Here is a 57671-nt window from a genome sequence, read left to right as displayed (position 1 = left end):
TTACGATAGTAACAATAAAAAAATAAAGATTAAATAAATTATGGAAACAACTAATTTTTTCAATCAGCTTGCCCAAATGAATATAACAGGAGATGTACAAATCACCATCAGACAGGGCATAGAAAACGAGTGGATTGTATCGGTATTACTCCAAAACGACCACTGCGGTGACAATGCTAAAAATCTAATTCCTCCTTTACTCCTTCGGGGAACTTCGGAAGAACTTGACAACGGATTTTTTAAAAACATCACCACCCCTTTACAGACTGCATCGGGCTTAATGCTCAATATGGAAGCCTTTATAAAGCAGTTAGAAGAAACCAAAAAACATTCGGCTATGGAAAAAGAAAAAGCCGATAAGGAGAAAAAGGAAAAAGAAGCGAGAGACAAAAAATACAATGATACCCTACTGAAAGCGGAAGCCTTTGAAAATGAAAGCAAATTCAAAGAAGCATGGACAGCACTGCCCAAAGCTTCGGAATATCCTGAATATGCCGAACAAATCCGTAAAAAACAATCCGTTTACGAGCATCATTTTGCCCCTAGCCTTTTCAGTGAGTAAGTTTCTATTTAACCAAAAAAATCAAAGAGTATGTTATTAGCCACCCAATTAGAAAGAGTATTTATATTCAAAGAAAAAAGTGAGGAGATCAGACTCACCGACCCCAATCCGAAATGGAACGTAGACGCCGTATTGAATTTTTATACCAATACCTACTCCATACTAACCACCGCCAAAATATCAGCCCCGAAAATCAAGGATGATACCGTAGAATATCATTTTGAGAGTGTGATGGGAACCAAAGGTTAAACTAAAAAATAAAACAATGAATTATGCAGCAATATATCCTCTCGGGAATAATTCAACTCCCCGAAGAAAAACAGCAAAAACAACTGCACCGACAGTTAACAGCGTTCAACCATTGGATGAAAAAGCCAAAAGATGCAGGAGAAGTCCAAAAAGACAAACGAAAGTCTGTTCCCCTGAGCAGGCTCCCCATGGTTTTCTGAGAACCACCTTTCTGCCAAGGCTGAAAGTAGAGCAATCCGTACAGGCTGGTGAGGAAGCGAAAAATCTGGAAAGGAATTTTCACATATCTCTTTCCAGACTTTCCGAACATTATGGGATTGTACCGATGTCGATACAGGATTTTGAATATCCCTATAATATTGCCCTTTCCCTGTCTGACATTCAGCAGAAGCTCAAAGACAATGTTGCCCATTGGGATTCCATTCGATTCATACAGCAAGGTACAAAAGCTTTTCTAATCAGTGAGGAAAGATACAGCACAGGTTCCACCCTGTATTATATTCCTGTGGCTCCCCTGTTTCTGATGCTAAAGGACAAGAGCAAAAAGAAATCTGCCCACCTCCTGCTATCAGTCTGTACCTATCTATATCACATTGCTGATATTCCCTACTACAGGCAGGAAGACAGCTATCTCTATTGGCAGTATGAAATGCTTACCGATTGGTTGGAGCTTGATGATGAAACGGAAGAAACCCATATCAATACAAATGAAATCAAACAAGCGGAATGGGTTGGTGAGAGAATGGAACAGAAATTATTCAACCGTAAAAATCTGGAGGTATTTAAAGACCACCTACACCAATTTAAAAGCACAGACGATTTTGACAAAGAATGTCTACAGATTGCTACAAAAGCCCTTGAACTCTACGAATGCTATCCAGAGGAAAAGTTTTTCCGAAATGCCAATGCCCAAAATTGGGAGGACGAAGACCATGACAATGACAATATTCTTACCATAGAAAAGTATATTTCCTTTTATCATGACCATAAGGGATGGCTTTCTGATTGTCTATTTGATACGGTAAACAATGAGTTTGCTGAGTATGGAGAAATAGAAGAACCTACAATTTCTAAATGTTTTGACGGCAAGCCATTAATCAATAACAACCTTGATTTTGAAAACCGTTTATTTTCGGTATTGGATGACCTTATTTATTTACTGAGCAACTACAAATTTAAACACCATGAATAATCAAATCGACCTAACAGACAATTTTGGGCCATTATATTACCCGAAAGCTGCCCTTGTGTTTTATGAAACAAAAGGTATGAATGCAGACGGATATACAGAGTATTTTGATATGGATAAAAACGGCAATCTCATCAATGCCCATCCACTCAGCGTAAGGGAAGCCAATCAATTGGTAAAATCCTTAAAAATAACAGAGGATAAACAAGCATTTCTGAAGTCATCTGGAATTATGAACCCTAAGATTCTACAAATTGATCCTATCCATAATGGGATGGTGATCTGGCATACCAAAGCGATGAACAGGGAAATGTTTTTTGTAGAAAAAGTGGAAATACCTAACGGAAAAGCCAATGTCCCCCCTATGCTATGGGTAGCCAACCGTAACAAACTTTCAGTTTACGCCCTTTCAACAAACAGAAGACCAACAGAAAAAACGACTCTTTATCATGCGCCCTTCTTTAATGTATATATTAATGGTACGGTGTGTATGGGTACCGTTGATGTGAGGATTAAGAAAATGGCATCACTCGAAGAATTTACCACCGCATGGGAAAACTATTTCTTTAATTCCTATTTCAGTCACTTAATACAAGACCACAGCCCTATCAAAGGAAATTGTGTCAGCCTTTGGAAAAGACTCATCAACACCAATTTACCTTTTCCAAAAGAAGTATTAACGAAATCAAGCAGAACCCTAAAAGACCTATTGCGATGAACACAACTGAAAAAATAAAAGTCCACTTCACGGATAATTACCTTATAAACCCAACCAATCCCATTGAAGCTAATATTATTGGGGCTGGCAGTACAGGCTCAAAGTTTTTAACTGCACTTATGGAAATGAACCACAGCTTAATTGAATTAGGACACGCAGGATTTTCCGTCCGCCTATGGGATGATGACAGGGTAAGTGAAGCCAATTTGGGAAGACAGCGTTTCGCAGAGTGTGAAACAGGGTTCTACAAATCAGTTGCCCTAATCAACCGAGCCAACCGATGGTCAGGAACAAACTGGAAAGCCGAAACTGTGAAATTTGAGAGAACTCCTCTGGGAAGGCTCCCCGAACATGCCTCTGCAACTCTATTTATCTCATGTGTTGATAATGTAAAAGCTCGTTTTGAAATCGCTGAGATACTCAAAGAACTCACTAATGGCAGGCTCTACCATAATCAACCCAAATATTGGATGGATCTTGGTAACAGCCAACATACGGGACAGGTGATTCTATCCACTATTGGTGAGATCCGACAGCCCAATTCCGAGAAATATGAAACAACAGCTCACTTGCCTTTTGTTACAGAAGAATTTGGCGAACTGCTCAGGACATCCGAAACAGACGACAATACTCCGAGCTGTTCACTCGCAGAAGCACTCGAAAAACAGGACTTATATATCAATTCTACACTTGCACAAATGGGATGTTCCCTACTTTGGAACCTATTCCGTAATGGTATGACAGAAAACAGAGGCTTTTTCCTCAACTTAAAAGATTTCCGTTCGCAGCCTTTAAAAGTTTAAAAAGTAAAGCCCGAAATATCGGGCGGCACAAAGACAACCACTCCCAATGCTCGTGGACGTCTTTGTGCGGTAAAATCGGAGCAACACCATTCGACAATATTTCCCTATCCCATCATTACATTCTTCCTTTCCGGAAAATTACCGAATTCCGTTGCGGGTTTTAGTGTGGGATATTCCAAATATCCCTGATTACATTTGGATAGACTTCTTTTCTTTCCCGATAGAGCGGCTCAAGAAAAAGAAGCAAAAGAAAGCCGCCTGAATAATGGTTTCAAAATAGGAGGACACCCTAATAAGCTGTTGGTTTCTCCGCCAGTAGGTCTTTTCATGACAATTCTGATCAACTCTTCTACCGGTAGCTAACGGTAAAAGTGAGCATACCGGAAATAATACTTTCACCAGTTCCATCTGCTTTTACGGCTATGGTATTTTCTGCGTAAATCCATTTTGCATAACCGGGAACTTCCGGTAGCGGAAGAGAAATAAGCTTGATCTCCAGACGATGGGTAAAGCAGAAAGAACATTGCTCTCCATAATTCACTGAGACTTTTTCATTAATTCCTTCAAGAAAACTAACCTGGTGATCAGTAAGGATAAAACGGTCTTTTATCCACCTTTTAAAATCTTTTTTAACAAATTCTGCCTGAATAAATAAATCGGTATCCGACAGAGCATACAGTTGGGTGAGTATATTCTCAACACCCAACGGTGAAAATGGGAATAACTGCATAGTACGAATATTTAAGATTATTAACTGAATACGAGGATGTTAACCCAAAGTTAATGAAAAATAGTTTTGCTATATTCGTTTCATTAACTTATTTCACATTAACGTGTAATATAAAAAACTATTTTCCATGGAAACCATAGCTTACAACAATAAAAAGCTACGCATTACCTGTGCATTTGTAGCGTCATTTTATATCTTATTTCATGGCCGCCCCATTAATTTGGTAAAGGCTTTCAGTTCACGAGGATTTTATCTGGCATTAGCTGTCAGCTTTGGCATATCTCTGATATTGGTACACACCATCCATACTCTAACACGATGGCTTGATAAAAGATCGCCCTGGAGAACCGAACCGATCAAGCGTTCCTTGTTACAGTTCTTACTGGGTGTTATTCTGCCAGCCTGCATCGATTTAATACTTATTTCAATCTATTTTAATACACGAGAACAGGATATAATAGACAATGGTTTCTTATTGGTGGACTTCCCTGTTATCTTTTTCTTTATCGTTCTCATGAACATTTATTATGTTATACATTATCTCCTGTTAACAGAGTCAAAACCAACAATAGCGTACATTAACCCAATCGTTCCTGATAATGAAAATTCGGAAATGACAGCACTAACGATTGATCATAACGGACAACATCTCCTGTTTGACGTTTCACAAGACATTTTATGTTTTTACCGTTTAGGAAAGTCGGTAAAAGCCTTTACCACGCATGGCAATGAATATGTGATCAATATTTCCTTAGCCAGTCTGGAGGAACGTTTCGGCACTATCCATTTTTGTATGATCAACAGATCCATGCTCATCAACACTAAGACAATACGAGGTTACGAGAGTACGGATAAAAGGGATAGCTTTAAAATTATTTTCAAACCGCAGTTTACGGATATCGTCAAATCTTCTAAAGACAAAAGTTTTTACATCACTAAAGAATATTTGGCTGCATTTCGGGGAAGATTCAATAACGATTAGTCCCTAAAAAACATCTTTTTATAAATTTTTGATACCCAAATTGTGTAGGGTTCATACCTAATTTTTGTATAGTTCATGTCCATTTTTTGTAGGTTTCATGTCTTTTCGAGTCTACCCTATTGATTTATACTACTGAATACCAATACATTTACCATCTGGCTGTCCAATATTTTTTTGAGTACTCATGATAGGTTCAGCGGGTCACAGAACCAGGATAACAACGGAAGATCTTCGATCAAGCCGAAGCAGCGAATCCTTAGGGATTAATTACAGTACATTTAATCCGTCTCAGATTGAAGAAGTAAACCATAGACCATCACCCACTGTCTGTGCCTTTTCCATCTATTCACCGACAGTAATTTCGATGCTAACAATCATCATTTTATTGCCCATTATTAAATCACTAAAAATAATTATCATGAACAGAGTAAAAACAGCCATTGCAGCACTACTCATTGCTGGTGGCACCCTTGCAGCATTTGCATTCACTCCTAAAACAGAAACTAAAACAGCTGATACCCTATATTATTGGTTCGAAGCAGGAACCAATAATTATCTTGGTCAGGATACAAAATCCGACATACAGGAAAATCACTGTGGAGCCCCAGGTATGAATGTTTGTGCCCGAGCGTATTCAGCTATTTCAGGCACGCCAGGCAATGAGGTACCTAGCGGATCTCAGGTTGATCAAACGACAAAACAATAAACAACGGAGGGCTGGTCAATAACCAGCCCTTTATCTTATTTATTTTCAAGGATAATAACCTTTCTCGGTCTTTTCTCAATAACCATTTCGAGTCCGAATTTCTCCAATTCTTTAGACATCGCTTTCACATCATCCGGTGTCCAGGTAAATTCAAAGGATATTGGCTGATTAATATCCAGATCAACAATAACCGGCATGTAGTTATTCCGGTTAAGTTCTTCTTTTAAAAAACCCTGCCAGGCTTTGTTTGCCTTGTTTTTTTTACCAATAATCATTTTACAATTCAAAAATTTCTTTTCATACCCATCTAATGGCTGACGGTAGATTTGAGATGAGCCTTTTTCTCTAATAACCAGACATTTAATTTTTTTTGTTTCCTCATGGCTTTTAACTCCGAAATAATCATCAAGATCCCTGACCATATGTTTCCCAAAGTTGAATGTCGTAGTATCTTTGTACATCAGATCATAGCAGAAAATGTTGGTAAAGGTTTTATAATCTTCCTTAGTGTTTACCGGGTTTGTATCTTTTCTGATCATTCTACTCGGTCGGTGCAGGTCAGCAGATCCTAAACTTGAGGTATAGGCATTATCATAAAGCCCTAGAAAATCTACATTCGTAAAACAGGCACGGGCGACTTGATGTAAAGTATCAACTTCCAAACTTGCACCACCCCGAAATTCCGACCTCCTTTTACTGAAATAAGAATATTTGAGTATTTTATCTTTGGTAGTGGAATATCGATAGGTCATCAAAGGATCTGTTCCCTGATTCAGTTTGGAATCCATCTCATCGACCTTAACAGGAAGATCGATCTTCCCTGCATTAATTAGCTTTTGGATATTCTCAACTGAAGTGCTGCTGCCATCGGTAATAGCGGTGATCACATTATTTTTGTTGATCCAGATCTGGTGCGGAAATCCCTTTGCAGGAAAGTATTGACGCAGTACACTGTCATTGACCACATTGACAAACTTCAGGTTTTTGGCATTGAGGTCCGTGGCAAAAAACTCCTCCACCTTTTTTTTATCTTCCCAGGTGACAAGTAACAGCTGAAGATCGTTTTTAAAAGTTTTTTGAAGGCTATCCAGGTGAGGCATGGCTTCTCTGCAGGAGCCGCACCTGATAAACCAGAAGTCAAGCACTATAGCTTTACCCGCAAAATCTGAAAGTTTTGCAGCACTTTTCGAATAATTAAGGACCGATTTTAAAACAACATCAGGCATCCTATCTCCCACAGTCAGAGGCTTAATTTCCTGTGAATATACTACCGTCGTTGTGAGTATCAAAACCATCAGAAATGATACTGTTATTGGGTTAATTCTATTTTTCATATTAGTATCCGGGATTTTGAGTTAAATTTTGATTGACCAGTATTTCGGCGGAAGGAATTGGAAATAATCCCGCACTAGGTTTCCAGGTGCTTTTCAAAGGACTCAGAACATCATCAAGATGTCCTGTTCTCTTAAGATCGAACCATCGGTGTCCCCATTCCGCAAAGTATTCTATCCGTCTTTCTTTTTGTACGGCGGTCTCCACCACAGTCGCATCTGAGCTGCTGAGTGGAGGCCATGAGGGATTAGCCCGATACCGTACCCTATTCAGATCACTTAAAGCACCTGGCACATTGTTTAAATGGATGCGGGCTTCTGCTCTGTTCAAATAAATTTCCGGCAGTCTGAAAACAATACAATGCTCCGACTTTACAGCCGCCCCCCTTACTTTATATTTATATGGATAATAATACGTGGTACCTCCCACCATCTTTGACCCGATCCAGCTTGCCTTTCTCAGATCCCCGGCTTCAAAGGAATTGTACAGACCACTGGTTAAGGTAAAACTCGGTACTACGCTTGCTGACGCACCGGGAATAAAACGACTCGCCTCAATGGTGTTAAAAGTACTCGCATCGGGAAAGGCTAACTCCCAAAAAGCTTCATTACTCGCTATCAGAAAGGTTTTGCTAAGATCAGTTTCCAATGCATACATTTTTGAATTCAGAATTTCCCCTGCGGTTTGCTCAACTAACGGCCAGTTTTGCTGCTCCACGTACATCCGATTGAGAAATGCTGTTGCCGTATAAGAGTTTACACGTAGCCTACCAGCAGTCGGATATGCTACAGATAACATCTTCCTTGCCTGCTGCAGGTCATCAATGATGGAGCCAATAACCTCTGTCCTTCCTGTTCTACTTACTTTTGCATTAAGTTCAAAATCCGTGGTCTTTACCAGCGGAACGTCACCAAACAGATTCACCAGATAGTAATAACAAAAGGCACGGATAAAGTAAGCTTCTCCCAAAAGCTGTGTCTTTAAACTTGGTGTAACGGCTGTAGATTTTAGTAACCCTTCCATACAGGCATTGGCCTGATAGATGGTTTCATACGGGTAACGCCAGAAATCACGGTAGATAATAGAATTTCCGCTGTTTAAGCTATTGGTGTAAAAACCGGACATATCCTCTGTAGTTCCCGTGTAATTGAGTTCATCAGAAGCGGTACCCAGATAAATCGTGGTGGCGCCATTTGAAAAAGCAGGACTGCTGACCACCAGGCGGGCATACATCCCCAGAATGGCTGAAGTGGCCGTTGCATCATCCTGAAATACCGTAGAGGCACCAATCTTATTGATGGGCGCATCAATCGCTACAAATTTTTTGCAGCCGCAAAAAAATGTAAACAGGGCTAAAAAATATAATGTTTTCATTTCAGTTATAGATTAAGCTGTAAACCAATGGTATAAACTTTTAAAGGGGGCAATGAATAGAGGCTTTGTGTTTCGGGATCAAAACCTTGCATCTTACTCCATGTAAAGAGGTTCTGACCCTGCATATAGATCTTTGCTGATCCCAGGGAAAGTCTCGATATCAGAGCTTTTGGTAATGAGTAGCTCAAAGACACATTCCGCAATCGTATAAAGGACATATCACTGTACACACGGTCGGAATATGCAACATTCGGGACTGTTGATCCCGCCACCACAGTGTATTTTTCATATTGTGAAATACTATTGGCATTCTGCCAACGGTCTGTAACAACCGAAGGTTGATTGAGCATCATACCGGGTACCATGGAAAGATTGTAGACCGAATACAGAAAATTCTTTCCGGTCTGTTTCTTATAATCGAAAAATACACTCAATTCAAAGCCCTTGTACCCGAAGGTGTTATTGAGCCCTCCATATATCTTCGGGTCAAGTGTTCCGTTAATCACCAGATCTCCTGCCGTATAACTCCCGTTCCCATCCACATCCGTAAAACGATACAGTCCTGTTGCGGGATCTATGTCTGTGTAGTGATAATTGTAAAGGCTGTTAAGTGAACTCCCCACCTTATACAGCGAGGCATAGGATGAGTTTTCTATCCCCGGAAATGCCAATAATGAATTTCGGGGCAGCGTCGCATTGAGCGAAACTGACCATTTGAATGGTCTATCTCTAAAGATATCTGCGCTGAGAGAAAATTCCCATCCCTGATTTTGAACCACCGCAGGGAAATTCCTGATGATCGATGCAAACCCCGTCAGATAAGGAAGTCGGTACGCAACCAATTGATTAGAGCTTCTGTTGCGGTAGTAATTGGCAGAAAAAAGAAACCTGTCCCTAAAAAAGCCAAGATCAATGGCCCCCTCCAGTTTTTTATTCTCCTCCCAGGTATAGTTTGGATTGGCCAGCGCAGAAGGACGAAGCGTTCCCGTTCCCTGATACGTCTGAGAACCGGCCTGCCAGCTGTCAAGAAACTGATAATCGCCGATCTGATCATTACCCGTAATGCCATAGCTTCCCCGAAGCTTCCCAAAGCTTAGAAATGATAATTGATCTTTAAGCCATTTCTCTTCAGTAAATACCCATGCAGCTCCAACCGCTCCAAAATTCGCAAATTGCCTGCCTGTACCGAAACGGCTTGATCCGTCCCGTCTGGCAGTCAGGTTAACGATGTATTTATTGTTAACATTATAGTTGATCCGGGCAAATACTGCCTGATATTTATACTGAGTTTCGGAATTGGATGCAGCGTTGATCGTGCTTGCAGCACCTATGGATTCCATTAAAGCATCGGTTGTAAATCCGCTAACAAGAATGTAATTGCCGGAGGTGTTCTTTTGGTGGAAAGTAGCACCCGCTAAAACATCAAGCTTTCCCGGTCCCAATGGACGTACATACTGGATCTGAGGCTCTATATTCCAGCTGCTATACGCATTGACAGAGAATTGTGAAGAGCTGATTGGGATCTGGTCCGGAGACAGCGAGCTTTTAGGGGTGAGCTTTATCTCTTTTCCATTAAGCCTGTTATAGCCCATTGCCAGTTTTAGGGTCAAACCGTCAAAGATCTTATAAGACGTATTTAAACTGCTGACCAGATTATGGGTTGTTGCATTATACGTTTCAAAAAGATAACGGTAAGGATTTTCATACTGCGATCCGTTTTCCATCCATTTTAATTTACCCTCAGGGGTGAAAAAATCGGGGGTATTGGGACTTAAAAAGGTATAGTAGGTCAGATCGGTACCTGCCGTTTTATTCTCTCCCGCCGTAAAACTCCCTGAAAAGGTCATGTTAAAACGACGGTCTTTTGAGATGTGGTTAAGATTCATATTCACACTTCCCCTGATATTAGGCAGGGCATTAGGGAATACCGAAGTCTCCCGATAGAATGATCCTCCAATCAGGTATTGTATTTCTGAGGAACCTCCCGATATTGAAAGCTGCGCATTCGTGAGTTTTCCGGTACCTCCAATAAGTTCTTTCTTATAATTCGTATATCGGTTTTGATCCCATGCCGTCAAATCGGGTGCATTGAATACCGTTGGGGTAGTATTCGAGTTCATGAAAGCTTCTTTTCTCATCTCAAGATACTGCTGCGTGTTCATCAGGTCCATTGTTTTACCAACTTCTGTAAACCCCTGGTTGATATTCACACTTACCTGTGTTTTACCTGCTGTCCCTTTTCGGGTAGTAATCAGTACCACCCCATTGGCTCCCCGAGAGCCATAAATAGCAGTGGCATCAGCATCTTTTAAGATTTCAATACTTTCAATATCACTCGGATTAATACTATTGAAAGGGCTTAAAGAAGTCCCTGTCACCCCATTGGTCAATGCGGAAGGTAACGATGAAATCCCCTCATTGCCCGCGGCAAAAGGAATTCCGTCGATCAGAATCAAAGGCTGAGAGCCTTGTGCAATGGAATTCCTACCCCTGATCTGAATATTAAACGAAGAGCCAGGAACCCCGGAAGATTGGGTAACCACCAGGCCGGGTATTCTTCCTGAAAGTGCTGCCAAAGGATTACTGACAGGCTGCTTCGCAATATCGGCACCGGAAATGCCTCCCACAGATCCTGTATTCAGTCTTTTGGTTGTCGTGCCATAGGCAATGATCTGCACTTCATCCAACTTTGATTCTGATTTACTAAGGATAATCCTTTCTGCATTTTTTGCTCGGATCTCCTGTGTTGAATATCCCATATAAGAAACAATCAAAACAGCGTCGTCAGCAATATCAGTCAGCCCATATTTTCCTTCTTTATTGGTGGTGGTTGTTTTCTCGCTTCCTTTAACCCTGATGGTTGCCCCTGCCAACGGTTCATCATGGTCATCAGTTACCATACCACTGATGGTTTGTTTATTTTGTTGATTAAGATAGTCACCGATCTTCCTTATTGTGGATCTTTCTATAGCCTTAACGACAATGGTTTTGTTTACCATTTCGTACGTGAGCGCTTGGTTCTCAAAGATCCTGTCCAATGCCGGTCTAAGTTCCACATTGCTTAGATTAAGGGTGACCCTGGCGGCATTTTGTACATCTTTGCTCTTGTACCAAAACTGATAACCGGTCTGTTTCTCGATGATGGTAAATACAGTAGCCAAAGGCTGCTGTTTTACGGTTAGGCTTATGCGCTGTGCATACAGGGCGGCTGAAACTTTCAGGCATGTCATTGCGATAATCAATGACACGAGTTTCATCCCCCTGATTGTTCTGGGAATGGCTTTCCGGTAATGCCGTAACGCATTAGGAAAGCAGGTATAAAAATTCATACTTTTGTTTGGGTTAGTTGATCAATAAATGTCTTAGCGGATATTAGCAGTCACTGCCCAATTTGCCGGCAAGGTTCTTCACAACCTGCCGGCTTTATATTTGGGGATTATTAACTGCCATCAATTAATCTGATCTCTACTTCATGGGCTATTGGGTTAAGGGTTTACAATAAGTTTTCTGTGGTGATCGTCTTCTATTACTTTAAATCGTATACCGCTGAGCCGCAATACCTCTAAGAGTCCTTCCAAACTCTCTGTTCTGCTGATCCCTCCGGTAAACAGCTCCGCAGTAGGTCCTCCGTGATACTCAACCTCAATATCATACCATCGGGATGCTTCCCTTAATACACTTTTCAGATCTCTATCCTTAAATTTCATTAGCCCATTACGCCAGGCCAGCGCTGTGGATAGGTCTGCTTCATGGACACTGAGTTTTCCACCGGCAGAAAAGGACTGCTGGCACGGCTTTAAAAGAACCTCCTGCTCAGGATCTGAGGTTTTTTGATGAAGCGAAGATACTTTTACTGATCCCTCTTCAAGGGTAGTCACCGTACGCCCCTGGTCTGCATAACTGTTGATGTTAAAGTGCGTGCCTAGTACTTCGACCTCCTGGGTCCTTGTTGACACCACAAAGGGATGTTTTTTGTCTTTGGCAACTTCAAAGTAGGCTTCGCCGTCTACCAGCATTACTTTCCGCTTTCCCCGCACCATCAGGTCGGCAGAATACTGTAAAGTGGTAGCGGCGTTTAGCCAGACTTTGGAACCATCAGATAAAACGACACCATATTCACCTCCTCTAGGCGTACTGATGGAGATCAATCCACTATTTTTTGTATTGAAAATACGTGTCCCATCGCTATACGAAATACTGGTATCGCTGATAATAATTCCCGAATGAGTATCACTTAAACTCAGTGTTTTCCCATCGGCTAATGTCAGTGTTGCCTTGTGACCCCCGGGCAGAATATCCTGAGCATACAGGGGGTGATTGCTATGAGTCTTATTCTTGTTGATGTAGTAGAAAGTAGAAATTCCTATAGTACTCGTAATAATAATGGTGGCAGCAGCGAGTACCTTCTTCCACAATAGCCTGCCTGCTTTGGATCTGGCATCGGACTGCTCTATTTCGTGCTGGATCGTAAGATAGGCACGGTCTAAAACGCTGTCGAAATTCCTGTTGTCAAGTTCTTCAGGTGAAGGCATTTCCTCCAAATGAGCCAATACAAGCTCCATTAACTGATCCTGCTCCTCGCTCTCTTTGTGAAAATACTTTAGTAAGTGTTTCACCTCCTCCGGCGAACACCGATGATCCTTGTATTTCTCCAGTAATTGCTGCAAATGATCTTGATTTTCCAAAACGTCCTTTTCTTGTATTACGCTTGGCAGGAAAGATCCTACTACCCGAAATAAAAAAATATTTTATGGAGTCCGAAAATGTTGTTTAAAAGAGCATAAATCTACTATTGCAGGATATTTATTTTTAGCTTTTTCATGATCTGATAGAACATTAAAAGAAAAGCCATGCCGCAACAATAGCAATACAATGCCGCGAGAAATAAAAATATTCTTTTACACTGCGCGTCGCTTTTACCAGTTGATTACCCACCGTGGAAACCGTAATCCCCATCATCATTGCCACTTCATCGTAACTTTTACCTTCCATTTTACAGAGAGTGAAAATTGCTTTACGTTGTGTTGGTAATGCTTCGATAGCTACCTTAAGTATAGCATTACTTTCTTTATGGTATAATTCGCTCTCAATGTGATCGTAGAGTTCCGTACCCCTTGCAATAAGCATCTCCTGAAGTTTTCGGTCCAAGGCAGCCTTGCGGAAAAAATCACGGACAAGATTTTTAGCAATAGAAAAAAGATAAGACTGAAAAGATTTATCAGGATCTATATTCTTACGGTTGTTCCATATCCTGATGAACACATCCTGTAAAATTTCCTGAGCCTCATCCTCATCTTTTACCATTTTCACAGTATTAATAAAGATACGCTTGCTATACATTCGGTAAAGCTCTCCAAAAGCCTGCTGATCCCCATCCCGCAGCCTAAGCAGCAGATCCTTTTCTGTGGTGGTTGGTGAGGACTTCATGGAGCGGAATTCGATGTGAAATTAAAGGTAAAAAAATGTTAGCACATTTGGTAATATTTGAGGTAATCCTCTTTAGATAGAATCACTTAAGTACTGGAATCTCTCAAATCTAACAATTTATAGAGTATAAAGCTCATGACGAAACTGAAGATTTATGGTGAAACAAATCTTTAGTTTAAAATATAGTATACAGCCTCAAAATTATTTATTTCAGCTTCTTAATAATCTGCCTGTTACATACCTGTCCGGCTCTATCCCCACATTGCCCCCCACATGGTTCCTGTCTAACGATAACCCAGCCGTCAGGGATTTGTGATCCGGGACAGGCACTTTCTTCTACTCCAACCTTAGCACCCGAAATATCTTTAATAATAATCATATTACATATTTGCCCCGCTCTGTCTCCACATTGTCCCCCACATGGTGTTTGCCCAACTATAATCCACCCATCAGGAATTTTTGATCCGGGGCAAATATATTGTGCTTGGGAAAAACAAGTCAATGAAATCAGTAAAAACAATAATGTCAATGTAGCTTTCATGATATTAAAATTTAATAATTATAGCAATTAGTTATTTATTTTTTATCAAACAAAAGACATAGTAAATTTAAGAAATATTTCAATAAAAAATAAGAAAACACAAACTATTCAATTGATATAAAACAGATTACAAATAATAAAACTACAATTTAATTCCAAAAGAATATTGGTTCACTTTTCTTACAGCCTAATTTTTTGACATTATTTTGGTACGAGTACCATTATAAGAAATTGATCCCACTTCACCTTTTATTAAAGAAATAGAAATAACACTAAACGCTACTATCCTGTGAAACGGAGTTTGCATTGAAAAAATAGATAAATTTGTAACATCTAAAACTAACCATTGAAATTTTTCTCACGACATATTAATCAGGAAGAACAGAGGTATAAACATATCTATGAAAGCTATTATTATAAAGTTTTCATGTCTATTGCCAGAAAGGTTAAAGGACGCGAAAATGTTACCGACATTACACAGAATGTTTTTTCGCACCTATGGGAGTATCGTAGATCATTGCTGGGAGTAAATACAGAGAATATTATTTTCAATACCTGCAAACAGGAAATCGCAAAATTTATAAAAGCGGAACAAAAAAGACTTTCAGACACTGTCCCCCTGCTTTTGGAAGAACCCGACGATTCTTATCAGCAGTTACTATCTAAGCTCACCAAGGAAAACCAGCTGGAAGCCATCACAAAAAATATTGAATCCCTGCCTCCTTTACGTAAAAAGATTTTCACCCTGAACAAATTACAAGGGATTACACAGGAAGAAATTGCACACCAACTTCAGATTCCTCATCATAAAGTAAAACATCATATCTCACAAGTGATGATTTTTCTTAAAAAACAAGCTTAATTATCCTAAAAACAGTTAAAATAAGTTAAAGTCTCTTAACAAAACTGTCCGTTTTTTCATTTCTGTCCTAATATATAATATAGACGTATGTTATGGACGAAAAACAACACGATATATTACCCCCTACACGTGAAGAAGCAGACCAGATGTGGGGAAATATCCTTTCAAACATTAGAAAACGTGAAAGAGAAAAGAAAAAGAGTAAAATAATTACCTACTCAGTGGCTGCCTCAGTAGCCATTCTAATCTTAATTGGCAGTATTTTCGGATATAATACCTATATCAGACCGGATATCTATACCGCAGAAATGGCGGCTCTCAAAATTGTATTACCGGATCACTCACTGGTAATCCTATCCAAAGGCAGTATACTAAAGGTTGAAAAATCATTCCCCTCAGATACCAGAGACGTCTACCTTGACGGAGATGCTGTATTTCGGGTGGCAAAATCTAAAGAACATCCTTTTATTGTCCACGGAAAAGGCTACGAAACAAAGGTATTAGGAACTGTTTTTAAGGTATCACAAAGTGGTAAAACTTTTAAAGTTGATCTCTTTGAAGGTAAAGTACTGGTCTATAGGACAGCTCATCCTAAAGATCCTGTTACCCTTGCTCCCAAGCAAACATTTACCAATTTTGGAATTTCAGAAGCAGCTTCTGTATCCCAAACAGCAGATCTACCTTCTGCTACAACAAAAAATAAATCCGCAGCATTATCATTTACCGAATGTCCCATAAATGATGCTATAAGCGTTATCGAAAAAGCATACGGAATCAAAGTACATTACCCTACAGAAATAGAAAACACTAAGATCACGATCACAACACCCAATGTTTTAGCAGAAACATTTGTACAGACACTGGCATTACAGCTTAATTTAAATATCAGAAAAAACAATGATTCAACATTTGAACTGGAAAAATAGGTTATGGTGTCTGATGACACTCGCCCTAGTCCCTGAAAGATAGAAAAAGTGATGTACAAAACGACCGACGGGGGCAACCGTCGGTCACGTACCAAACTAATAACAAAATCTTCACTGAGTTACTAATTTTTAATACCATGCAAAAATATGAAAAATATTTGCACGGCTGTCCTATTCCTTATTGTGGGAATAAACTTCCTCTGTGGACAGCAACAAGACCTTTCTAAAATGAAGGTTAATTATATGGCGGGAAAAATTCCTGCGCCGCAAGCAGTTGAAAGCTTTTTACTGGAGAATAAACTTCAACAGTTTGCTTATTCTAAAGAATCCTTGAAAAGCTATAAGATTCAGGGGGTAAAATGTACCCATGAAAACGTACTAGACTGCCTGAATAAGATCCTTAAAGGACTGCCTTTTGAAGCCCTTATCTATCAAAATACGGTTATTATCCGGAAGAAAACATTGAAAGTTTCTGCTGTATCAGATACCTTGAACCATACCCAGCTATTGAGGACAGTTCAAAAACAAAAGGATACCCTAGAGCTTTCTAACAGGGAAACAAAAATTGAAGAAATTACCCTCAATGCCGGATATTACGCCGTAAAGGATAAGGAACGTACCGGAAGTATTTCAAAAGTGACCGCCAAAGACATCGAAAATCAACCGGTCACCAATGTACTCTCTACCCTGCAGGGACGAATGGCTGGAGTCAATATTACCCAAAACTCAGGAGTTCCGGGTGGCGGATTTGATATTCAGATCAGAGGTAAAAACAGTCTGAGAACTGCGGGTAATGCCTCATTGTATATTATTGACGGTGTCCCTATGGGTAGTGAAATGACTTCTCCTTATTCCGGGGTCGTATTACCGGGAGCCAGTATCAATCCCCTCAACAGCTTCAACCCCAATGATATCGAAAGTTTAGAGGTCCTCAAGGACGCTGATGCTACCGCCATATATGGATCGCGGGGAGCTAACGGAGTGGTCCTGATCACCACTAAAAAAGGCAAATCGGGAAAACTGGTTCTACATTTTACCTCTACTTATGGACTTAGTAAGGTAGCATCGAAGATGAAAATGATGAGTACACCGCAATATCTGGAGATGAGAAAACAGGCATTTACCAATGACAATATCACGAATTATCTCGCTACGGCGTATGACATCAACGGCACATGGGAGCAGAATCGTTATTCAGATTGGAACAAAGTACTCATTGGAAATACAGCTGCGTCTTCCAATTCCCAGCTTTCTTTAAGTGGAGGCAGTGAGACGACTACCTTTTTATTAAGTCTGGGGCATAACGAACAAACCACCGCGTTCGGAAAAGGTTTTAAATACGTAAGCAACAATATATCGAGTAACATCGCCCATCACTCACCGGATAAGAAATTTCAGCTCAACATATCCAATCTGTTTTCTAATCAGAAAAACAATGTCCTGAGATCTGATATTACCCGACAATCATACTGGCTCTCCCCCAATGCTCCTGATCTCTATCATCAGGACGGAAGCCTGAATTGGGAGAGCAATACCTTTGCTAATCCCGTAGCTGCCTACAACAGTACCTATTCCAATGAAAGTAAACAATTCCTGACCAATATCAATTCTCAATATGAGCTGTTTCCCCATGTCAGAATTAAACTCAACGGGGGAATCAATTACCAGACTTTTAATGAAATCGCGTTGCAGCCCAATACCATGTACAATCCGTCTTTTGCCCTCGGGCAGTCGAGTGCGACTTCCAGAGCATCACAGAATAATCAGGATCGGTTTTCTTTTATCATGGAGCCTCAGATCAATTGGAGCTATAAAAAGAACCGACATGAATTTGATGTTTTAGTAGGAGGAACATTCCAACGGGAAGTGAACAAACAGGGTACCATGACTGGTGTAGGATTTGAAAGCAATGTATTTATAGAGAATATAGGAGCTGCACAGACCAAAACAATTTCTGATCAAATCCGTACAGAATACCGGTATGCAGCCGTCTTCGGAAGGTTAAATTATCAGTTTAAAAATAGGTATATCCTAAATATAACAGGGAGAAGAGATGGCAGCAGCCGTTTTGGTCCCAATAAAAGATTTGCCAACTTCGGTGCTGTAGGTGCTGCATGGCTTTTCTCCAAGGAAAAATTCATGGAAAGTGAAAACTGGCTGAATTTTGGCAAGCTCCGTGGCAGTTACGGTTCCGCAGGAAGTGATCAAATCGGGGACTATCAGTATTTGGATACTTATACCGTTTCTTCATCCCTCTATAATGCCACTTTAGGGCTCCTGCCCTCCCGTTTATATAATCCTGATTACAGTTGGGAAAAGACTACGAAACTGGAAACAGCCTTAGAACTGGGATTTTTAAAAAACCGACTCAACCTAACCGCAGCATGGTACCGAAACATTTCTTCTAACCAATTGGTGGGTATTCAGCTGCCTTCCATGACCGGCTTCCCTTCGGTGTTGGCCAACCTGCCGGCTACCGTAGAAAATACAGGGTTTGAATTGGAACTCAATGCACGTCCTATTAAGTCAGGTGGTGTCTCCTGGGAAACAGGGCTTAACATCAGTTTTCCAAAAAATAAATTGCTTGCTTTCCCGGGACTGGAAGGATCTACTTATGCCAATCAGTATGTCATTGGGCAGCCCATCACAATCATAAAGGTCTATCAACTGGAAGGAATTAATCCACAAATTGGACAATACCGATTTACCGATTTCAATGGAGATGGGAAGATATCCTCACCGGATGATAATAAAGTGATCGAAAAAATAGGCGTTCAATATTTCGGAGGCTGGAACAATACCTTTCGCTACAAAAACTGGGACCTGTCTGTTTTATTTCAATTTGTCAAACAAAGAAACCGAAATTATAACAGCATCATGCCGGTACCCGGTGGGATGACCAATCAACCGCTCGAAGTCCTGAATGTATGGTCTGCTGAAAATCCCGATGGCTTTTATATGCCCTACAGATCGGGAGGAAATACATCCCATAATCTATTTCAAAACTCTACAGCAGCCGTTTCGGATGCCTCATTTATTCGACTTAAAAACCTACAAATCGGCTACCGAATCCCACTAAATAATTCGGTTTTCAAAGACGTAAAAATCTTTTTTCAGGGACAGAACCTTGTTACCTGGACTCAGTATTTTGGAATCGATCCCGAATTTACGTTTATGGGATTTCTGCCCCCATTAAGAACCTATTCGTTTGGCGCTCAGTTTAATCTTTAAAATCACTACTTATGAAAACATATAAAATAATATATCTCATCATTATATTTTTCCTTTTAAAAATTACCATCTCCTGTGAAAAGCTCCTGGAAGTTGAAATTCCCAATAACCAGATCACTACAAAACAGGTATTTGAGGATGTACAAACTGCCAATGCAGCCCTTGCCGGTTTATATGCTCGTTTATATGAGAATTCCCCAATTGCAGGTGATCAAAGCGGGCCAACTTTGGGAAGTTATACAGATGATCTGGATTGCTATGCCACAACATCCACCAATGCAATATTTGATATCTACCGTAATCAGCAAATTCAAACGAATACAGAAATTTATTCCTATTGGACCTCTGCTTACCAAAACATCTATATTGCAAATGCCATTATAGAAGGGGTGCAAAATTCACTGGCATTACCAATAGTCGAAAGAAACAGGATCAAAGGCGAAGCACTCCTTATGAGATCAATCTTATATTTTTACCTGCATCAAATCTTCGGAGATATTCCCTACCCTGTTACTACGAATTATCAAATCAATCAAATCCTATCCAAAACATCCTCTTCCGAGGTTGTAAACAAATTGGAAAGCGATCTAAATCAAGCAGCCAATTTATTAACCGATGACTACCGCAATACGGAACGTATCTATCCCAATAAAAAGACAGCACAGCTCATGCTCGCTAAAATATATCTCCTCCAGCACCGATGGAATGATGCAGAGCTTGTTTTGAAAAATATTGTACAAAGCCCGTTGTATCAGTTTGAAAATAATATAACCAAAGTATTCCAAAAATCAGGCATGCATATTCTATGGCAGCTAAAACCTAAAAATCCGGGAGACGGAACTAAAGAAGCATCTACTTATTATTTCAATAATTCTGCGCCAAACAATTATGCATTATCACAGAATCTGATTAATAATTTTTCTAGTGTGGACCTTAGAAAACAAAACTGGATGGCAGTTGTAAGTTTTAATGGAAACACCTGGTATCGGGCAGATAAATATAAAAACCGAACCAATAATACAACCGAATACTCTATCGTATTTCGTCTGGAAGAAGCGTACCTGCTCTTAGCAGAAGCCTTGGTACAACAGAATAAATTACCGGAAGTATTGCCTTTTGTGAATGCCACAAGGCAGAGAGCCGGTCTTACAGCTTTGACAGGTGCAACAACACAATCTCTACTTCTGAGTGAGATTGTACTTGAAAACAGAAAAGAGTTCTTTACCGAAATGGGACACCGTTTTCTGGACTTGAAGCGTACAAATCTCCTGAATACATTGGTATCGGTAAAACCCAACTGGAAATCATACCATGATGTATGGCCTTTACCGCAGCCAGAGATATTACTTAATGCCTACTTAAATCCTCAAAACAATGGTTATTAATTTGAAAAAAACAGTATGGATGCTGATCCTCTTTGTGAGCGGCTATTCTCCGGCACAAACCACAAAAGATACCCTGCAAAGCGGGATATCAGGATTTTCACGACTAGCCAGTCCTATCTATTCCGGTGACGGAAGATGGGTCGCCGTTAGAAAACGGTACGATTTGACCCAAGATACACTGCTGGTAGTAGATACTCAAAAACCCAGTGTTCCGGCAGGTACAATAGCGCTGGGTGGACAGGCAATCTTTATAAAAGGGGACGGAATACTCGTTTTTGGACAAGGAAAAGCCGAGTTTCGGAATTTGAAAACGGGTAACAGGAAGAATTATGATCATGTAAAAATAGCCTCTCCCCTTTCTTTAGCGGGTAGATATGCCATCCTGGATCAGGAGACTAATTTGACTATATATACAGTCGATAATGAAAGACTGCAATATATCACAAGGGTACAGGAACTCCCTGTCACCGATGGTCAGAAAAAGCTCTATATCTACAGACAGAATGCCGGTCATCAGGAAATTATTGATCTCTCAGGAAATAGACCCAAAATACTCAGAACAACCCTTAATACGATTAAAAAAATGGAGCTGTCCCCCTCAGGGAAATATCTTTTTATAACTGAAATTGAGGAAAAGTCAAATAAAAGTCTGATTGTATGCATCAATACCCTAAGCGGAAAAACAGATTCACTTCCTGCCGTTTCTCGCGAAAAAGATGATTATTATAAAATTACAGAAATTCAGGAGGGAATGGCTTTTTTCATAAGCCTTCACTCCCCGAAAAAACCTGAAAGCAAGATCGTAGACATCTGGTATGGGACTGATGAGAATCTAAAAACCAGAAAAATAGGGATCACCAAAAATACGTATTGGATTTGGAAACCCGAAGTAAATACAATGCAGGAACTTCCTACCCATACCTATCCTGTTTTTGCAGCCATCAATAGTGATCGTTATTTTTTAGCTTTCCATCCCACAAAAGGACATGACTATCTGAACTATGAGCCGCAGTTAATAGATGTTCAGATCTATGACCTACTGATGAAAAGCTATCGCAGAATAGAAGATCTCAAAGGAGTAAATTATGGCTCATCGGAAATCTTTTGTTCCTCTAATGGGAAATACCTACTCGGCAGTGAAGACGGAAAAAGATGGTCACTTTTTGAATTAAATTCAATGGCAAAAAGCATTATTACCCAACCGAACCTACAAAATCCTGTTTTTACAATGGATGGTCGGTATATTTTCTTTGAGAGTCCGAACGATCTATGGCGGTATGAAATCAAAACCAAAAAATTGAAAGCTTTAAAAGTTGCGGCAGGAAAAGCTACGAAGATCGTGAATGCCAACCAATCCAAGATCTCTGATCAATGGAATTTTTCAGTTAATACCATTGATCTTAAAATTCCTCTCCTTGTGGAGGCTTTGGATGGAGCCTATACCACCTACTTCACTTGGAAACAGGGCAAGCAAAAAGAAATTGTCCCCCCAACAAAAAATGGCGTGCGTAACATTGTATATAATGATGGCTTAACAAGCTTTTGCTTCTTAGAAGAGAACTACAATATGCCTCCAACTCTATATTTCATTAAAGATGATGGGCAAAAGAAAAGATTGATACCTGCTGAAAGTAAGACAGATCAGGGTAGCTTTGCTTTACAACAGGATATCATCCACTATACAACCAATGATGGACTCCCCCTAAAAGGACTGCTGTATTATCCGGTAAACTTTAACGCTGCAAAAAAGTATCCCATGGTGGTACACATTTATCAGCTTCAAAACAAAATGTCAAACCAATATTTAACGCCCGGTTATCATAATCGGGATGAATTGGATATCCGTACCCTTTTAGAAAAAGGATATTTTGTACTCTTACCAGATACCGTTGTTGGAAACTCAGGACCGGGATTATCAGCCTTGGACTGCGTAAACAAAGCTTTAGATTTGGTGAGTCATAATCCGAATATTAATATGCAGAAAATCGGACTTATCGGTCATTCATTTGGCGGATATGAAACCAACTTCATTGCCACTCATTCTAATCGATTTGCTACTTATATATCAGGTGCAGGGCTCAGCGATATCATCCGGTCCTATTTTTCGTATAACTATCATTTCACTGGTCCTTATTTCTGGCAATATGAGACCGGTATATTCCAAATGAAGTCTTATACTATAAATAAATCAGCTTATATTAACAATAATCCGATACTGAATGTAGAAAAAGTCAATGCACCGATATTACTTTGGACCGGGAAACAGGATGAAAATGTTCCGTGGGATCAGACCATGGAGTTTTTCATGGGACTCAAAAGACACAATAAACAGGTTGTAGCCTTATTTTACCCTAACGGAAGACATGCTCTGAGTGCCAATTCAGATGAGAAAAAGGATCTGCACCAAAAGGTACTGGAATGGTGGAACTACTTTTTAAAAGACAAAAGGAATATCTCATGGATCGAAAATAGATAAAAACTAGGCTGCCTCAATGAGGTAGCCTAGTTTTTTCACCTGATTAATTAGCAAGCTTAAACAGCTCTTCTCCACACATCGTTTCAGATAACTGATGTAATGGGGTCGCATTGTCCGCTGACCAGAGGCAGGTTTCTCCTGGAATTGTACTACACTGGTTCTCTTTAATACACTGACCGTTTACGGAATCAATGCGATAGCCAGCTACAATTGCACGGTTACTTGTGGTTACTTTTGTTGCAAAAGCAGCGCCTGCGCCCATTAATATAACGGCAACAGGAAGAATAAACTTTTTCATAATAAAATATTTAAGATTGATTTTGCCTACTCTGTAAGGTTTTCGGCTTCCCCTGGTTTGGTTTCTTATAATGGCATCCTAAAGTGATACCGTAGCAGTTCATTTCCGATCAACACATATAAAAACCTGTCAGTGGCCAACATATGTGATATTGCATTTTCTTTACGGTTCCCGATATAAAAGCTCCCTACATACTCCCGCCTGTCGGTATGGTATATATCTACTACTGCAGCATTTTTCCAAGCTTTGGATGATTCATGTTTTCCCATCAAATTGGACTGAATGAACAATAAATGGCGATTAGCAGTCATCATTTTGTTGACCACGAGTGGTGGTACAGTCATTTTATGATTGCCATTAGTAAGTTGCCTGGTTTCAATTTTAGCCTGAGTTGTTGTATCGATTGTATTGAACTTCTGTATGGCACTCAGATCTGAATCCATTACCAAAAATTGGTTTCGGTAGGAATACGTATAAATAAATTGTCCAGTTCCTAAACCTCCAATGAGCTTACCATCAGAATCAAAAACACCGTCTATTTGCTTTTCAAGAATGGAAGGGTCTAACTTCAACTTTGGACTCTGACTAAGATCCAGAGTACCCAGTGTGTATTGCTGATTTTGACGACTCTGGGTTCTGATCGCAAATCGTAAAGAGTCCATTACCACCAGTTGGGTAAAATAAGCATCCCTATAACTAATGGTTCGCGCTGATGAATCTCCTAATGCGCCTCTGTATATAACCGGAACACTGCCATCATACAGATAATAATAGGGTGCCTTTACTTGAATTTGTAAATTGCGATAGCTGTGATCGGACTTATCAAGATGGATCTTCTTTGTTGAATTCGCTTTTAATGCTGTATCAAGTACAGTCAAAACCAAAGGAGCCGTTACATTACCCAGATAAATTCTACTATCATCCACTCCTGCGAAGTAATAGGAATTCATACCAAGGTCAAATGCTTTATCTTCTATTACAGGATGCAGCAGAAAGCGCCTGGTAAAATTGTTTTCTTTTTTAATGATATTTTCAGAAGATAAAAACAAAGCGATTACAATTCCCGCAGACATCAGACTTATTGCTAATGCCCTCATGCATGTTTTAAATTGACATGCTCCATTTTGGTGTTCCACAATATAAATACCTCCTAAAGCCATCAGGACACAGATTATATTGAAGATCATATGTTCTGTCCAGCCCAACTTTTCCAAAATCCCCCCACAGGAACAGGGTATAAAATCACTATAATTCAGAATGAGATAAATGTATACAGTAAAGCTGATCATAATCCCAAACGACAGATAAAACCCTATCAATCGGATATTTTTGAGGCATAGAAGTAATACAATGATAAATTCTATACCAATAACGGCATACGAAATGAAACCGGCATAAGCACTTAGCAATGGTGATTGGGCCAGCTGCACCTGAAAATTTTCAAAATCCAGCATTTTACTGATACCCGCATAGCAGAACAGAAGTACCAAAAAGTACGCAATACCAACAGGCAATATAAAGAGGCATTTTTTCATAGGGATTAATTTTCAGTTACCTGAAGTAAAACTCCCCATTAAAAAACAGAACTACATATCAAATAGTACCAAAAACATGCGAAAAAGTATAAAACATATTGAAGAAAGTACCCGATACATTGAAAATAGTACTAAATTTTTCAAATAAGTATATTTTCCTAGATTTCAGTCGATAATCTGGGAATAGAATGCACGGGAAATCCATATTTTTTGGCAAATAGAAAATACATACTGTTATAGTTGGAGAAATCATTTCGATAGGCGATCTCCTTAAAACTGTAACCGGTGAACAGGATATCTTCCAATACATTAAGCATTTTCATTTTATTGTGAAACTGATGGAAAGTGTCTCCAAAATAATCCTTACAATCCTTTTGAAACTGATTGTAATTCTTACCGTAATCAGCAGCCAGTGTTCTTAAGGGTTTTGACTTAGAGAGCTCATCATGATGAGCAGTATGGAGAACATCTTCCAGATAGTGCAGGGCGCTGGGGCTATATTGTATTGAAGATCCGGGAAGGGAAAGTTCATAAAGAAAAAAAACGACGCTGTGAGCAGAGCTTTCAAAAATACCGATTCCGGTATACAAAAATATTTGTCCGGATCGGTGCACGTGAATATTAACCGGGATCATGGAAGCGTTCACAGGATCTTTAACCAGGTTAATGAGCTTTTTTTCAAAACTTCTAAGCTTTTCCCGATTAAGATCCAAAAGATTAAATGTTTTTACAAGGGTACTCTCGCAATACTCATATTCCTTCGGAACAATGTTCACACTCCAGAAAAAACTGATATAGGTGTCGATAACCTTTTTAGTAAGCTTTGCCAGGAGTTCATGGTGGTTAGAACCTAAGAGGGATGACCTTATCGGGAGTTGAGAGAACCTGATCATTGCTCCTTCAATACTTTTGTCAATCAAAGAAAGTAAGAAGATATTCATGAGCGCGCTATTTTAGTCTGAGAAAAAAACTAAATAAAAAATCAATGTAACTCATTTAATTCAGAATATCAAATTTAATTCTCATTATTGAGAATTGTTTGAGATAAAAAATAAGAACTTTCTTGATTATAGCAGTATCACTGAACTTTACAAAGTTGAATATAATGTTACCTACTCCTCTCTGATATAAAGTCTTTTACCTTGTTTTAGTATACGAAAAACGGTAAAAAACTCTTTTTAAAATTTAAATAAAAAGAGTAGGTAAAAAATTACCTACTCATAAATCTCACTTTCATTCAATTGGAGTATAAAGACTATGTCCTAGAAAAGCTAATAACTTCATTCAGGTCATGATATAAATCATCCTGATTTTTACTTTTTGTGAACCAGTTCATACCACGGTTTTGCTTCTATAATTTATCAGCAAGTTTTATAACCAATTTTTTGTCTTTCATTATAAACAATATCCAAATCCAAGCAAATAAAGAAAATATAAAAGAAATAATAATATTCTGATAAAATAGGTTTGTTATTGCTTGGTTTGTTTGAAGTTCCAAAATTGCATGATTTATAGTCAAACCCTGTTTTACAAATAAAACAATTACAGTCATAATATTTGCAATAATTATGCTTATAATATTTGTTAGGGAAATAATATATTTTGTCAATTTCCCATGTTTTCCTTTAAAATAATCATAACCTAAGAGTTCGGTAAATATGATAACAAACGCCATTCCGGAGGCAATTCGTCCTAAATATACTGCAAATAAGATCCAAAATATAATTCCTGGAATTGAAAAAACAATTGAACCTAAAAATCCTGTCAAATAATTTTTTTCTTTTGAAATTCTTTCTTTTTCAATTTCGTAAAAGCTATTATTTTTCTGGTAGAAACAAGTGGTACAAAGTATTATACCTGTATCATTTAGGGTGTAATAGTTAATTTTCTGATTTGTACCACAGTTATGACATTTATTTTGCTCTGATACGTTTAGTTTTTTGAACAGGTCAACCAAAAAGTCGAACAAAGAATAAACAGTCTTAAGTTGAGTAAGAGTTACGTTTTCAGTGAATTTAAAAAAAATCTCATTGTCGCTAATTTCAAAGAGGGTAAACTTTAATTTTCTTTTGTTTAGGTTTAATTCTGTTTTGATTTGTAGCTTTTGTTCTTCTGTTATATTGCCAGTGGTTGCCGTTACCAATTTGAATTGAGGAGTGGTGATTAAACTTGCGTCTGAAACGTTGAAAAAGTATCCTTTGTAAAGTCCAAATACGCTGTCGTTTGTTTTATGCCAGCCAAGGTCTTTGGCTATTTTTTTTGCTTTTGGAAAAATCATATCTTTTTATTTTGATTGTTCTCTAATTTTAGGGTTATAATATGTTTAGTTTGAGGGGGGGTATAAGTAACCTAGGTAATTCTATTATGTTTTTTTAAAACTTAAAATCTTTTATTCTAGAATATCTTCACCTAAGTATAAATTTTCTCCGAAAATTTATACAATTCTTGCAGAGCCTTTTTTACATTTTTCTATTATTTCCATTAGTCCACTAAATTCAAAACTTTCCAATCACCATTTTTTTCTTGCCCAACCCAAAATTTAATAAATTTTGTATCACCATTATCAAAAATTAATTTTTCAAAAATCAACTTCTGTCTATTTTCTAATTTTTCATCAAGTAGAGTAAAACTCCTTTCTATATTATTAAAATAAGGAAATCCATTTGATTTTAAACCTTCTATTAAAGTCAACTTTAAAACTTCTGCCAATTCAGCTTTTAGTTCCTCTGTGACACTCAACTCTCTTTCTTCCAACAAATTTCCAGTTTCCTTTAAAAAGTTTTTACACGATAATACTCCTTCTAGATTTTCATCGGAATAGAAATTTTCGATTTTAATGATTGCTCCTTCCGGAGTTGATAAATTTGGCTCGAAAAAGTCATTTCCATTATCAATTTTAACTCCAAAGTCTATATCAAAATTCGTTTTTGCTTCTTCATCAAGAGTATCTCTATAATGGCGAATAGTATAACCACCAATCAATCTTCCGTCTTCAATAATCATCCAATCTATCACCTCGCCTATCAAAACTTTTTGAGAATTCCCGTTTTCAGCAAGTTTTCCTAAATAATAATTATTTTCAATTTTAACATCTTCCAACCATACAAAAATATTGTCATTATTCTTAAATTTAACAGCATTATATTGTGAAAATTCATTTTTAACTAAATCATTAAAATACCATAAAGTATTTTCACTTTATAGTTACACATAACCTGCTCCTGCACATAGGGTCTTTAGTAGTTGGAACAGGTAGCAACTAAGGAGCAGGAGCTACGCTAAGATTATCCGATTTAACAGGAGCTGTTTTCAATTTTAAATCATTTAATTTCGTGTCGGGATCATGGTTAATAGTATCTTTTGCTTTATCTCTTAATCCAAATAAGTACAATAAAAAAAGAGTAATCATCAAATTGATTGCTCACCAATATCGCTTCCTGTAAATTCATATCCACCGGAAACAGGGCGTACTCTCATTCCATCCAGATCTTATCACGGGTTACTGAGTACATAAGCATATTAAATTAGGGTATTAAAATCAATACCCTAATTTTTAATAACATTTTCTAAATTTAAAGAGTATAAGACATATAACCTTTTTGTTCTAAAAAAGATAACAACTCCACTCAGGCTTTTACAAAGCGGGGACTACAATTTAAAATATGATAAAGAAATATCATTACAAGAAATTCTAATATAAGAATCATCCTCAAAAGAGTATATTATTTCATCTCCTTCTTCTGGAGAATCTTTCAAAAAAATAGTATCTATATCAAAATTATCTCTAGGGCTGAAAGAAATACTAGTTAATGAAGTCTTATTAAAATTTTTATTAAATGACACAAATGAATAGGAATCTATATTTATGTGAGAAATCTGCAAAATATCATATAATTCATTCTTTCCCCAATCTTCTTCTGTTTTCTCAAAAAACAGTTTTATTTCATTGTGTGTTATTTCTATTTTTCCTAATTCAAAATTATTATGCACATCAAAATAATTATCAGAATCTTGAATTGCAATATTATCTATAATTCTAAAACTAGCTCTCATATTATTGTCCATTTCTATTCTTTAAAACCTTTCTTACTGTACGAATATCTTGCTGTGTCATTGGGGTTGCTTCTTTACTCGTTCTTGTTATACTTTTAACTTGCCCATTTACTACATTATTTTTATAAGTTTGACTATGTGGAGTATCAACACCATTATGAGCTTTTCCATCTAAATCAAATCTAGTTTGACCATTACCAGACTTTACTGTAACAGAGTTTTTTCCATTGTTTGATGTATTCTTAATTTCAAGAGCTTGACTTTCAAGGCTTGGAGTTTTGCTAACTTTACTAGTATTACCAGCTTTACCAGTAGTTAATACTATAGAAAGAGCTTCGATAGTTGTTGTTGTATTGTTTCTAGCAGTTGCATCACGACCAGTTGTTTCAAGAAGTCTTGAAACCATAGTCCCGCTTTCTCCGTTCTTCCAATAATTTATGTCATCATCTCCCTTACCAGGAATCACATCATAAGTATAATCATAAGAAGATGAAGGCAACATTGTTTTTCCATTATAGGAACCATTTCCTCTTCCGCCACCTACAGAACTGTATCGAGCACCGGGATCAAGAGCTCCTATAAATGCCCCATTATCCATCTGCCAACCGCCTCGATATACAAAATTACCATCGCCATCACTCCAAGTTTGACCTTCGGTTCCGTTTGCAGGAGGCCATGGTTCTCGTCCATCTGGATCGGTATATTTCACCGGATTATTAAAGCAAAATGCGTATGGCGACCAGCTCGGCATCTTCTCCGCCAACGGATCCACGTTGAAAAATCTTCCCAGCTCAGGAATACTGTTTCTCCATTTAAAAGAACTCCAGCCTGTTTCCTTTTGTTTTTCCTGTCCCTGAAAACCATACGTATAATTAGGAGTCTGAGTATACGTTCCATTATACCCTTGATACTCCAACCCAAAAGGATAATAATTGGTCTCCTTGTCAATGGTAGCAACATTATTATCTCCTTTGTAGTACGCTAACCGTATGTTTCCTACATGATCTTCATAATTATATACATATCTTTTCTTCTGAAAGTCATAATATCCCTCACTGGTCGGGAAAAACTGTAAACTTGAAGCACCTCCTTTATCTTCATACTGAAACCCATCAAGATATTCGGTATTCTCGGTTAGCATCAACCCACTTTTCGAAGAATAATAAGTGTAGGCTTTCTGAAGTTTGATACCGTCTGCTCTGTATATAAACTTTAGGTTATTGTTGTATTGGGCAAACTTAACCTCCTTAGGCAAATTTAAATAATTATATGAAATATCTGTTATTCCTTTATCCAAATGATTGATCATATTTCCATTAAGATCATAACCAATGGTATTGCCTCCTGCGCTGTACCCCAAACTATTCGTACTGATATCTGTTACTTTAATCAGTTGATTTCCTTTATAGATTTCGTAATTCAGATCATCTATTAATAAAGGGGTGTTGTCATAAGCTTGGTATCTTTTCAGTGTTTGGATGTTTCCGTTAACATCATAGGTTAAAAACTCACTATATCCATCAGTTACAGGAACAGTCGTTGAAGGTTCATGATAAGAAGCATCTTTTAGTCTGTCTAATTTGTCATAATTATAGGCATATCTTCTCAGCATATTTCCATTGGCTGTTTTCCAGTCAAATTCAGAAATATTCCCATTGTATTTTACTGGAGCGAAGGCAGTATTAGCCGGATTTTCATACTTTAATTCAAAGCCAAACAATTTTCCATTAAAGCTTGCAGCGTTGTTAGGATTGTTTACTGAAGTCAGCCAACCTCTGATGTTATAGGTATTGTCAATAGACTGCAATGGCGTTCCCGTAGTATTCCCTGTTTTTTTATTGATCAGCTGCCCAATATCGTTATATGTGTTTTCTACTAATAATTCTTCCTGTAGATTATCAACCTGATGATATTGCTTCACTAATCTTTTTTGATCGTCATAAACGAAACGCTCTTTTATTTTAACTTCTGTTTCGTTTGGAGTCCTTTTGTGAGAGGTATAACTTTCTTTTGCCTGCCCGGTGAAATCTAGTTCAAATTCTTTATTGGTGAAGCCTCCTAAATGATTGACTGTCTTGGTTGAAATAAGTCTTCCTTTAGAATCATAATAATTGTAGCTCTTGGTCCAGTTATTATCCTCAATATTTTTTATATAGGTAGCCGTGAGCATGCTTTTTGTAGAAGCATCTATACCAAGCCCCAACGTTTGAGGTAGGGCATACTGCCCTAAAACTGTGGAAGGAACAGCCGGAGCTTCTAAAGGATAAGTATCATAATAATTAACCGTTAAAAGCGTCACGCTACCTGTCGGAAAAGCCTTTTTATCGTAATAAACGTTCATATTCTGTGACGTAAAAAAGTCCGTCACCCTTTTCTCATTATTGGATGCATTGGCAACCATCGTATTCAATGCATTTTGCATCACCTGCCTTGAAGCGGTATTGGAGAAGAAACCGGTATAAACAACTCTATTGAACTGATCATATTTGGTAAACATCCAGCCCTTATTACCAAAATTATTGTTTACGGTTCTAAGAATTCCGTCCTGTGCTAAAACAGGTCTGTCCTGTTTATCATATACCGTAAATTCCCAGCCTTTTCCCGGTAATTTTTTCTCTACTTCTCTGTCCCTGCCATCATAGCTGTACTGGTAACATAGTTCGTCTAAAACTGTCTGACTGATAACATTATTATTCTGCCCGATCTGCTGGATTGCCTTGGGAGGGAGTATAAATGCCTTTTGGTTGTATTCATTGTAGACATAGTAGGTATCGATATCCTGTGTACCATCTGTCTTACGGATCAGCAATACCTGTCCGCGACCATTGGTAAACTCCACAACAGGATTGCCATCTTCATCAGTTACCGTATTTTTGTATAGCGTTGCCGCTTCATAATACCCTACAACAGATAAAGCAGAAACGGTATTGGAAACGTTGCTTACCGTGTTGGTCGTCGTTACCGTAACAAACTTTCTGACTTCATTGGTCGTATTGGCCTCATATTTATATTTCCGAGTATGTCCTCCACCCAGCTTCCAAGCATCACCAGGCTGCCCCTCCTGCAGAACCCTGTCTAAAGGAGAGTTTTCAAGTTCTTTGTCTGCATAAGCATTCGCCACTCCGTAATAAGCGTTGGCCGTACTTTCATTGGTGATTCCTGTATGTATCCCGGTGTTTTGAGTACTTGCAGGTACCGGAAGTATATTCTTGGTCTGTCTTCCGAATCCATCGTAAGTTATGGGAGACACCAGATCTTTTCCTGTAGGACTGGCTTTAACATTGACAATCTGTTTGGCGCGTCCCAGACCATCGAAATAGGTGATGCTTTCAGATACTTTTGCGTTAGTGACTGTGGGATCGCTAAGATATGTTTTAGAATATACATAATTCTCCGAAATGGTCTGTGCACAGGCTGTCCCGTAGGCAGACCATAGTCCCAAAAGCAATACGGTCTTATGTATGATATGTTTTTTCATCGTATGGGGTTATGGCTTGTAGTTATATTTAAATTCTTTTATGATCTTGTACTCATAGTTTCCGGTACTGTCTTTCTCTCTTATCTTTACTTCTTTGAGCCTGTTTGCTGAATCATAAGTATATATTTCCCTGATTCCTGATGGTGGAGTTATACTTGTTACACCAATCAATGGATCATAGGTATAGGTTGTTACAAGCATATCTGCCACCAAAGAACTTTTTCTGAGTCTTTCATAAGAATCTATCAGTGCGATTTCCTGCGACGGATCTAAAGCATCTGCATCAGAATTGTCAATGCATCCTGAAATATAGTTCTGCAACGCCGAGTATAGGATTCCTTCCACTTTTATAATCGGTACAGTTTTATTATATCCCCAGACGATACTTACCGGTGTACCTTCTTTTGTCGTATACTGTAAGACATTACCTTTATCATCATAGCTATTGTAGGTAACCTCTGTAGAAGCTGTACTGTTGCTGTTTAAAGTATCATAAGAGCTGTACGATAAGGGAAGTACTAAATTACCGGAGGAAGGATTGGGTAAAGAGCCTGGGTACACCGTTTCTGTCTTCGACAACATTTTAGAGGTAGTTCCAGTACTTTGAGTAACCGCAGTTTCCAACGGAATACCAACCATATTTTTTGTAATCATAAGCTGGTTATCTTTCTCATAAGCATATTTGTGAGCTGCTTCATTAAAAGAAAAGTCCGGATAAATAGTTTTCTGACCCGTCAACTGTACGTGTTTGGGATTGTTGTAAAAATACTGGGTTTCAGTTTTCAGCGCATTTCCATTCAGATAATCAGTGGTTTTCTGCGATTTCAGATATGAAAAATAAGATATATTCTCATACTGATTGATCGATAGATTATTAACAATCTCGGAATGGGTAAAAACTGTCCCTATGGGTTTTCCGTAACATTCATCATATACCGTTCTGTCAACATTACTTGCTCCTTGGGCAATACATTTGCCATTATAAAACGTATGACTATGGGCTGTCAGACAGTCTGTCTCTGTATATTTAAGTTTCACATACTCATTGGTACAGGCTCTTGTCGGGATAGGCATGATAAGTGGTGGTTCATAATCAAGCCTTACTCTTAAACCGCGTACTGAATATTGTCTACTGTTATCTTGTTCATATTCATTGATAACTTTCTTTACGAGATTGTTGTTCTTGTCATAATAGCTTGACTCTAACTCTCTACCGTTATTCCAGCCGAAGTTAGTCCACTGCGAGCTTCTGATATCTACACCCTGAATATTTTTTCCAAAGTAATCCGTATTAGTTGAAAATTCATGGAGCGTATATCCACCATCCGTACCGATGGATTCCATGACTGATTTGTAAAAGAATGCAGGATGTGAAGGATAGAGTGTTCGGAAGTTATCAGAAGAAATATTGATAAAAGGGAACTCACTAATACTCGCATTGCTTATTATACAGAAATTGCCGCTGGTAGATCTATCTATGAAATATGGTTTTTCAACCTGGATTCCAGACGACATTCCAAATTCACCTGTGTTATAATTATACCTTTTGATAGTAAGCTGACTTCCAGCAGTATCATATGATGAAATTTCCTTTATTCGAAGCCCACCTATAGGAATATTGTCTGCTACTTCCTGATCCTCCTCCGGAATATAGTTAACATTTAGGAAACCAATAGTACATCTGAAATTTGCCTCAAGTGTAAACTTTATTTTCTTCCCCTTTTCCACATAATAACAACTGGAACTGTTTCCAGGAATGGGAGCCGGAAGATTCCCAAATCCGGGACAATTGTTTCCACCAAACGGCTGTACCGGCTGATTATTTTGATCTACTGCCCAAAATCCTGCAACATGATGATTACCTGTATCGGCACTGATCCCCTCACAAGCATCATTGTAACCACTATTAAGAACAACACGCATATACTGCGTCCTTTTGTTGTCGATTACAGTTTCATCGGTTATCTTATTATTTGGGCTGTTTAGTAGCATTCGGTTTACCTGAAGCTGTGCTGCAGTCATTGGCGGTGTAATAATTCTTCTTCCTCCTATCGTGTTACTCTCATAATCAAGAAGAGTATATCCTTTAGTAGGATAAATGATTTTTCTAAGCAGTCCTTTTTTTGCCTTTGTTTCATCTACACTTTGGTCAGCACCATTATAACTTAAGTATTGGATTATAAAGTCCTCCACTTTAGGAACAAGTACCGAATTATTCTTGCCATTATAATATCCGTACATATCCCGGCTGTAAGAAAGCCTCTTTGGAACTCCAGGCAAATCAGTATATTCGAAAATATGCTTTTTTCCTGATTTGGTTTCTGTCATTTCACTCAGGAAAACCCTGTCGTTTGATGTTTTGGAATAGGTTAAAACATAAGATTCTATAACAGTAGTGCCTATAGATTTTGTGATCTGCGAAACCTGTCCTATTTCATCTTCCAACAACTCATTATATGACAACTCTATTTTCCCTAGCACAGTATTATTACTGTATATTCTTTTAAGACGCTTTCCTCTTACATTCTGGAGATTGTTCATGGGAAGTGATATTGTTGGAGGAAGTGAAAATCCATTCGAACAGTTTCCGTGATCGTCTAAAAGAGCAAAGTTAGCCCCCGGTACTGTTGTAGTAAGTGACTGAGAAGTAGACAATATGGTATAATATACTCTTTCTTCATATTCAAAGTATATTTCAGTACCTTGTGTATCTACTATTTTAGTTAAGTACCATGAAGACACGTTGGTTTTGGGAATACTATGTCCTGCTCCGACTGTTGAGTTACTGGTAATTTCTTTTTCATCAAAATAATATTTCACACCATTTTCAAGAGTGATTATAAATCCTGTAGTTATTCCTACTTTTTCTATCTGTACATTCCGCTGGGAAAGTATAATAGGATATCCTCTTTTATCAAAAATAAAACTGAAGCTGTTGCTACCAAAACTCGCATAGTATATATCCGGTTCGGAATCAACAAACCCAGAACTCACGGCCTGAAGATAGGTTCGCACAGCATTGTCCTCTACTTGCAGTGAATCTAAATTCGGTGGATTTTTGAAATCGGTATTTGGATTTGATTTTTCATCAGCTATCCCTCTAATTACTCTTGTAATCACTCCACCTCCCGAAAATTTCCAACCTAGTCCTGCAAGGCCACTAGATTCGTCTACTCTAATTCCGGCGCTGGAGTAATTAATAATAATAGATACGTCGTTTCCCTCAGGACCATAATTCATTATTGGAATATCAATATTAGGCGTTCCGGTAAACATTCCGACAGGAACATTCCCATAACTCCCTAATTTATAAGCTTCGGGACTTGGAGGGAGTATATTAGGCTGGAACAGAGTTGGGTTGTTTACATATGGATTCTGCTGGCTTTTTAAATGATTGCTGGCTAGCCAAAATAGCAGAAAAATTAATATATATTTTTTCATTTGTTATTATTTTTTAATCAATTTAGCATTAGCCGTTTTATTCGTATCTGTCTTAATCGTAATCAGATAAACCCCTTGAATCAACTGCTGTGTATTAATTTTAGTCACTTTATTCTTCGTTTTTAAGCTTTGTAATTGTCTTCCTGACATATCGTAAACAATAATATCAGCTTCCTTAAAGTCAAAACCAATTTCCACATACGCATAATCTGAAACAGGATTCGGATAAATCTTGATATCTTGTTTTACAATCAATTGATCAATCTGCTTATCTCCAAGCTTAATAATCTTCCAATTCTCTTTGCCAAGCTCTTCGGCACTGGTGCCTCCCAAAATGATCGAACCATCTCTGTTAAGCTTTATATCAGATAATCTTTCTTCTTTCTTACTGGATTCCCCTTTGACGTGTTTTCTCCACTGCTCGTTTCCGTTCTGATCCAAATACAGCATCCAGAATTTCTCATCATCAGTTTGTATTCTGCCCTCGGATTGCGTATATCCGCCTAGTAAAATCCCTTTTGAAGTTTTATCATCTGAACCATGTAAAACACTTATTCCTATCAAAACATCTCTATTTTTGAAATTGTAAGACTTCTGCCAGATTTCATCCCCTTTGTCATTGAGCGAGATCAGCCACAGATCTGTTCCTTCTTCAATTCCGACTGTTTTATTTCCTGATCTTTCGGATCTCGATTCTCCTCCAATTAAAAATCCTGTTGAAGTCAATGCGAATGTTCTTAAATGATCATCACCTTTTCCTCCAAAGTTCTTTTCCCATTCAACTTTGCCTTCTTTATTAAGTTTGATGACCCAATAATCTCCTTCGCCAAAGTTTTCGGTTTTCTTTGAGCCACCCATACCACTTCTGGAGTAAATCCCAAGCAAAGCACCTCCGTCTTTCGTTGGAATCATTTTCTCAACTTCGTCTAATCCTTTTCCACCAAAAATAGATTGAGAGAGTTCTTTTCCGTTTTTATCGAGTTTTATAATTAAGATATCTTTAGATCCATACCCTTTAGCTGAGTTTTGCACATTACCCGCAACAAAAAATCCTAGATCAGTAGTTTGAATGACAGATCTTGCTTCTTCATCTGTATTTGATCCAAGTGTTTTTTGCCAAAGTTCGTCTCCGAATTCATTTAATCTTATCAACCAGAGATCTGAACCTCCTTTGGAATCGTCTTTCTTGTCCAAACCTTTTCCCGAATAAGAAGTTCCTGCTAAAAGAAATCCTCCTTCTTGAGTTGCTACCGTTGCTGAAAGAAAGTCGTGATTACTTCCGGCGAAATATTTTTCCCAAACTTCTTCGCCTTGCTGATTTAGCTTAACTAAGTGTAGGTCATAACCATTGTTTTGTTTGTTTTCTGTAGAAAGTTTTTTAGATTGAATTGAACTGCCAGTAATTAAATACTGTCCATCGATTGTTGTGGTGACCTGACTTAGAAAATCCTGTGTATTGGATTTAATGTCCCGCTGCCAAACCACTTCTTGAGCAGACAAACCAAATACTGAGCATATAGCAATTGCAGCAGCATAAATTTTTCTCATAAGCGTTGTATTTTTTGAAATTTAAACCAGTAAAGCTATTCAAAACACTATTTTTTTAAAATGGGGTTTTTACGAAATTTTATTTTGATTATTTCCGTAAAAACCCTGAAATGCACTTATAAAAATTTGTATATTTTGAAATCTTTACTTTCACTGATACAAAAGTAGACCGGCGCAACGACAGAACTTGTCGTGATATATTTATCTTGTAAAGAATGTTTATTATAATAATTATTGAATGACTAGGTTTTCAGAAGTTTCATTTTATTAGATGATAACATCAACCTTTTGAAGAAGGGGCATCACTATTGACTTGATCATAACGCGTAAGATTTTAGTCTTTTTTTAACTAAAAAGGACCTGCCATTGAAGTGCAGATCCTTTAATTTTTATGTTATTAAAACGTTACTATTCCTTGTTAGCAGCATTAAACTGAAAGCTCACTTTCTGTTCATGCCCATGATTATCAGAAACCCACACATCAAAAGCCTGTGTGACATTCGATTCAGAAACATAATACAATCTGAATTGCTGCTGAGTTAAAGAGTATGAATCATTCGGTTTTAGCAGTTTATTATTTTCTAACTGCAACTTTCCCTGTCCGTCAAATTGAAAGTATCGGATAGAGTACTCTGTACCTTGGTAATTTCCCTTGGATTTTAGAGTACATCTGATCGTTATCGTTTCTCCCTTGGAAATGCTTTTTGGAACCGGCATTACCTGCAGTTCAAATGGAAAATCAGTTTTTATCTCGAGTTCTTTATCACAGGACGAGAATGTAAACAAGATCAAGAGTATTGGTACCATCCTTAGCGCAAAACGTAACCCTTCTACAAAAGGCACTTTTTTATGATTAATAAAGTTCATTGTTTTAGATTTAAAAATTAGAAAATATAACGTATACCAACACCTGCCGATGGTCTGAATCTTTCAAGTGAAGTTCCCCAGACGGCCTTAGTTCTACCCTGTACAAGCATCACCACGTGATCACTCAAATAGGTCTCTAAAGAAAGCCGTAATCCTCCCCCATAGATAAAACTGTCCTTATTTTGGATCACAGCACCACTGGGTAGTAATTTCTTACTTTTGTTGATCACTTCATATCCTGCAACACCGGTTATTCCCATATTCAAAGAGATATTCTTTGACCAGTCACCCAGCAGTACAAAGCTGTACCCACCTTCTCCGCTGTACGTTTCAACAGGAATAGCATCGTTTTCAAATTCATGTTTCTTACGGGAAAATTCAACAGCCCAAAGCTGATGACTGCCGTTTTTACCGTTAATGGTCATACCCGCCTGAACATAGAAGTCATTACGAAACAGCTTCATATCCGAGAGGAATCCTACGCTAACTTCAAAACCATTCTGTCCTTTGATCAGCCTTTGGGCTTGTACGCCAGTAATGCTCATTACAACCATCATGATGGCTAAAATATAGGTATTCATTTCGATGAGTTTTAAGGGTTAAAAGATCAGTTTAAGCTCAGTGACCGGTTTCGCATGGATCAGATCCATATTTTCCACTTCTAATTTCGGATGCCGGCCGCCGTTTTTTTCGAAGATTTCAATTACCAACACTTTATCATCAGCCAGGGTAAACTGGTCCAGTAAAAAAACATTCCGTTCTGTGCGGGTGTCTTTAACATCAGTCAAAGGAAGATAAGTTCTTAATGGAATGAGCTCATTTTCCTGTACTGCCGTACGTTTGGACGTTTTCTTATCCGCAATCTTAAAGGTCATAAAGTCAATCGGAAAAGGCACACTGGAGTTATTTTTGAGTTCTGTATGGAAATAGTACTTTCCATTATAGATATAGATCCCTTTGAGAAGGAAACTGATTCCGAAACTATAAGAGCCAATGTGTCTAATCAGCTTTTTATTCTTTGTATAAATAGCTTTCAGAGCAGCCTCAGTTAAAGAAGGCTGGTTACCACCAAGATCTTCGAAAAGGACATCGTTTACCTTTTCCTTTTTCTGGGTCTGCAGCATTTTTTGAACATCATAGTTTAACGTCGAAGGATAACGGCTGTAAAACACATCAAAATTATAGAAACTTCCATCTTCAGTAATAACAGAGAAATTGGTTTCAGCAGCAAAATCACGTACCGCAGCTTTGATACGAAGTACATTCTCCACTTCATCTGCTTTTCCTGCAATCAAATATTCACTCCCCATATCGACATACCTTATTTTAGAAGGAAAAATAATATGGGTGGTCTTGTCGTAGGTTACCGTGAGCCAATACGGTTCTATTTTGCCGGTTTTGAGTCTCGATTCCGTTGTGAGGGTATCATTAACAGGGATGCTGTCCTGCTGCTGGGCCTTAAGCTGTATGTTAAAGCTTGCCAGAAACATCATTATCAGCAGACTTTTTAATAGATTTTTCATATTTTTTGAATTTTGGATTAATCATTATTTTTTGGCAACCAGAAATATTTTATGTCCGGCTTTAAGCGTGATCTTAGGCATTCTTACCTTTTTTGCGAAGTATCCCGAGATTCCCTGAACAAGGCTTTTACTCAGGTCCGAGGTAATCTGCTGTCCTGCCGATGAACTTAGCGAGATACTGGTTCCTCCTGTATTTCCCATATTCGCAGCCATTTCGGTAAGGGCGCTCCTTTCAGCAGAATATGGAATTGCCAATCCAGGCTGTCCGTCCAAATCAAAGGCAGTGAGTTCTACAGGAATAATATGACCTTCAAATTCTATGGACCCAATCAAAAGCTGAAGTCTTAGCCCCTGAAACTTGGCCATCGCAGTGAGTACTGTTCCTTTTGGAATCACTAATTTTGAGAGTCGGGCGGCATCTAACAATCGTATATGTACCGCCTGGTCAACAGTGATGGTCTGAGTTTCATAAATACAGGCTCGGATGCTGTTAACTGCCTGCGGAGTTTCAGCTACCTTTCCGGCAGTGTAAAAGTTTCTGTTTTTCACCTGATTCAACTCAGAAAGGAAAGCGGAGTCCGAAGGTTCCCGATAGAGTGCAGATACAATATTTTTATGGTTTGGGTACAAAGCGGCAAATGAAGCTTTTTGTTTCTGCTGCTTAATCGTGTCGCTTGTACTTTTACCTACATTTTGGTCTGTCTTTCCTTCTGTTTTGATAGTATTTCCCGTTGTAGGAAAATATTTGGCAGCCATCTGGTAGGATTTTTCCATCAGGGCAAGTTGATTTTGGACCGGATTGACCGGTGCTGTTTCCTCTTTTTGGACCAATTGTGCTTTTAAAGATTGTACTTCACTTTGCAACCGGGTAGTTTTCCCCTTATCCTCATAAAAACTACCCAATGTTCCCTGAATATTCCGGTAACTGTTGAGAGCTTCATGCTGGGAGGAGGAAGTGCCTCCTCTATCTGGTACAGCGTTTCCTGAAGTGGAATTGGTCATCTCTGATGAGGAAGAAGCACTGTCCTTATTCCAATAATCTGATAAAGCGGTCAATGACCGCTTTTTTTCGAGCTCCTTTTGTTCCAGCAAATCAGACTCATAGGCTTTACTTTTATCCGCCTGCATTCCGGCCTCTGTTGCCTGTGGTACCGCTTCATTGAGCCCCGCCTGTTGCTTATTCTTCTTGTCTGTAGAAGGAACAAATATCAGGTACATACATCCCAGAAACACAATAGCCATCAATCCGAAAATAAGTGGTTTCTTGAGCTTCTGCATGGTGTCTGAAGAAGACATTTCTGATTCAGGGATTTCTTTTTGGCCCACCTCAGTAAGCCTGATTTCCCGTTTGTTATGAGCATTATTTTTCATGATCATTATTTTTTATGGGTGTTAATAAGGAATCCTTTAATGGTTTTTCCTGTTCTATCATCGGATTACGGATATGCCCCATAACGGGCTTATGTTGTGAAGAATCCATTTTGGCATCATACCAGACTGTCAGCACAACCCCTCCTGTCAGCAGCAGATATCCGGCAAAAAACAGGATCACCCATTTTTTCTGCTCCTTGGCAGAGAGCTTCTTCCAGCGCTTCTCTAACCTCGTTTCGCAGGTATGGAGAAATATTCTTAGTTTTTTCATAGTATTGGTTTTTAGCGGTCTGTAATCCGCAGATCTTTATTTTCCAGGACACTGAACTTTTCAATATTAAATCCCTGCGGGTTACTATCCGATCGCACCGAATTAAGGAGATAGCAGGAAGTGATCAGGCTTCTTTCTGTCAGATTACTCGAACGGATGATATACTGCCTGGCAAAGGTTTTAACGGCATAGGGATAAGTCTCAAAATTGCATCGTACGCTGTCTATTTCAATGCGTTGTTGGACATTACCCGAAATAATCCGATTGTAATAGCCTTTCTCCGATAGATCTTTATAGTAGTCAAATGCACTTTTATCCGCGAGATTAAAGGCTCTCTTCATATTGCTTTCGATGGCATTTTTATCCGGAGCCAACGTAAAGAACAGTTCATGAAAACGACGGACATGCTCCCGGGCTTCCACTGGACGGTTGATCCTCACATCCTGAGCAAGGGCAAGCATCAGTGATTTACCTTGATCAAGTACATAGATCTTCTGCCTTTGCTGCTCGGCAAAGTGATAGGACTGCCAGACAGCATATCCTACCACCGAGATACACAGTACCGCAAATACGAGGGCATAGAGCCTGATCTGTCGGAAACTGTTTTCAATATTTCTTAGGGTTTTAAATTCCATTTCTAATTTTTTTACATGGATTACATGATGGGTTCATATTGTTATAATTGATTATTTCAGAAGCTGACCACCGATATTTCCGGCTACTGAACCGGCTCCTGCTCCCGCAACATTGCCTGCTTTTTGTGCCGTCTGGGTAACATTACGCATGAAATTACCGGCACCACCCGCCTGAATCACCCAACCTGTTACCGTCGGTATGGTGAAGTAGCCCACAATGCCAATGATCATAAAAATGGTGTAAACCGTACTTGAACCGTCAGGAATGAAATTGGGATCAGATAAACTCTCGATATCCTTTTCCAGCATCAGAGACTGCAACTTAGCCAGCATAGAACTGAATATATCTGCGACAGGAAGCCATAAATACACACTGACATATCTCGAGATCCACTGCGTTAAGGTGGATTGAAAGCCATCCCATACCGAGATGGCAAAAGCAATAGGTCCCAGAATAGACAAAACGATCAGAAAGAAGGTTCGTATGGTGTCAATGACTAAAGCCGCAGCCTGAAACAGAATCTCCAGCAGATCCCGGAGCCAGTTTTTTATCGTCTTTTCAAACTCATAGGTCTGCCTTTCCATATACATTCCTGCCATGGTACCCAGATCTGAAGGAGACCACCCCAGTTCATCGAGCTTTTTATCAAACTCCTCATCGGAAATCAGATAAGCCTGCTCAGGATTTCGAAGCATAGCTTCTCGTTCCAATCTATCCTTTTGCTGCTGTAATTTATTAAGGTCCAATACCTGATTTTCGAGCATTCCATGGGTTCCTTTTACCACAGGACTCAGCACTGCATTGATGGTCCCCAGCACCATTGTTGGAAAAAACATAATACAGATTCCCAAGGCAAAAGGTCTGAGCAGTGGAAATACATCAACGGATTCAGCGCGGCTTAGGGCTTGCCATACTTTCAAAGCGACATAGAATAAGGCACCGAGTCCTGCAACTCCTTTGGCCACTGCCGCCATCGTGGCGGACAGTGGAAGCATCTCGTCGTATAACGAGCGTAAGATCTCATGAAGATTTTCAAAGTCCATAATGATAAGATTTAAAGGGTTTAGAGGTTTACCAGTATTTTTGATTCGCTGTTCCATAAAGCTGAAGGACACGCTGGGCATCATTTTTCTTTTTAGCTCTCAGATAGCTTACAGAAATGTTTTTATTCGTGTAGTAACGTACGAGCTTATGGTAGTCACTCACCTCTTTATACACCTTATCAATAATTTCCATCCGTTCTTTATCATTCAGGGAAAGGCTTGAAATATTGATAATCTGCTTGAGATCTTTAAGCAGTTCTCCACTTTCATTGAGTAGCTTTGAATACCCGAAGGCAATCGCAGTAAGCTCCTGAGGAGAAAAGTTGGGATCATTAATCATCTTTCCGAAGCTGTTAACATATAACTCTGAAATATCACCGACCATAAGTACAGTCTGCTGTACTTTTCGGGCATCTTTTACAAGATTATTGACCGCTTTGAGCTTATCGTAATATTCCTTGCCTTGATCATACACTTTTTTTACTTCCTGAAAGCTTTTAAGAGTATTACTAACCGTACTTGAAGTCTGTACAATCTGCTGGGCAGAGTTGACAATACCTTGTGCCAGATTAGTGGGGTCGGTAACGACCCATTGTGCTTTAACCGGTGAGAGAGCCAGTAACAGGACTGCACTCACCAATACCATGAATTTTTTCATTGTTTTGGATTTTTATGAGTTACGAATTCATTATTACATTGTTGAAATTTTCAGGAGTTCTCCCGGAAATATTATGGGTTCTCCTTTTTGTCGGCAGCGATTCTTTTGATCGCCAGTTCGACATTGCCACCCAGCTCTTGGGCAAGCTGCATGACTTCGAGTTTTTCCGTTTCTTCCGTGGTGTAGGCTAAGTATTCGCACGCGGACACCTCTGTAGCATACACTGCGGAGTGGGTTCCCCCCAGACCGATCCATACTTCTTTATAAAACCTTGAAGGGTCATTGTTCATATTGATGGATAGAACCTGCGCTTTTTCCTTATCAGTAAGTCCGAGCATAGCCTGGATATCATCAAACTTATTCATGTACTTGCGCTGATCAAGCAGGATCTTGCAGTCAGAATTATTGATGATACTTTCTTTGACAATCGGTGACCGAATAATGTCATCAACCTCCTGGGTAACGACAATCGCTTCACCAAAAAACTTACGGACGGTTTTGAACAAATAGCGCAGGTATTCTGCCATGCCTTCTTTGGCAATGGCCTTCCACGCTTCTTCAATTAGGATCATCTTTCGAATCCCTTTGAGCCTCCTCATCTTATTGATAAAGACCTCCATAATGATGATGGTGACTACCGGAAATAAAATTTTATGCTCCTTGATCGCATCAATTTCAAAGACAATAAACCGCTTGCTCAGTAGATCCAGCTGTTTGTCAGAATTGAGCAGGTAATCATACTCACCACCCTTGTAGTAAGGTTCAAGGACGTTGAGAAAATTCGAAATGTCAAAATCTTTTTCCCGAACCTGCTTTTCTTCCAGAATCTTTCGGTAGCCGTCTTTTATATATTCATAGAAACCATTGAAAGAAGCAAAGGCATTTACCTGTTTGATCCGGTCGATATAGCCGGCGACGGCATTGGACAGAGCAACTTCTTCAGCTCGGGTCGGCGGTTCATCATCACGTTTCCATAAAGTGAGGATCAGCGTCTTAATACTTTCCCTTTTTTCGATATCAAATACCCCGTCATCGGTATAGAAAGGATTAAAGGCAATCGGGTTATCTTCGGTATACGTAAAATACACCCCATCTTCCCCTTTCGTTTTTCCTTTGATCAGCTCACATAATCCCTGGTAAGAATTTCCGGTATCCACTAGGAGAACATGGGTTCCCTGTTCATAATACTGTCTCACCATATGGTTGGTGAAAAATGACTTTCCACTCCCCGATGGTCCCAGAATAAACTTATTCCTGTTGGTGATAATGCCTTTTTTCATCGGCAGATCAGAGATATCCAGATGGATAGGATTTCCGGTCAGCCGGTCAGCCATTTTGATTCCAAATGGGGAGAGTGAATTTTGATAGTTGGTTTCTTCGGTGAAAAAGCACAAGGCGGGTTCAATGAAGGTGTAAAAGCTCTCTTCACTCGGAAAATCTCCTGCATTGCCCGGAATCCCTGCCCAATACAGGGTCGCAACGTCCGTGGTATTATGGCGGGGCTTGCATTCCATCAGTGCCAATGCGCTGCCGGTATCATTCTTCAACTGCTTGAGTTCGAAAGGATCATCCGACCATGCCATCACATTGAAGTGCGCACGGATGGAAGAAAGACCATAGGAATGGGCCTCATTCAAATATTTCTCGATCCATTCCTTATTGATCTGGTTGCTTCGGCTGTACCTGCCCAACGAATGCATATTCCTGGCCGATTTTTCAAACTTTCTCAGGTTATCTTCACTGTTATCCAGAAACAGATATTGGTTGTAGATATGATTGCAGTTTAACAGTAATCCTACCGGAGCAGCAAATGATAATCGGCAGTCACTACGATCTGTTGATAATTTTTCATACCGGAGATCGGTAGAAACAGTTCCCGGCAGGTCATCCGTATCGGATAAAGTGTGCAGACACAATCTGTTGTTACCCACCCGTATTTCTTCGGCGCCAAGTGCTATATCCTGCAATGGTGTACCAACCTGTCTCGATAACGTAAAGTACTGCTCCAGTAATCCCTGCTTACTATCCGTTCCGATAATATCGTCTTCAGTGAGACGTTCCAGTTTTATGAGTCCCGAATCATTCACAATCCTTTCAAACTGGCTTACCGATTCCATAAATCGGGAAATGGTCTCTTTATCCCTGATCTCCTTGGGAATCAATACCCCCTTGCAGAGCGATGAAAAATTGCTCTGCATCCGCATTCTTTCTTTCGAAGTCTTGGTGATGAACACATAGCAGTAATGATTCAGGAACGGACGCTCATTGAAATGCTGCTGGTAGGATTTTGCTAAAAAGCTTAATCCTTCCTTAGTAATATCCGGTGCATAGTTCTCTTTGATATACCAATCCTGTTTGTGGATCACGGTATAATCAGGTAGTGTCTTCACCGCCTTATGCCAGGCAGAATGAATCGCTTCATATTCAGGAGCAGCTACTGTAAAGAGCTCCGGTAGGTGTACGCTGAAGCACGCCGTGATATCCGCTTCCTTGGAAATAATACAGTGATCTTCTACAGCCAGCAGAGGAAACTTAGTTTCCAGCGTACTGGTTTTGCTCATGTTTCTCATAGGACCTGTCTTTTATGGGTGCTTTTCAGATAGCTGCGAATCGGCTTACGACACAGGATGTATCTGGGATGTCTTTTTACAGCACCCACTTTCATGAGCCCATGCTCACCGTATTTTTTGTTCAGCGAAAAGGTCTGCCAGATTAGGAGCGAAGCTCCACCGGCACCAATAAACAGGCAGACGTAGGAATTAACCCCTGCCATGTAGAGAATCATCACGAGAATAAGGATACCTAACAGCCCGCCGGCAAAAATGAACAGGTACTGCGCTTTAAGGCCCTTAAATTCTACGCTTCTTCCAACGCCTTTGTTAATGTTGTAATTATTCATAACACACAGGATTAAAGGAAGAATGAGCGTAGGATGGTAGCCGCAACAATGAGAAATATACAGGCTCCAAACCAGCTTGCCGCTGTCTTGCTGGTATCAGGATCACCGCTGCTGAATTTGTTATACACTTTTACCCCGCCAATCAGTCCCACGACCGCTCCGATCGCATAGATCAGCTTTGTAGCAGGATCAAAATACGAGGTGACCATCTGAGTGGCTTCATTGATACCGGCAGTACCGTTTCCCTGAGCATAAGCCCCGGAAACTGACAGCAATACCATCCCCGTCAACAGGAGCTTTTTTCTTTGTTTTTCCATGATTAAAACACATTAATTGGTTAGTGATTTCCTGCTTTCTGCAGGCTTGGAAACAAATGTATCGGGGCTACAAGGCGGTATTAACGAATTGGCAATCAGTGGAATTACTTGGCTTTCAATGGCGTTAAACTTGGCTTTTGGATATAAAAAAAGGCGTCAGATCTCTACAGATTTGACGCCTTACATACTCATGATCGTTACCTATTAGCTGGTCGCTTAGAAAGCTTGTCACCTTACATTTTTCTTCGCTTTCCTTTATCTACTTTCGGCTGAACCGGCCTTACTGCCGGTTTTTTCTTTTCCACCTCCTTATTCTGTCTTTTGAGATTCTCTTTGATAACCTCCCGAATCCCGGTTTCTTCCCAAGGAACCGTTTTAGCCTCGAAATGAGACCGTAGTCGGGTATGCTTCAGATCTTCTTTCAGATCCCAACCACCGTCTCTGTTCCAGCCTATGGGATCGAGCTCCTTTTGATAGGGAAACTGTACTGCAATCAGATCTTTGGGGAAATCCGTAATGCTTTCATAATTCAATTCCTGAAATTCATGAGTCTTGGGATTGTAAGGAATGAGATAAGCATTCTCTTCCTGTGAAAAGTAATTTGCAATCTCATCGAACACAATTCCCCGGGATAGAAAATCATCATGCGGACGCAGCATATTCATCCGGAGGTCTACGTAAAAGATATGCCCCGCAATATCCACCGTTGGAAGCATTCCCTCCTTGACCCGCTTATCAAAAGCTTCCAGATCTACCATAAAATCGAAATCGGTTTTCCCCGCGATATCATCGGTATTGTATTTACCGGCCATCCCCATTGGGTCCATTGTCACAAACTCAGGGATCTTTACCGTCACACATTCAGAATTAAAGGTAAAAGGCACGTTTTTGCCCCGCCTACTATATTGAAAAGTATATCCGTCACCGGCATCCCACATATCTTCAAAGGCTATTCGATTGCTTGGATTGGCCTTCTCTATGAGTTCAAACCTGCTGACATCAACGATAAAGTCAGTACCTTCCACATTGATTGTTGGTAATTCTCGTTCCATACTATTTTTGTTTTTGTGAGTACCGGACTTAGCAATTTTTTTAGCAAATACCTATGAAACGGATCACAATACCTAAACCTGTCACCGGATTCTATTTTTCTTTGCGTTCCATTGATAAAACACGGCAATTGGTTGTATTATGCCCTGCGTAGACTTTTAAACAAATGTATGGGAAGTATACAATGGTCCTAATGATCCGGAAGTGAGTGGAATCGTTTGGCCTTCAATGGCATTATCAGGAAATGATCATCAAGTGGATAGAATTAAAAAGCCCCTCAGTCACTTTAGACTTTGGGGCTTAGTTATTGGTGTGTATTGCTTTTAGTTGGTTTTATCCTTACTATACTGTTCTCGGAGTTCATCCATCTTTTCTAATTCCTCCTGACTCAGGTTTCGCCAGTTTACCAAAGGTTTCTCATCAATGTGGATCCATCTTACAACATCAACCCATAAATCAAATACCCTTTTAGTATCCAGCTCATAGAGAGCTTCCTGGTCTGCAACATAATAACCTTTTCGCCATTTGCCACGGATTTCCTCGATGGCAATCTGAAATTGAACGTATTGTCCGTCTTGTGGTAGTGAGTTTTGCTCAAGCTTAATTTCCATTATATGAAAAAAAATAAATGCCTTAGCCCTCTTTCCGGCAGTAATCAGAAAAATAGCGCAGGGCAACCATCCATGCCGCCGGAAGCCCACCACAGGCTTTGCACACACACAGACGGCGCCCCACGCTTTTGCGTGCGACTCCTCTACTCGTGTGTGCCTTATTGAATGTGGTGGTTTCCGGACCGGCTTCGAGTTTCGCTATTTACTTTTAATATCTTATTACAAAGGTATTAACAATACTGTAAGTAACAAACGATATTTAAAGCCCATGTAAACATCATTTAAATACCTTTGTATCATGTACTATTTCAAAGAAATAACCTTTATTTAAATTTGGAAGCCTCACATTCCATTTTAAAACAATCGGTACTTACGTGGTTTTATTTTGTGGAGTGTATTTCTTTTTTTACTAAATTCATCATCAAATCAAATAAGTAATTTTGAAATATAACGCCATAGAACGGGAAAGTTGGCTGGAATCCATTCATCCCCATTATAAGGATCAGCTTTTCCACCATGAACCGGTACTCCATCCAAGCCATATCATACATTTTGACTTTTTCGAAAAAAAAGAAATAGTCAGTGAATACATTTCTCCAAGCAAAATTTGCGGATTGGAATACGCCTGGGCTTATAACTGTCCCGCCTATAAGTCAAAAGAATGGCGAATGAAGTGGATCGAAATGATTCATTCCTTAAAACGATTACATTGGGTAATTGATAATTTTAAAACCAGAGCGGAAGTAGTAGCCCATATCCACGAAAATAAGGAACCTAAATCTGTAATGCAATTTGGAGATCATTACTTTACCACCGGTGGGCAACATCGACTTTGCCTGGCAAAATTTCTCGACGTTGATCAAGTAAAAGTATCCGTCCATAAATATGTTTTAGACAGAGATTTATTTAAGCGGGAAATGACACTCAACCGCTATCTCCCAAAACTTGAAGAACTAGGATTAGTTTCTAAATTGTATAAAACAAATTTGGATTATAATTTCATTGGACTCGATACAGCCGACAATATAACTTTTATGAAAAAGGAATTTGTAAAATTTCTTGTGGGCAGATGCGAAGAACTTCAATCCTCTCCATTGAAAGGGCTTAAAAATTCACTGAAAGTTTATTTTTCCACTGAAAAAACCTCTCACATCGACTATGAGCATGAACTCTACAAGCTAGACCCGATCCTTAGAAAGCAGCTCACTTTTATGAATCGGAAAAATAAGTAACCAGTAGAACTGAGTTCAATTACATTCATTACATCAGAACTCAAAGCCTACGTCTTTTTTGTGGCGGCTTATTTTCCTTTTGTGTGATTTTGGTTTCGCAGGAAACCGGTCTTGCATATTGATGCTTTTTTAATCCGGCTTCCTCAAACAGTTTTTGAGGAATATTGCTATTGAGAATTATTGTCCCTCCGGTAAGAACCGGAATGATATTTTTTATAATGGTGTTTTTTAGGATATCGGGACCTTTGGGATTCTCGAGTATTTTCTCAATGGATTGGTTAAAGTACCATACTTCAAATGACTGATCCGGAATGCCTGCAACAATACCTCTATCCATTGCTTTTTCAAGCTTTCTTTGAAATTTTTGCAGCTCTTTTTCCTGGAGGTATTTGTCGAGCAGATCATCAATGTACTGTCCAAGATCCATCTTCAGTTCGTGATCACTTCCCCCTTCGCTGAATTTCTCCGGGGGAAGTGAATGGCAATAGACTTCGGCATCAGAAATAAGTTTCCGGCCTCTTTCATCAGCAGCCTGATAAGTTGTTGCCCCACCCCGTCCCCGGTTGGAAGCAGTACCTGCCTTTATCCCCTCTATATACACATTCGCTGAGAACGCATTGGTCTCTTCACTCAGCTGCTCGCTAAAGTGAATGCTTTTTAGTTCTATCTTCATATTCAGTTATTATTTAATATTAGATAGGTTTTTTACACAAACTCCCCGATATCAAAATCATCAAGTTTCTCATTCCGCAAAATGGAAGAACCGGAGTCTGTTTCTTGAGAGGAAAGGCTTTGGTCCAATAGCTCAGCTATTCTTCTTGATGCACCTTCCATAGAGTTTTCCAATAGGCTGAAGAGTTCGGTTCCCTGTATTCTGTGAACAATGTCTACCGCTCGTTTTTCTAAAGAGGGCTCCGGCTTATTTGCCCGAAGCACCATCCCCACGGTACCCAGTTCTTCAAAGGTAACCCCTATGGCAAAACCGTCTTCTCCATCAGAAACTCCGTACCTGTTCCACTCCTCTTCCTCTTCTCTCAGATCAGGTACATCTCCAAAAACTTCATCCAGCTCTTCCTGCGGAATTTGTTGATCGAAATCTTTCTTCTCGATCTCAGGATCAAAATTATCAGTTTCAACTTCCTGTTTTTTATTTTGGCGCTCAGTGGCACCATTTGGCACCCGAAGGCGCTTTACAGGTTTGGTTAAGCCCATAATATCAGACAGCCTGATCCTAGGTTTTTCTTTGCTCTCTTCTATATTTTCTTCGTTTGAAACTGCTTTTTTGATCACGATCTTATCCTCAAGCAGTAGAATAATGACTACCAGGAGGCATACTACAATAAGTGTTTCCATAGCTATCAAATAGATTTATAATGTTTTTAAAATTGCGATGAGTCTCTTTTCCAATGGATCGGAAAACCTACAGAATAGGTTTATTCCTTTCATTAAAGAAGTCAGTAATATCAATCCCGAATTCTTTGAAATGATGTTCAAAAATATTGTCGATATAACTGTACAAGGTTGTTTTTTCCTCTCGGGTCATTTGGACGATACGAAGTAATCGCTCGTGATATTCAGGTCGTATATAGACTACTTTACCATTGCGCCCGGATGGATAGCGATTGTCAAGAAATAGAGTCTCATATTTTCTGATGTTCTCCTTATTTGTTTTGCGCATTTTCTTTGATGTCATAATTGAAATATTTTAAAAGATAGGTTTGTTATGCTTATTGAAATCTTCTTTAATGGCTTTCTCAAACTGCTCAAAATGATGTTCAAGAATATTGTCTAGGTAAGCATACAGTGGTATTTTATCTTCCCCGATAACCTGAACAATACGCAATAATCTGTCGTGGTATTCCTTGCGTAAGTAGATTGACTTTTCACCTCTTTTTACTATATTCTGTTTAGCCAGAAACCGGGACCCATAGGACTTTCTTCCTTTGATATTTTTCACCTTTTCTTCCGCAGGTCCTTTTAGTTCATCAACTGCGATTTGTCTTTTTGTTGTATTATTTTCCATAACTGTAATTATAAAATAGGTTTGTATTTATCATTGAAACTTTTGGTAATCTCATCCCCAAACTCCTGGAAATGGTAAGCCAGTACATTATTTAAATAGGCGTAAAGGGTTAGCTTGTCTTCCCCGATGACCTGGACGATGCGCGAGAGCCTTTCATGAAATGCAGGACTTATGTATACCGATTTCCCATGACGAGCACTCGTGTCGGGATTTATAAAGAAAATCTCTTCATAGAGCACATCGTTTGTCTTTTTTGTCCTGCTCTTTTCTTTTGTTGCCGGTGCTACCCGCTTTATCTCAGCCCCTTGAGCAGTTTCGGATGGTGGTTGCTGCATCCCCTCTTTGCGTACAGCATCCTGCATTCCATTCATAATAAACTCTTCATTAAACTCAGGCGTATTCTTATTTTTATCTTCGTTTTCCATACTGCTTATATTGTAATGATTTTTAAAAATTCCAGCATAAACATATCCAGATGACAGGCTTTCATAAGACGCAGGTCCGCGGGGAGTAATGTCGAGCGGAACGGAGTGCTTTCCATGGCTTCACCCTCCTTCCTGAATCTTTTGCTATCCTTGATATGGCTTTTCATTAGAGAAAATCCCAAGCCTTCAATAAAATCGGTGTAAAAATCATAATTCGGCGATTTTTCGCGCCTGTCCACCTCATTCCAAAAGAGCCGAATACCTTTAATCGAGCTTTCTTCATTCTTCATGATAATATCGCTCAGTGCCTGGGTAAAGCTCAGGGTGCTTTCCACCACCACACGGTCAGCAGTTATGGGTGAAAAAATGTAATGCATTCCCATCAGGGTTTTCAGTATTCCTGCGGTGTTGACTGTTCCGGGAAGATCAAAAAATACCACATCAAAGGGAAGCGCCGAGGATTGTAGGAATCGCTCTGCTTCTTCCAACGCTGTTTCCACTCTGCAACCCATAATCGGATAGGCTTTTTTATTGAGGGTCATAAACTGTTTTTGAGCAATCCGCTTAAAGGCTTCATTTTCCATAATGGTTTTCAGATCCCGGTCACGCATTTTTTTCAGGCTGTACTGCGGAAAGTCGCAGTCAAATACTGCTACCTGGTAGCCTAACCGATAATGAAGGATACCGGCTGCAAGTGCCGTAAACGTACTTTTGCCAACCCCTCCTTTTTGAGAGGAAAAAGCAATAAATAAAGGTTTATGTGTTGTTGTTGTGTCCATATGTATCATTGTTTTTAATGGGTTACCTGTATTTTGATAGAGTTATTTGCCTACCAGTTTCTTGATGTCTCCCTATACTTCTTTCCTCTTTCAGGTAGGTGTTTTTGTTGTTCCATCACTGTTCTTGTCAATTGATAGAGAAGAACATCAGTGTCAATTGGTCTATGTCCTTAGCTCAAAATATTTAGGCAGCTGTATCTACCTATTGATATTATATTCTTTGTCTATGCCTGTATTCATGTTCATTCTCTCAAGTACCTGTTTACACCTGTGAATCAATCGGTCCTTAAGAACCTACAAACTTGTACTGAAATTCTTATCCCTATAGTTCGTGGTTCGTATAATTTATCCTCTATCCATCGGTACAAATCGTTATCACTATACAGCTACAGGCATCATTATTTATTCATTTCTTTGTCCGTTTGCATCCTGTTGCTCGTACAAAGAAATACAGATCCGTACCACCTTTTAGTAAGGTGGCGTTCATTGGCACTCATTGGCTTCATTTGGCGCTCATTTACATGGTGATCCTCTCACATCTCTGCCCGAACTTTGTCAAAAGATTTCAAAATGAATTGTATGGATAGGTATTTAAATAGATCAAGGATCATATGGAACAGCCCAAGGCTGTTTTCCCTGCTATCTATAATCCGTTCCGAAGGACGGATTTTTGTGTTCACCGGAACACGGCAAGGTGTGTTCTGAGGCACTCGAAACTCATTTCGTGCCCCAAAACCCTTGCCCTTGCAGGGGGCTGGAAACTACCTCCGAAGTCGGGAGTTTATAACTTTTTAATAATGGATTTATGATGGACCAGAATGGTAAAAGAAAACAGAACAAAGGCGGACGGATACCTAAAAGTGATCCAAGCATACACCGCCATGTTTTTCGTCTCACCGACGAAGAGAATGCCAGGTTTTTAGCACTTTTTGAAGCATCGGGAATGAATAACAAAGCAAAATTTATTATTTCCGTATTGTTTGGAAAGGAAATTAAGACAGTAAAAATTAATAAAGCAGCAATGGATTATTATATGCGGCTCACCACTTTGTATGGTCAGTTTCGCGCGGTTGGGGTCAATTATAACCAAATCGTAAAGCTCCTGTACCGCAATTTTTCAGAAAAGAAAGCAGCAGCATATCTCTATAAACTTGAAAAACAAACCACAGAAATGGCAAAATTAATTCAGGAAATGATGAATCTGACCCAAGAATTTGAAACAAAACATCTAAAAAAAGAGCCGTAGTATGATCGCAAACATTGGAAGAGGAGAGAATTTATTTGGAGTTCTTTCCTACAATCAGTTAAAAATAGAGAAAGAAAATGGGCAGATATTATATACCCATAAGATGATAGAAACAGCTGATGGGTGTTATTCTGTAGCTCAATTAGTCCGTTCTTTTGAACCTTATCTGATAGCAAATAACCAAACAGAAAAGCCAATTCTGCATATTTCGCTCAATCCAAATCCGAAAGAACACGTCAGTGACGAAAAATTTCAAGCTATTGCTCAAGACTATATGCAGCAAATGGGTTACGGAAATCAGCCTTTTGTGGTATTTAAACACACCGATATTGACCGAACCCACATTCATATTGTATCGGTATGCGTGGATGAAGAAGGTAAAAAAATATCAGACTCGTTTGAGAAAAGACGATCAGTGAACATTTCCAGAGCATTAGAACTGAAATATGGACTACTGCGAACAAACGAAAAGGAGCATTCACAAAACAACAAAATATTCCGCCCAGTAGACTATAAAAAAGGGGATATCAAAAGCCAGATCGCATCTGTAGTCCGCCACCTCCCAAAGTATTATAAGTTTCAAAGCATGGGTGAATATAATGCGCTATTATCCTTTTTCAATATTACTGCTGAAGAAATCAAAGGAGAGCTACATGGAATACAGAAACTAGGCCTCATTTATTTTGCCTTAAATGAAGAAGGAGAGAAAAGTAGCAATCCATTCAAAGCCTCATTATTTGGGAAAAGCGCAGGATATACCATGCTACAGGAACATTTTCTAACATCCAGGGAATTATTAAAAAATGAACCCGCAAAGGTAGTGGTGAAAAATACCATCGAGCTTGCTATGCATACGGCAACTGATGAATTGAGTTTCAAAAAACAATTACAGGAACAGGGCATCAATACCGTAGTACGAAGAAATTCTGAAGGCCGTATTTATGGGGTCACCTTTGTTGATCACAACTCTAAAACGGTATGGAACGGCTCGCGTTTAGGAAAAGAACTCTCTGCGAATATCTTTAATGACTGGTGGAACAAGGTTAGTAAACCTGAAATAAAAACAACAGAATCAGAAAAACATTCACCAAATCCTAGATTATTTGAGGTATCAAATTTGGATGAAAAACCACATCATCTATTCGATTTTCTTAATGAAAACAAAATTGAATCAAGCTTCATAGAAGGTTTCGGCGGACTACTGCCTGAAGATCAGGGAGAAGATTATGAGGAACTGGCATTTGAAAACCAAATGAAGAAAAAAAGAAAACAAAAGCCAAGAAACTAAGGCCATGCTATATTTCTTCACCTTATAATTTACATATCTATTTTCATAAAGGTTACAAAATCGTTTAAAGATTGTCTATATCCTTTCTCCTATACTCTCTCTTATTAGATTGTGATACGAATTCCATTGACTTGATGATTTAATAATTATATCAATGCGTTTAAAATCAAGAATCAGATTTTCTAAATTTTGACCATTAATAATTACCAGCCCTTTTAAAATACAAAACACGATCAGTTCTCTTAAAACGGATTCATAGGAATGCCTAAAATCAATTCTAAATGATGCCGATGTTATATTGTCTATATTATCGAAAACAACTTCCAGACAATTAGAATCCTGTATTCCGTACAAATCAATCTTATCACTCCATAACTTATTTTTCTTTAAAATCCCATCGATCTCAAAAAATAAGTTTCTGGATTTGTTGCTATATTTCCAATGAGATGCTTCATTGAAATGTTTTCCGTCAATAAATTCGTTAGTAGCTGATAAATCTGCTAAACTTCCCTTCTCTGCAAGATAAAATACGTGTTGCCATACTGCCATTATAATTGATTTTAATGTTTATGTATATCTCTCTTATACGAAAAATAGAATCTCAGAAAATTACAACAAAAAAACTAAATACTTTTTAACATAATGTTAAAATTAATAAAAACATTAACGTAAGGTATAGTCAAGATCCAGTTTCTCTGCTTATCAATCAATAATGTGAAAAGTAAAATTGCAAGCCATGTATTTCCCATTATATCCAGAAATGCCCGTTTATAAATACTTACAAATTTGCGTCTTAATTGTTATTTGCTTTTTATCATAGAATGCAACTCCAATGAAAGCCTCATCCAGGAAATGAAGCTGATGGAAAACGAGCTTTCAATTAATCTTCCAAATAAATTCTACTATCATGGAAAATAACCCAACCGCTGGATCAATATAGTCGACTCATATCGCGACACCATTGTATTGGAAACTCCAGGCTCCAGAAAATTTTAGGCTATCATCAATAACTATAGCAAATCGAAAAAGGGTTTTCGATGTATATCTACGATTTTAAGTTCGACAATCTCTCCTCTAAATCAAAAGTGATTTCACCATCAATCTATCTTTTTTTGTGGTTAATATATCTCCTAATATAGGAAAGCTTACCAATATTCATCACTAAACAAATTGCACCCAAACCCATAACTAAAAGATTATCAATTTACTTTAATGGAAATTTAATATAAAACACCTTCTTAGGAATAATTTTTGCTGCAACATTATTACTAACCAAAAAACATTTTACCATTATGAAAACCTCAAATCCAATTGACTTTAAAAAAAATAATCTTTCTGGAAATGATTATCGAGTTCTTTTAAAATTTGTATCTAAACCTAGAATAGATAGTGATACTCCAGACTTAGTTAAGCTTTTAGAACAAAACAGCTTTGAAAATATCCCCAGTGATGGTATGCTAATACATTTAGGTTGGATAAAGCATTATAATAAGAGCCTGTTTAAATTTTATTGAGTAATAATTTTATAGCAGATAATTTGACCATGTTTTCAGAGGATTCCATTAGAAGTTCATAGTTTCTGCATA

At 38.8% G+C, this 57671-nt stretch carries 53 protein-coding genes and 2 pseudogenes; 19 read left to right on the top strand and 36 right to left on the bottom strand.

Annotated features, from left to right (window positions below):
- Positions 1 to 40: 40 nt before the first annotated feature.
- The 6 genes from BUB80_RS15400 (at position 41) to BUB80_RS23665 (ending at position 3884) form a co-directional block, all read left to right on the top strand.
- Complete coding sequence (locus BUB80_RS15400; protein WP_073294453.1) at positions 41 to 562, top strand: PRTRC system protein E; 522 nt, start codon at positions 41 to 43, stop codon at positions 560 to 562.
- A gap of 30 nt (positions 563 to 592) precedes the next feature.
- Complete coding sequence (locus BUB80_RS15395; protein WP_073294450.1) at positions 593 to 811, top strand: PRTRC system protein C; 219 nt, start codon at positions 593 to 595, stop codon at positions 809 to 811.
- Between the two features lie 16 nt (positions 812 to 827).
- Entirely contained in the window at positions 828 to 2003 is a 1176-nt protein-coding gene (locus tag BUB80_RS15390; RefSeq protein WP_073294447.1) for a hypothetical protein, read from the top strand.
- Positions 1996 to 2718 carry a PRTRC system protein B gene (locus tag BUB80_RS15385; RefSeq protein ID WP_073294445.1) on the top strand — a complete coding sequence of 241 codons (723 nt, stop codon included), beginning with the start codon at positions 1996 to 1998 and terminating at the stop codon, positions 2716 to 2718. Before BUB80_RS15390 ends, BUB80_RS15385 begins: the two co-directional genes overlap by 8 nt.
- Positions 2715 to 3521, top strand: a complete 807-nt coding sequence (locus tag BUB80_RS15380; RefSeq protein WP_073294442.1) for a PRTRC system ThiF family protein — start codon at positions 2715 to 2717, stop codon at positions 3519 to 3521. The genes BUB80_RS15385 and BUB80_RS15380 overlap by 4 nt, the downstream gene beginning before the upstream one ends.
- 195 nt (positions 3522 to 3716) lie before the next feature.
- Complete coding sequence (locus BUB80_RS23665) at positions 3717 to 3884, top strand: hypothetical protein (protein WP_175549618.1); 168 nt, start codon at positions 3717 to 3719, stop codon at positions 3882 to 3884.
- On the opposite strand, the gene BUB80_RS15375 is transcribed toward BUB80_RS23665, so the two are convergent.
- Positions 3871 to 4251 carry a hypothetical protein gene (locus BUB80_RS15375; protein ID WP_073294439.1) on the bottom strand — a complete coding sequence of 127 codons (381 nt, stop codon included), beginning with the start codon at positions 4249 to 4251 and terminating at the stop codon, positions 3871 to 3873. The genes BUB80_RS23665 and BUB80_RS15375 overlap by 14 nt on opposite strands.
- 367 nt (positions 4252 to 4618) lie before the next feature.
- Here BUB80_RS15375 and BUB80_RS15370 point away from each other — a divergent pair, with 367 nt between their 5' ends.
- Both BUB80_RS15370 and BUB80_RS15365 read left to right on the top strand, forming a co-directional pair.
- Positions 4619 to 5233 carry a LytTR family DNA-binding domain-containing protein gene (locus BUB80_RS15370; protein ID WP_175549617.1) on the top strand — a complete coding sequence of 205 codons (615 nt, stop codon included), beginning with the start codon at positions 4619 to 4621 and terminating at the stop codon, positions 5231 to 5233.
- Positions 5234 to 5417: 184 nt separating this feature from the next.
- On the top strand, positions 5418 to 5939 hold the full coding sequence (locus BUB80_RS15365; protein ID WP_073294433.1) for a hypothetical protein: 522 nt from the start codon (positions 5418 to 5420) through the stop codon (positions 5937 to 5939).
- A gap of 35 nt (positions 5940 to 5974) precedes the next feature.
- On the opposite strand, the gene BUB80_RS15360 is transcribed toward BUB80_RS15365, so the two are convergent.
- The 6 genes from BUB80_RS15360 to BUB80_RS15335 all read right to left on the bottom strand — a co-directional run bounded on the left by BUB80_RS15360 (position 5975) and on the right by BUB80_RS15335 (position 14613).
- Positions 5975 to 7273: a TlpA family protein disulfide reductase gene (locus BUB80_RS15360; RefSeq protein WP_073294430.1), complete on the bottom strand. Its 1299-nt coding sequence runs from the start codon at positions 7271 to 7273 to the stop codon at positions 5975 to 5977.
- Between the two features lies 1 nt (position 7274).
- Positions 7275 to 8645 carry a RagB/SusD family nutrient uptake outer membrane protein gene (locus BUB80_RS15355; RefSeq protein WP_073294427.1) on the bottom strand — a complete coding sequence of 457 codons (1371 nt, stop codon included), beginning with the start codon at positions 8643 to 8645 and terminating at the stop codon, positions 7275 to 7277.
- A 5-nt stretch (positions 8646 to 8650) separates the two neighbouring features.
- Positions 8651 to 11902 (bottom strand): SusC/RagA family TonB-linked outer membrane protein, encoded by a 3252-nt coding sequence (locus tag BUB80_RS15350; protein WP_175549616.1) that lies wholly within the window; start codon positions 11900 to 11902, stop codon positions 8651 to 8653.
- Between the two features lie 228 nt (positions 11903 to 12130).
- Positions 12131 to 13330 (bottom strand): FecR family protein, encoded by a 1200-nt coding sequence (locus BUB80_RS15345; protein WP_139262717.1) that lies wholly within the window; start codon positions 13328 to 13330, stop codon positions 12131 to 12133.
- Positions 13331 to 13481: 151 nt separating this feature from the next.
- Positions 13482 to 14072, bottom strand: a complete 591-nt coding sequence (locus BUB80_RS15340) for an RNA polymerase sigma factor (RefSeq protein WP_073294418.1) — start codon at positions 14070 to 14072, stop codon at positions 13482 to 13484.
- A 205-nt stretch (positions 14073 to 14277) separates the two neighbouring features.
- On the bottom strand, positions 14278 to 14613 hold the full coding sequence (locus tag BUB80_RS15335) for a hypothetical protein (RefSeq protein ID WP_073294415.1): 336 nt from the start codon (positions 14611 to 14613) through the stop codon (positions 14278 to 14280).
- Positions 14614 to 14959: 346 nt separating this feature from the next.
- On the opposite strand from BUB80_RS15335, the gene BUB80_RS15330 reads away from it, so the two are divergent.
- From BUB80_RS15330 to BUB80_RS15310, 5 genes are all read left to right on the top strand, one after another.
- Positions 14960 to 15475: a sigma-70 family RNA polymerase sigma factor gene (locus BUB80_RS15330; protein ID WP_073294412.1), complete on the top strand. Its 516-nt coding sequence runs from the start codon at positions 14960 to 14962 to the stop codon at positions 15473 to 15475.
- A gap of 92 nt (positions 15476 to 15567) precedes the next feature.
- Complete coding sequence (locus tag BUB80_RS15325; RefSeq protein WP_073294409.1) at positions 15568 to 16401, top strand: FecR family protein; 834 nt, start codon at positions 15568 to 15570, stop codon at positions 16399 to 16401.
- Between the two features lie 147 nt (positions 16402 to 16548).
- Positions 16549 to 19632 carry a SusC/RagA family TonB-linked outer membrane protein gene (locus BUB80_RS15320; protein ID WP_073294406.1) on the top strand — a complete coding sequence of 1028 codons (3084 nt, stop codon included), beginning with the start codon at positions 16549 to 16551 and terminating at the stop codon, positions 19630 to 19632.
- Between the two features lie 11 nt (positions 19633 to 19643).
- Positions 19644 to 21017 carry a RagB/SusD family nutrient uptake outer membrane protein gene (locus BUB80_RS15315; protein ID WP_073294403.1) on the top strand — a complete coding sequence of 458 codons (1374 nt, stop codon included), beginning with the start codon at positions 19644 to 19646 and terminating at the stop codon, positions 21015 to 21017.
- 19 nt (positions 21018 to 21036) lie between these two features.
- On the top strand, positions 21037 to 23493 hold the full coding sequence (locus BUB80_RS15310) for an alpha/beta hydrolase family protein (RefSeq protein ID WP_228433836.1): 2457 nt from the start codon (positions 21037 to 21039) through the stop codon (positions 23491 to 23493).
- 43 nt (positions 23494 to 23536) lie between these two features.
- On the opposite strand, the gene BUB80_RS15305 is transcribed toward BUB80_RS15310, so the two are convergent.
- From BUB80_RS15305 to BUB80_RS15210, 20 genes and pseudogenes are all read right to left on the bottom strand, one after another.
- Positions 23537 to 23791 (bottom strand): DUF6520 family protein, encoded by a 255-nt coding sequence (locus tag BUB80_RS15305; protein WP_073294397.1) that lies wholly within the window; start codon positions 23789 to 23791, stop codon positions 23537 to 23539.
- A gap of 65 nt (positions 23792 to 23856) precedes the next feature.
- Positions 23857 to 25326, bottom strand: a complete 1470-nt coding sequence (locus BUB80_RS15300) for a MauE/DoxX family redox-associated membrane protein (RefSeq protein WP_073294394.1) — start codon at positions 25324 to 25326, stop codon at positions 23857 to 23859.
- 158 nt (positions 25327 to 25484) lie between these two features.
- Positions 25485 to 26267, bottom strand: coding sequence for an AraC family transcriptional regulator (locus BUB80_RS15295; protein ID WP_073294392.1), 783 nt, complete (start codon positions 26265 to 26267; stop codon positions 25485 to 25487).
- A 410-nt stretch (positions 26268 to 26677) separates the two neighbouring features.
- Positions 26678 to 27604 carry a hypothetical protein gene (locus BUB80_RS15290; protein WP_073294390.1) on the bottom strand — a complete coding sequence of 309 codons (927 nt, stop codon included), beginning with the start codon at positions 27602 to 27604 and terminating at the stop codon, positions 26678 to 26680.
- Between the two features lie 203 nt (positions 27605 to 27807).
- Positions 27808 to 28482: pseudogene (locus BUB80_RS15285) on the bottom strand (DUF2314 domain-containing protein); the annotation flags it as partial.
- A gap of 492 nt (positions 28483 to 28974) precedes the next feature.
- Positions 28975 to 29391 carry a hypothetical protein gene (locus BUB80_RS15280; RefSeq protein WP_073294384.1) on the bottom strand — a complete coding sequence of 139 codons (417 nt, stop codon included), beginning with the start codon at positions 29389 to 29391 and terminating at the stop codon, positions 28975 to 28977.
- Positions 29381 to 32857, bottom strand: a complete 3477-nt coding sequence (locus BUB80_RS15275) for a DUF6443 domain-containing protein (protein ID WP_073294381.1) — start codon at positions 32855 to 32857, stop codon at positions 29381 to 29383. The genes BUB80_RS15280 and BUB80_RS15275 overlap by 11 nt, the downstream gene beginning before the upstream one ends.
- 9 nt (positions 32858 to 32866) lie before the next feature.
- Positions 32867 to 36298: a hypothetical protein gene (locus BUB80_RS15270; protein WP_073294379.1), complete on the bottom strand. Its 3432-nt coding sequence runs from the start codon at positions 36296 to 36298 to the stop codon at positions 32867 to 32869.
- A gap of 6 nt (positions 36299 to 36304) precedes the next feature.
- A complete protein-coding gene (locus tag BUB80_RS15265; RefSeq protein ID WP_073294376.1) occupies positions 36305 to 37846 on the bottom strand; it encodes a T9SS type A sorting domain-containing protein in 1542 nt (513 codons plus the stop codon).
- Between the two features lie 408 nt (positions 37847 to 38254).
- Positions 38255 to 38713, bottom strand: a complete 459-nt coding sequence (locus BUB80_RS15260; protein WP_083547180.1) for a DUF3872 domain-containing protein — start codon at positions 38711 to 38713, stop codon at positions 38255 to 38257.
- Positions 38714 to 38730: 17 nt separating this feature from the next.
- Positions 38731 to 39294, bottom strand: a complete 564-nt coding sequence (locus BUB80_RS15255; RefSeq protein ID WP_073294373.1) for a conjugal transfer protein TraO — start codon at positions 39292 to 39294, stop codon at positions 38731 to 38733.
- A gap of 18 nt (positions 39295 to 39312) precedes the next feature.
- Complete coding sequence (gene traN, locus BUB80_RS15250; protein ID WP_073294370.1) at positions 39313 to 40236, bottom strand: conjugative transposon protein TraN; 924 nt, start codon at positions 40234 to 40236, stop codon at positions 39313 to 39315.
- Positions 40237 to 40260: 24 nt separating this feature from the next.
- A complete protein-coding gene (gene traM, locus BUB80_RS15245) occupies positions 40261 to 41532 on the bottom strand; it encodes a conjugative transposon protein TraM (RefSeq protein WP_317043899.1) in 1272 nt (423 codons plus the stop codon).
- Positions 41533 to 41596: 64 nt separating this feature from the next.
- Positions 41597 to 41878 (bottom strand): hypothetical protein, encoded by a 282-nt coding sequence (locus BUB80_RS15240; protein WP_073294364.1) that lies wholly within the window; start codon positions 41876 to 41878, stop codon positions 41597 to 41599.
- An 11-nt stretch (positions 41879 to 41889) separates the two neighbouring features.
- Positions 41890 to 42513, bottom strand: a complete 624-nt coding sequence (gene traK / locus BUB80_RS15235; protein WP_073294361.1) for a conjugative transposon protein TraK — start codon at positions 42511 to 42513, stop codon at positions 41890 to 41892.
- A 51-nt stretch (positions 42514 to 42564) separates the two neighbouring features.
- On the bottom strand, positions 42565 to 43557 hold the full coding sequence (traJ, locus tag BUB80_RS15230) for a conjugative transposon protein TraJ (protein WP_073294502.1): 993 nt from the start codon (positions 43555 to 43557) through the stop codon (positions 42565 to 42567).
- Between the two features lie 28 nt (positions 43558 to 43585).
- Positions 43586 to 44215, bottom strand: coding sequence for a DUF4141 domain-containing protein (locus BUB80_RS15225; RefSeq protein ID WP_073294359.1), 630 nt, complete (start codon positions 44213 to 44215; stop codon positions 43586 to 43588).
- Positions 44216 to 44286: 71 nt separating this feature from the next.
- On the bottom strand, positions 44287 to 46785 hold the full coding sequence (locus BUB80_RS15220) for a TraG family conjugative transposon ATPase (protein WP_073294356.1): 2499 nt from the start codon (positions 46783 to 46785) through the stop codon (positions 44287 to 44289).
- Entirely contained in the window at positions 46782 to 47114 is a 333-nt protein-coding gene (locus BUB80_RS15215; RefSeq protein ID WP_073294353.1) for a DUF4133 domain-containing protein, read from the bottom strand. The genes BUB80_RS15220 and BUB80_RS15215 overlap by 4 nt, the downstream gene beginning before the upstream one ends.
- Before the next feature lie 11 nt (positions 47115 to 47125).
- Positions 47126 to 47431 carry a DUF4134 domain-containing protein gene (locus BUB80_RS15210; protein ID WP_073294350.1) on the bottom strand — a complete coding sequence of 102 codons (306 nt, stop codon included), beginning with the start codon at positions 47429 to 47431 and terminating at the stop codon, positions 47126 to 47128.
- A gap of 16 nt (positions 47432 to 47447) precedes the next feature.
- Here BUB80_RS15210 and BUB80_RS15205 point away from each other — a divergent pair, with 16 nt between their 5' ends.
- Positions 47448 to 47639, top strand: coding sequence for a hypothetical protein (locus BUB80_RS15205; protein ID WP_073294347.1), 192 nt, complete (start codon positions 47448 to 47450; stop codon positions 47637 to 47639).
- A gap of 25 nt (positions 47640 to 47664) precedes the next feature.
- Here the strand turns inward: BUB80_RS15205 and BUB80_RS15200 are convergent, their stop codons facing one another.
- Together BUB80_RS15200 and BUB80_RS15195 are read right to left on the bottom strand one after the other, a co-directional pair.
- The gene (locus BUB80_RS15200) at positions 47665 to 48258 is read right to left on the bottom strand and encodes a hypothetical protein (RefSeq protein WP_228433834.1); all 594 of its coding nucleotides are present in this window, start codon (positions 48256 to 48258) and stop codon (positions 47665 to 47667) included.
- Between the two features lie 546 nt (positions 48259 to 48804).
- A complete protein-coding gene (locus tag BUB80_RS15195) occupies positions 48805 to 49092 on the bottom strand; it encodes a hypothetical protein (RefSeq protein WP_073294342.1) in 288 nt (95 codons plus the stop codon).
- Between the two features lie 440 nt (positions 49093 to 49532).
- Between BUB80_RS15195 and BUB80_RS15190 the strand changes: the two genes are divergently transcribed.
- On the top strand, positions 49533 to 50324 hold the full coding sequence (locus BUB80_RS15190; protein ID WP_073294339.1) for a hypothetical protein: 792 nt from the start codon (positions 49533 to 49535) through the stop codon (positions 50322 to 50324).
- Positions 50325 to 50364: 40 nt separating this feature from the next.
- On the opposite strand, the gene BUB80_RS15185 is transcribed toward BUB80_RS15190, so the two are convergent.
- From BUB80_RS15185 to BUB80_RS15160, 6 genes are all read right to left on the bottom strand, one after another.
- Positions 50365 to 50997: a hypothetical protein gene (locus tag BUB80_RS15185; protein ID WP_073294336.1), complete on the bottom strand. Its 633-nt coding sequence runs from the start codon at positions 50995 to 50997 to the stop codon at positions 50365 to 50367.
- A 32-nt stretch (positions 50998 to 51029) separates the two neighbouring features.
- Positions 51030 to 51677: a conjugal transfer protein TraD gene (locus BUB80_RS15180; RefSeq protein WP_073294333.1), complete on the bottom strand. Its 648-nt coding sequence runs from the start codon at positions 51675 to 51677 to the stop codon at positions 51030 to 51032.
- Between the two features lie 67 nt (positions 51678 to 51744).
- Positions 51745 to 52002, bottom strand: coding sequence for a DUF3408 domain-containing protein (locus BUB80_RS15175; RefSeq protein ID WP_139262715.1), 258 nt, complete (start codon positions 52000 to 52002; stop codon positions 51745 to 51747).
- Positions 52003 to 52029: 27 nt separating this feature from the next.
- Positions 52030 to 52347 (bottom strand): DUF3408 domain-containing protein, encoded by a 318-nt coding sequence (locus tag BUB80_RS15170; protein ID WP_073294327.1) that lies wholly within the window; start codon positions 52345 to 52347, stop codon positions 52030 to 52032.
- Between the two features lie 8 nt (positions 52348 to 52355).
- Positions 52356 to 52772 carry a DUF3408 domain-containing protein gene (locus BUB80_RS15165; protein WP_073294324.1) on the bottom strand — a complete coding sequence of 139 codons (417 nt, stop codon included), beginning with the start codon at positions 52770 to 52772 and terminating at the stop codon, positions 52356 to 52358.
- 5 nt (positions 52773 to 52777) lie between these two features.
- Complete coding sequence (locus BUB80_RS15160) at positions 52778 to 53551, bottom strand: ParA family protein (RefSeq protein WP_073294500.1); 774 nt, start codon at positions 53549 to 53551, stop codon at positions 52778 to 52780.
- An 808-nt stretch (positions 53552 to 54359) separates the two neighbouring features.
- On the opposite strand from BUB80_RS15160, the gene mobA reads away from it, so the two are divergent.
- Both mobA and mobB read left to right on the top strand, forming a co-directional pair.
- On the top strand, positions 54360 to 54797 hold the full coding sequence (gene mobA, locus BUB80_RS15155) for a conjugal transfer protein MobA (protein WP_073294497.1): 438 nt from the start codon (positions 54360 to 54362) through the stop codon (positions 54795 to 54797).
- Between the two features lies 1 nt (position 54798).
- Positions 54799 to 56085, top strand: coding sequence for a conjugal transfer protein MobB (gene mobB / locus BUB80_RS15150; RefSeq protein ID WP_073294321.1), 1287 nt, complete (start codon positions 54799 to 54801; stop codon positions 56083 to 56085).
- A 75-nt stretch (positions 56086 to 56160) separates the two neighbouring features.
- On the opposite strand, the gene BUB80_RS15145 is transcribed toward mobB, so the two are convergent.
- Positions 56161 to 56634, bottom strand: a complete 474-nt coding sequence (locus tag BUB80_RS15145) for a hypothetical protein (RefSeq protein WP_073294318.1) — start codon at positions 56632 to 56634, stop codon at positions 56161 to 56163.
- Between the two features lie 276 nt (positions 56635 to 56910).
- On the opposite strand from BUB80_RS15145, the pseudogene BUB80_RS23850 reads away from it, so the two are divergent.
- Positions 56911 to 57161 (top strand): annotated as a pseudogene (locus BUB80_RS23850) (conjugal transfer protein TraG); the annotation flags it as partial.
- A gap of 216 nt (positions 57162 to 57377) precedes the next feature.
- Positions 57378 to 57599 (top strand): hypothetical protein, encoded by a 222-nt coding sequence (locus BUB80_RS15140; RefSeq protein ID WP_073294315.1) that lies wholly within the window; start codon positions 57378 to 57380, stop codon positions 57597 to 57599.
- The last annotated feature ends 72 nt before the right edge of the window (positions 57600 to 57671 follow it).

Origin of the sequence: Chryseobacterium polytrichastri (genome assembly GCF_900142445.1) — a bacterium.
GTDB lineage: Bacteria > Bacteroidota > Bacteroidia > Flavobacteriales > Weeksellaceae > Chryseobacterium > Chryseobacterium polytrichastri.
Note: the sequence above shows the minus strand (reverse complement) of the source record. Positions and strands in the feature narration are given on the sequence as shown.

Bases quoted from the DNA above. Each gene is read 5' to 3' on its own strand.
- BUB80_RS15400 (WP_073294453.1), top strand. From the start codon at position 41: ATGGAAACAACTAATTTTTTCAATCAGCTTGCCCAAATGAATATAACA.
- BUB80_RS15395 (WP_073294450.1), top strand. From the start codon at position 593: ATGTTATTAGCCACCCAATTAGAAAGAGTATTTATATTCAAAGAAAAA.
- BUB80_RS15390 (WP_073294447.1), top strand. From the start codon at position 828: ATGAATTATGCAGCAATATATCCTCTCGGGAATAATTCAACTCCCCGA.
- BUB80_RS15385 (WP_073294445.1), top strand. From the start codon at position 1,996: ATGAATAATCAAATCGACCTAACAGACAATTTTGGGCCATTATATTAC.
- BUB80_RS15380 (WP_073294442.1), top strand. From the start codon at position 2,715: ATGAACACAACTGAAAAAATAAAAGTCCACTTCACGGATAATTACCTT.
- BUB80_RS15375 (WP_073294439.1), bottom strand. From the start codon at position 4,251: ATGCAGTTATTCCCATTTTCACCGTTGGGTGTTGAGAATATACTCACC.
- BUB80_RS15365 (WP_073294433.1), top strand. From the start codon at position 5,418: ATGATAGGTTCAGCGGGTCACAGAACCAGGATAACAACGGAAGATCTT.
- BUB80_RS15360 (WP_073294430.1), bottom strand. From the start codon at position 7,273: ATGAAAAATAGAATTAACCCAATAACAGTATCATTTCTGATGGTTTTG.
- BUB80_RS15355 (WP_073294427.1), bottom strand. From the start codon at position 8,645: ATGAAAACATTATATTTTTTAGCCCTGTTTACATTTTTTTGCGGCTGC.
- BUB80_RS15350 (WP_175549616.1), bottom strand. From the start codon at position 11,902: ATGAAACTCGTGTCATTGATTATCGCAATGACATGCCTGAAAGTTTCA.
- BUB80_RS15340 (WP_073294418.1), bottom strand. From the start codon at position 14,072: ATGAAGTCCTCACCAACCACCACAGAAAAGGATCTGCTGCTTAGGCTG.
- BUB80_RS15335 (WP_073294415.1), bottom strand. From the start codon at position 14,613: ATGAAAGCTACATTGACATTATTGTTTTTACTGATTTCATTGACTTGT.
- BUB80_RS15325 (WP_073294409.1), top strand. From the start codon at position 15,568: ATGGACGAAAAACAACACGATATATTACCCCCTACACGTGAAGAAGCA.
- BUB80_RS15320 (WP_073294406.1), top strand. From the start codon at position 16,549: ATGAAAAATATTTGCACGGCTGTCCTATTCCTTATTGTGGGAATAAAC.
- BUB80_RS15315 (WP_073294403.1), top strand. From the start codon at position 19,644: ATGAAAACATATAAAATAATATATCTCATCATTATATTTTTCCTTTTA.
- BUB80_RS15310 (WP_228433836.1), top strand. From the start codon at position 21,037: ATGCTGATCCTCTTTGTGAGCGGCTATTCTCCGGCACAAACCACAAAA.
- BUB80_RS15305 (WP_073294397.1), bottom strand. From the start codon at position 23,791: ATGAAAAAGTTTATTCTTCCTGTTGCCGTTATATTAATGGGCGCAGGC.
- BUB80_RS15300 (WP_073294394.1), bottom strand. From the start codon at position 25,326: ATGAAAAAATGCCTCTTTATATTGCCTGTTGGTATTGCGTACTTTTTG.
- BUB80_RS15295 (WP_073294392.1), bottom strand. From the start codon at position 26,267: ATGAATATCTTCTTACTTTCTTTGATTGACAAAAGTATTGAAGGAGCA.
- BUB80_RS15290 (WP_073294390.1), bottom strand. From the start codon at position 27,604: ATGATTTTTCCAAAAGCAAAAAAAATAGCCAAAGACCTTGGCTGGCAT.
- BUB80_RS15280 (WP_073294384.1), bottom strand. From the start codon at position 29,391: ATGGACAATAATATGAGAGCTAGTTTTAGAATTATAGATAATATTGCA.
- BUB80_RS15275 (WP_073294381.1), bottom strand. From the start codon at position 32,857: ATGAAAAAACATATCATACATAAGACCGTATTGCTTTTGGGACTATGG.
- BUB80_RS15270 (WP_073294379.1), bottom strand. From the start codon at position 36,298: ATGAAAAAATATATATTAATTTTTCTGCTATTTTGGCTAGCCAGCAAT.
- BUB80_RS15265 (WP_073294376.1), bottom strand. From the start codon at position 37,846: ATGAGAAAAATTTATGCTGCTGCAATTGCTATATGCTCAGTATTTGGT.
- BUB80_RS15260 (WP_083547180.1), bottom strand. From the start codon at position 38,713: ATGAACTTTATTAATCATAAAAAAGTGCCTTTTGTAGAAGGGTTACGT.
- BUB80_RS15255 (WP_073294373.1), bottom strand. From the start codon at position 39,294: ATGAATACCTATATTTTAGCCATCATGATGGTTGTAATGAGCATTACT.
- traN (WP_073294370.1), bottom strand. From the start codon at position 40,236: ATGAAAAATCTATTAAAAAGTCTGCTGATAATGATGTTTCTGGCAAGC.
- traM (WP_317043899.1), bottom strand. From the start codon at position 41,532: ATGTCTTCTTCAGACACCATGCAGAAGCTCAAGAAACCACTTATTTTC.
- BUB80_RS15240 (WP_073294364.1), bottom strand. From the start codon at position 41,878: ATGAAAAAACTAAGAATATTTCTCCATACCTGCGAAACGAGGTTAGAG.
- traK (WP_073294361.1), bottom strand. From the start codon at position 42,513: ATGGAATTTAAAACCCTAAGAAATATTGAAAACAGTTTCCGACAGATC.
- traJ (WP_073294502.1), bottom strand. From the start codon at position 43,557: ATGGACTTTGAAAATCTTCATGAGATCTTACGCTCGTTATACGACGAG.
- BUB80_RS15225 (WP_073294359.1), bottom strand. From the start codon at position 44,215: ATGAAAAAATTCATGGTATTGGTGAGTGCAGTCCTGTTACTGGCTCTC.
- BUB80_RS15220 (WP_073294356.1), bottom strand. From the start codon at position 46,785: ATGAGAAACATGAGCAAAACCAGTACGCTGGAAACTAAGTTTCCTCTG.
- BUB80_RS15215 (WP_073294353.1), bottom strand. From the start codon at position 47,114: ATGAATAATTACAACATTAACAAAGGCGTTGGAAGAAGCGTAGAATTT.
- BUB80_RS15210 (WP_073294350.1), bottom strand. From the start codon at position 47,431: ATGGAAAAACAAAGAAAAAAGCTCCTGTTGACGGGGATGGTATTGCTG.
- BUB80_RS15200 (WP_228433834.1), bottom strand. From the start codon at position 48,258: ATGGACCCAATGGGGATGGCCGGTAAATACAATACCGATGATATCGCG.
- BUB80_RS15195 (WP_073294342.1), bottom strand. From the start codon at position 49,092: ATGGAAATTAAGCTTGAGCAAAACTCACTACCACAAGACGGACAATAC.
- BUB80_RS15185 (WP_073294336.1), bottom strand. From the start codon at position 50,997: ATGAAGATAGAACTAAAAAGCATTCACTTTAGCGAGCAGCTGAGTGAA.
- BUB80_RS15180 (WP_073294333.1), bottom strand. From the start codon at position 51,677: ATGGAAACACTTATTGTAGTATGCCTCCTGGTAGTCATTATTCTACTG.
- BUB80_RS15175 (WP_139262715.1), bottom strand. From the start codon at position 52,002: ATGCGCAAAACAAATAAGGAGAACATCAGAAAATATGAGACTCTATTT.
- BUB80_RS15170 (WP_073294327.1), bottom strand. From the start codon at position 52,347: ATGGAAAATAATACAACAAAAAGACAAATCGCAGTTGATGAACTAAAA.
- BUB80_RS15165 (WP_073294324.1), bottom strand. From the start codon at position 52,772: ATGGAAAACGAAGATAAAAATAAGAATACGCCTGAGTTTAATGAAGAG.
- BUB80_RS15160 (WP_073294500.1), bottom strand. From the start codon at position 53,551: ATGGACACAACAACAACACATAAACCTTTATTTATTGCTTTTTCCTCT.
- mobA (WP_073294497.1), top strand. From the start codon at position 54,360: ATGGACCAGAATGGTAAAAGAAAACAGAACAAAGGCGGACGGATACCT.
- mobB (WP_073294321.1), top strand. From the start codon at position 54,799: ATGATCGCAAACATTGGAAGAGGAGAGAATTTATTTGGAGTTCTTTCC.
- BUB80_RS15145 (WP_073294318.1), bottom strand. From the start codon at position 56,634: ATGGCAGTATGGCAACACGTATTTTATCTTGCAGAGAAGGGAAGTTTA.
- BUB80_RS15140 (WP_073294315.1), top strand. From the start codon at position 57,378: ATGAAAACCTCAAATCCAATTGACTTTAAAAAAAATAATCTTTCTGGA.